Annotated in this window: 45 protein-coding genes; 13 read left to right on the top strand and 32 right to left on the bottom strand. The window is 41.0% G+C overall.

Annotated elements, in window-relative coordinates:
- Together AKG39_RS19325 and AKG39_RS07780 are read right to left on the bottom strand one after the other, a co-directional pair.
- A partial coding sequence (locus tag AKG39_RS19325; protein WP_152912168.1) for a formate--tetrahydrofolate ligase occupies window positions 1-134 on the bottom strand: 134 nt, incomplete at its 3' end.
- 791 nt (window positions 135-925) lie between these two features.
- Window positions 926-1732, bottom strand: a complete 807-nt coding sequence (locus AKG39_RS07780; RefSeq protein ID WP_050739820.1) for a methyltetrahydrofolate cobalamin methyltransferase — start codon at window positions 1730-1732, stop codon at window positions 926-928.
- 250 nt (window positions 1733-1982) lie between these two features.
- On the opposite strand from AKG39_RS07780, the gene AKG39_RS07775 reads away from it, so the two are divergent.
- The 9 genes from AKG39_RS07775 to AKG39_RS07735 all read left to right on the top strand — a co-directional run bounded on the left by AKG39_RS07775 (window position 1983) and on the right by AKG39_RS07735 (window position 12265).
- A complete protein-coding gene (locus tag AKG39_RS07775; protein WP_050739819.1) occupies window positions 1983-3779 on the top strand; it encodes an ASKHA domain-containing protein in 1797 nt (598 codons plus the stop codon).
- A 116-nt stretch (window positions 3780-3895) separates the two neighbouring features.
- Complete coding sequence (locus AKG39_RS07770) at window positions 3896-4954, top strand: asparaginase (RefSeq protein WP_050739818.1); 1059 nt, start codon at window positions 3896-3898, stop codon at window positions 4952-4954.
- Between the two features lie 61 nt (window positions 4955-5015).
- Window positions 5016-6479: an NAD(P)/FAD-dependent oxidoreductase gene (locus AKG39_RS07765; protein WP_050739817.1), complete on the top strand. Its 1464-nt coding sequence runs from the start codon at window positions 5016-5018 to the stop codon at window positions 6477-6479.
- Between the two features lie 166 nt (window positions 6480-6645).
- A complete protein-coding gene (gene asrA, locus AKG39_RS07760) occupies window positions 6646-7647 on the top strand; it encodes an anaerobic sulfite reductase subunit AsrA (RefSeq protein WP_050739816.1) in 1002 nt (333 codons plus the stop codon).
- Window positions 7648-8445, top strand: coding sequence for an anaerobic sulfite reductase subunit AsrB (asrB, locus tag AKG39_RS07755; RefSeq protein ID WP_050739815.1), 798 nt, complete (start codon window positions 7648-7650; stop codon window positions 8443-8445).
- Between the two features lie 9 nt (window positions 8446-8454).
- Window positions 8455-9423: a sulfite reductase subunit C gene (asrC, locus tag AKG39_RS07750; RefSeq protein WP_050739814.1), complete on the top strand. Its 969-nt coding sequence runs from the start codon at window positions 8455-8457 to the stop codon at window positions 9421-9423.
- A gap of 257 nt (window positions 9424-9680) precedes the next feature.
- The gene (locus tag AKG39_RS07745; protein WP_050739813.1) at window positions 9681-10661 is read left to right on the top strand and encodes a uroporphyrinogen decarboxylase family protein; all 981 of its coding nucleotides are present in this window, start codon (window positions 9681-9683) and stop codon (window positions 10659-10661) included.
- Between the two features lie 81 nt (window positions 10662-10742).
- Entirely contained in the window at window positions 10743-11546 is an 804-nt protein-coding gene (locus AKG39_RS07740) for a methyltetrahydrofolate cobalamin methyltransferase (RefSeq protein ID WP_050739812.1), read from the top strand.
- A gap of 89 nt (window positions 11547-11635) precedes the next feature.
- Window positions 11636-12265, top strand: coding sequence for a corrinoid protein (locus tag AKG39_RS07735; RefSeq protein WP_050739811.1), 630 nt, complete (start codon window positions 11636-11638; stop codon window positions 12263-12265).
- Window positions 12266-12565: 300 nt separating this feature from the next.
- Here the strand turns inward: AKG39_RS07735 and AKG39_RS07730 are convergent, their stop codons facing one another.
- The 9 genes from AKG39_RS07730 to AKG39_RS07690 all read right to left on the bottom strand — a co-directional run bounded on the left by AKG39_RS07730 (window position 12566) and on the right by AKG39_RS07690 (window position 21971).
- The gene (locus AKG39_RS07730) at window positions 12566-13477 is read right to left on the bottom strand and encodes a sensor histidine kinase (protein ID WP_050739810.1); all 912 of its coding nucleotides are present in this window, start codon (window positions 13475-13477) and stop codon (window positions 12566-12568) included.
- Window positions 13478-14149, bottom strand: a complete 672-nt coding sequence (locus AKG39_RS07725; protein WP_050739809.1) for a response regulator transcription factor — start codon at window positions 14147-14149, stop codon at window positions 13478-13480.
- A 46-nt stretch (window positions 14150-14195) separates the two neighbouring features.
- Window positions 14196-16115 carry a serine hydrolase domain-containing protein gene (locus AKG39_RS07720; protein ID WP_050739808.1) on the bottom strand — a complete coding sequence of 640 codons (1920 nt, stop codon included), beginning with the start codon at window positions 16113-16115 and terminating at the stop codon, window positions 14196-14198.
- 151 nt (window positions 16116-16266) lie between these two features.
- Entirely contained in the window at window positions 16267-17073 is an 807-nt protein-coding gene (locus AKG39_RS07715) for a CPBP family intramembrane glutamic endopeptidase (protein ID WP_050739807.1), read from the bottom strand.
- A complete protein-coding gene (locus AKG39_RS07710) occupies window positions 17073-17657 on the bottom strand; it encodes a TetR/AcrR family transcriptional regulator (protein ID WP_050739806.1) in 585 nt (194 codons plus the stop codon). The genes AKG39_RS07715 and AKG39_RS07710 overlap by 1 nt, the downstream gene beginning before the upstream one ends.
- Before the next feature lie 123 nt (window positions 17658-17780).
- Complete coding sequence (locus AKG39_RS07705) at window positions 17781-18509, bottom strand: ABC transporter ATP-binding protein (RefSeq protein ID WP_050739805.1); 729 nt, start codon at window positions 18507-18509, stop codon at window positions 17781-17783.
- An 11-nt stretch (window positions 18510-18520) separates the two neighbouring features.
- The gene (locus AKG39_RS07700; RefSeq protein ID WP_050739804.1) at window positions 18521-20851 is read right to left on the bottom strand and encodes an FtsX-like permease family protein; all 2331 of its coding nucleotides are present in this window, start codon (window positions 20849-20851) and stop codon (window positions 18521-18523) included.
- Window positions 20814-21206: an MFS transporter gene (locus AKG39_RS07695; RefSeq protein ID WP_050739803.1), complete on the bottom strand. Its 393-nt coding sequence runs from the start codon at window positions 21204-21206 to the stop codon at window positions 20814-20816. The genes AKG39_RS07700 and AKG39_RS07695 overlap by 38 nt, the downstream gene beginning before the upstream one ends.
- A gap of 132 nt (window positions 21207-21338) precedes the next feature.
- Complete coding sequence (locus tag AKG39_RS07690; RefSeq protein ID WP_050739802.1) at window positions 21339-21971, bottom strand: TetR/AcrR family transcriptional regulator; 633 nt, start codon at window positions 21969-21971, stop codon at window positions 21339-21341.
- Window positions 21972-22204: 233 nt separating this feature from the next.
- Between AKG39_RS07690 and AKG39_RS07685 the strand changes: the two genes are divergently transcribed.
- A complete protein-coding gene (locus AKG39_RS07685; protein WP_050739801.1) occupies window positions 22205-22570 on the top strand; it encodes a NifB/NifX family molybdenum-iron cluster-binding protein in 366 nt (121 codons plus the stop codon).
- Between the two features lie 195 nt (window positions 22571-22765).
- Here the strand turns inward: AKG39_RS07685 and AKG39_RS07680 are convergent, their stop codons facing one another.
- On the bottom strand, window positions 22766-24151 hold the full coding sequence (locus tag AKG39_RS07680) for an MFS transporter (protein WP_050739800.1): 1386 nt from the start codon (window positions 24149-24151) through the stop codon (window positions 22766-22768).
- A 281-nt stretch (window positions 24152-24432) separates the two neighbouring features.
- Here AKG39_RS07680 and AKG39_RS07675 point away from each other — a divergent pair, with 281 nt between their 5' ends.
- Entirely contained in the window at window positions 24433-25089 is a 657-nt protein-coding gene (locus tag AKG39_RS07675; RefSeq protein ID WP_050739799.1) for a TetR/AcrR family transcriptional regulator, read from the top strand.
- Window positions 25090-25140: 51 nt separating this feature from the next.
- Here the strand turns inward: AKG39_RS07675 and AKG39_RS07670 are convergent, their stop codons facing one another.
- The 19 genes from AKG39_RS07670 to AKG39_RS07580 all read right to left on the bottom strand — a co-directional run bounded on the left by AKG39_RS07670 (window position 25141) and on the right by AKG39_RS07580 (window position 49841).
- Window positions 25141-25398 (bottom strand): hypothetical protein, encoded by a 258-nt coding sequence (locus tag AKG39_RS07670; protein ID WP_050739798.1) that lies wholly within the window; start codon window positions 25396-25398, stop codon window positions 25141-25143.
- A 227-nt stretch (window positions 25399-25625) separates the two neighbouring features.
- Window positions 25626-26819, bottom strand: a complete 1194-nt coding sequence (gene tuf / locus AKG39_RS07665; protein WP_050739797.1) for an elongation factor Tu — start codon at window positions 26817-26819, stop codon at window positions 25626-25628.
- Between the two features lie 42 nt (window positions 26820-26861).
- Window positions 26862-28934, bottom strand: coding sequence for an elongation factor G (gene fusA, locus AKG39_RS07660; RefSeq protein ID WP_050739796.1), 2073 nt, complete (start codon window positions 28932-28934; stop codon window positions 26862-26864).
- Between the two features lie 36 nt (window positions 28935-28970).
- A complete protein-coding gene (gene rpsG, locus AKG39_RS07655) occupies window positions 28971-29441 on the bottom strand; it encodes a 30S ribosomal protein S7 (RefSeq protein WP_050739795.1) in 471 nt (156 codons plus the stop codon).
- Between the two features lie 140 nt (window positions 29442-29581).
- Window positions 29582-29956 carry a 30S ribosomal protein S12 gene (gene rpsL, locus AKG39_RS07650; RefSeq protein ID WP_050739794.1) on the bottom strand — a complete coding sequence of 125 codons (375 nt, stop codon included), beginning with the start codon at window positions 29954-29956 and terminating at the stop codon, window positions 29582-29584.
- A gap of 109 nt (window positions 29957-30065) precedes the next feature.
- A complete protein-coding gene (locus AKG39_RS07645; protein ID WP_050739793.1) occupies window positions 30066-30305 on the bottom strand; it encodes a L7Ae/L30e/S12e/Gadd45 family ribosomal protein in 240 nt (79 codons plus the stop codon).
- An 82-nt stretch (window positions 30306-30387) separates the two neighbouring features.
- On the bottom strand, window positions 30388-34062 hold the full coding sequence (gene rpoC / locus AKG39_RS07640) for a DNA-directed RNA polymerase subunit beta' (protein ID WP_169782059.1): 3675 nt from the start codon (window positions 34060-34062) through the stop codon (window positions 30388-30390).
- Window positions 34063-34101: 39 nt separating this feature from the next.
- Window positions 34102-37758 (bottom strand): DNA-directed RNA polymerase subunit beta, encoded by a 3657-nt coding sequence (rpoB, locus tag AKG39_RS07635; RefSeq protein ID WP_050739822.1) that lies wholly within the window; start codon window positions 37756-37758, stop codon window positions 34102-34104.
- Window positions 37759-38146: 388 nt separating this feature from the next.
- Entirely contained in the window at window positions 38147-38947 is an 801-nt protein-coding gene (locus AKG39_RS07630) for an amino acid ABC transporter ATP-binding protein (RefSeq protein ID WP_050739791.1), read from the bottom strand.
- Between the two features lie 11 nt (window positions 38948-38958).
- Window positions 38959-39621: an amino acid ABC transporter permease gene (locus AKG39_RS07625; RefSeq protein WP_050739790.1), complete on the bottom strand. Its 663-nt coding sequence runs from the start codon at window positions 39619-39621 to the stop codon at window positions 38959-38961.
- Between the two features lie 78 nt (window positions 39622-39699).
- Window positions 39700-40503, bottom strand: coding sequence for an amino acid ABC transporter substrate-binding protein (locus AKG39_RS07620; RefSeq protein ID WP_050739789.1), 804 nt, complete (start codon window positions 40501-40503; stop codon window positions 39700-39702).
- 142 nt (window positions 40504-40645) lie between these two features.
- A complete protein-coding gene (locus tag AKG39_RS07615; RefSeq protein ID WP_050739788.1) occupies window positions 40646-40921 on the bottom strand; it encodes a hypothetical protein in 276 nt (91 codons plus the stop codon).
- A 248-nt stretch (window positions 40922-41169) separates the two neighbouring features.
- The gene (glpK, locus tag AKG39_RS07610) at window positions 41170-42657 is read right to left on the bottom strand and encodes a glycerol kinase GlpK (protein ID WP_050739787.1); all 1488 of its coding nucleotides are present in this window, start codon (window positions 42655-42657) and stop codon (window positions 41170-41172) included.
- A 16-nt stretch (window positions 42658-42673) separates the two neighbouring features.
- Window positions 42674-44212, bottom strand: coding sequence for an amidohydrolase (locus AKG39_RS07605; protein WP_050739786.1), 1539 nt, complete (start codon window positions 44210-44212; stop codon window positions 42674-42676).
- A 153-nt stretch (window positions 44213-44365) separates the two neighbouring features.
- A complete protein-coding gene (locus AKG39_RS07600) occupies window positions 44366-45013 on the bottom strand; it encodes an SGNH/GDSL hydrolase family protein (protein ID WP_050739785.1) in 648 nt (215 codons plus the stop codon).
- A gap of 433 nt (window positions 45014-45446) precedes the next feature.
- Complete coding sequence (gene dhaL / locus AKG39_RS07595) at window positions 45447-46088, bottom strand: dihydroxyacetone kinase subunit DhaL (protein ID WP_050739784.1); 642 nt, start codon at window positions 46086-46088, stop codon at window positions 45447-45449.
- Between the two features lie 105 nt (window positions 46089-46193).
- On the bottom strand, window positions 46194-47201 hold the full coding sequence (locus AKG39_RS07590) for a dihydroxyacetone kinase subunit DhaK (protein WP_050739783.1): 1008 nt from the start codon (window positions 47199-47201) through the stop codon (window positions 46194-46196).
- Window positions 47202-47346: 145 nt separating this feature from the next.
- Window positions 47347-47742 carry a dihydroxyacetone kinase phosphoryl donor subunit DhaM gene (gene dhaM / locus AKG39_RS07585; RefSeq protein ID WP_050739782.1) on the bottom strand — a complete coding sequence of 132 codons (396 nt, stop codon included), beginning with the start codon at window positions 47740-47742 and terminating at the stop codon, window positions 47347-47349.
- A 77-nt stretch (window positions 47743-47819) separates the two neighbouring features.
- Complete coding sequence (locus AKG39_RS07580; RefSeq protein ID WP_050739781.1) at window positions 47820-49841, bottom strand: sigma 54-interacting transcriptional regulator; 2022 nt, start codon at window positions 49839-49841, stop codon at window positions 47820-47822.
- 223 nt (window positions 49842-50064) lie between these two features.
- Between AKG39_RS07580 and AKG39_RS07575 the strand changes: the two genes are divergently transcribed.
- Both AKG39_RS07575 and AKG39_RS07570 read left to right on the top strand, forming a co-directional pair.
- Complete coding sequence (locus tag AKG39_RS07575) at window positions 50065-50514, top strand: RpiB/LacA/LacB family sugar-phosphate isomerase (RefSeq protein ID WP_083439464.1); 450 nt, start codon at window positions 50065-50067, stop codon at window positions 50512-50514.
- Window positions 50515-50521: 7 nt separating this feature from the next.
- Entirely contained in the window at window positions 50522-51295 is a 774-nt protein-coding gene (locus AKG39_RS07570) for a triose-phosphate isomerase family protein (RefSeq protein WP_050739779.1), read from the top strand.
- Window positions 51296-51375: 80 nt separating this feature from the next.
- Here AKG39_RS07570 and larA read toward each other — a convergent pair whose 3' ends face one another.
- Window positions 51376-52650, bottom strand: a complete 1275-nt coding sequence (gene larA / locus AKG39_RS07565) for a nickel-dependent lactate racemase (protein WP_115028231.1) — start codon at window positions 52648-52650, stop codon at window positions 51376-51378.
- Window positions 52651-52729: the final 79 nt, after the last annotated feature.

The raw sequence follows: 52729 nt of genomic DNA, 5'->3' as shown, positions 1-52729 counted from the left end.
TTATAGTCAACCTTTGCTTTATACTTACCGTATAAATCCAGATCGTCTTCTGTTAAACCCAACTTAGCTGCTATAATACGAATATCCTGTGGTATAGCCTCTTGTGCAATTTCAATGTCTGATTTAAAACCCATAAAATTTCCTCCATTTAGTTTGATAAATTTTTAACATCTACGTTTATGATAAATGATTTTGTAATAAAAATCAAATATTTAATGTGACAATTTTTTACTGGAAAAAATCCAAAAACGTTTACATTTACGGGGTTGACATCAATAATCAGAACAATATTTTACTCTGCGTATGATTTCAACCTCTTTTTCAGATGGCAAATAATATTTTATCTTAATTTAATTTATTTTATGTCACTTATGATGATCTCCGAAGCATAATAAGTCTTTCTTTGTCACTTAATTTGTTATATTTGTAAAATTGTTGTTTTTCCGATGGTTTTTAAGCTAAATTCCTGCTTCCATTTAATCTTTCTAAAACCATTTCTTTTATTTATATGTCTTTTTTCACCACCTTCTTTCTTGCGATCAACTATTCCGTCTTTTTCCTTTTACCCATAGTTGCAAAACAAATCATGATTCTTCTTGGGGCAGAAATCATCTACATACTTGTATATACAGATTTGATTTTAGATTATCACTTTTTATCATAATTGTCAATATTTTTTCATTTCATGACAATATATTTCATTTGATTGTTTGTTAATTCTCAAACAATCTTTGAACAAGTAATTTTTAGTTGTTTATTCCCTGAATTTTTTCATGTCTTGCTAATTATCAGTCGATATTTTACACCTTTAAAACGTGCAAGATTTATGATTTCTCCAAAAAACTTCATATAAAAAAAGAACATCCCCGATATACTCGTCAGAGATGTTCCTTTTTATATTTTTTTGAGTGTTTTCAATAGTTAATTATTTTACAACAGGACCGATTTTTCCCTGTCGGAAAGCTTTACTGTATTTTCTGCAATGTTTATCTTTTCCAAGCAATGCATAGGTTGCGAAAATAGTCCCCATCATGTCTCTGTTTAAAGGATCCATCACTGCAGAGTCCATACCCGCCTGAATCGCCAATGCCATAAATGTTTTATTCATCAGCGCCCGTACTGGTAATCCAAATGAAATATTACTCAAACCGGAAGTAATGTGGATGGTTGGATATAACGCTCGAATCTCTTTGATTTCCTGCGCGAAATTAAGCAATGAACTATTTTCTGTTGATAATGCCATAACACAAGGGTCAATATGCATACGTTCAGGTGTTACCCCATACTTAGCAGCTTTTTCGACCATAATTCGAGTAATATCGACTTTTGTTTGCACGTCATTAGGAATCCCTCTATTATCACAGGTAAGACCAACGACTTCCCAGGTGTTTCCTTCCATCAATGGAAGCAGCACTTCACATTTATTGCCCTCTTCTGAAATTGAATTTAAAAGACCTGGTTTATTAGCATATTTGAATACTGATTCAATGACATTTGGATTTGGACTATCAATGCAAAGTGGTGTGTCCGTTGCATCCTGAACAACACTCATTAACCATTTTAAGGCTTCTATTTCAAGTTCAGGTGCCGTGCTTGCGCACACATCAATAAAATCAGCACCCGCTTCCGCCTGCTTAACAGCACGATCTGCAATAAATGCAGCATCTCTTTTTTCAATGGCTTCCTTGACAACCGGAATGGTACCATTAATTTTTTCCCCAATAATAATCACAATAAACCTCCTTGTTTGTTATCGATTTCAAATTTATTTAGTATTTCATAATGTATGTACATGTTAAACATGTACATACATTTATACTTTTAGATTATCACCTTCTTTATTCTTTGTCAATATTTTTATAAAATCGTACTGAATTTTCCTCTTTTCTTGTAAAACATCTTCAAAAGGAGTATAATATTATCAATAATAATTGCAGATTTATAGAATATTTTAATATTTTATAAAAAGAAAGGACGAATTTATGTCAATTCAAAAAAATATTCATGTTATTTTCCCTTTTTTAGACAAAACCATCTCAATTGAGGACAATAAAACTGTTGCTGATGCCTGTGCTCTTGCAGGTTTTCCCCAAAACCTTGTTTGCGGTGGAAAAGGTACCTGTAAAAAATGTCTCGTTACCATTCGTGAAAATGGTCATATTATAGAAGTATTAAGTTGTCAGCATCCCGTTTCTGAAAATATGCAGATTCTTATTTCAAAAGAGGCTGCGTTAAGCCAAATTTTGGAAACCAGTGCCAACGCCACATTGCCTTTTAATCCCCGAATTAAGATATTTTCAATTCCCTATACCAATCTTAAAACGGATATGTGCTCTTTCGATTTGGAAACTATCCGTGAAGCATTGGATTTACCGGTAAATATTCATTCTCTGAATATTCTGAAAAAAATTCCTCAGGTTTTTCATTTAAAGGATAAAAACCTTTTAAGCTTTCTTGTATTTAATGAAGAAATTATCGACTTGATACCAGGTGATACGCCATTTACTGCCTATGGTGTTGCTTTTGATATTGGAACCACATCAGTTGTTGGTTACTTATATGATTTAACCACCGGTGTCCTTGTCAATCAATACTCAACCTTAAACAAACAAATTTCCTTTGGTGGTGATGTTATCAGCCGAATTGAATTCGCATCAGGTTCTGCTGAAGATCTTAAAAAAATTCACAACTCTATCATAGAAACTGTAAACATGATTTTAAATAATCTTTGTAAAGACTCTGACATTGAAACCGAAGCAATTTATGATTGTGTTTTCTGCGGTAACAGCACGATGTCGCATCTTTTTCTAGGATTAAATCCTCATCATTTAGGTCTCTCGCCATTCACCGGCATTTCCAAAGATATGGTGACGCTGACTGCCTCAGAACTTAATATTAGCATGAATTCATTTGGCCGGATCACATTTCTGCCCTTACTTGGCGGATTTGTTGGCGCCGATACCACAGCTGTACTTCTTGGGCTTCCCCGGGATGAAAATTTGCGTTTAATGATTGATCTTGGGACAAATGGTGAAATTGCTGTTGGTAACCATCATCGATTTTCCGTTGCCTCTACTGCCTGTGGTCCTGCCTTGGAAGGAGCTGGCATCCATATGGGCATGCGTGGCACAACCGGAGCCATTGAAAAGATTACCTTGATCGACAATAAAATCAAGTGTCAGGTTATTGGAAATGGTGCTCCTCTTGGCTTTTGCGGTTCTGGAATTATTGATGCCATCGCCTTGCTTCTCCGCGAAGGCCTGGTTTATGCCCGAGGGAATTTTATTAAAGGTAAAGATCTTGATGATCATCCCTTTAAAGATCGTTTTGGTATCGATGAAACCGGACAGCGATACTTTGTCATTGTTTCAAAGGATGAAAACCCCAATGGAAATGAAATGATCATAACTCAAAAGGATGTTCGTCAGGTTCAATTGGCAAAGGCTGCTATTTATACAGGATGCTGTTTATTGACTAAGCATTTTGGCATCGAAGGTCATCAGCTCAAAGAGGTTGTTCTGGCAGGTGCTTTTGGGAACTATATCGATGTGAATAATGCCCAGTTCATTGGTCTGCTTCCTAAAATAGATGATGTTCCCATTCGTTCCATCGGAAATGGAGCCGGTACTGGCGTCCAACTTTTTCTTTTATCTAAAGAAGAAATTATTCAATGTGAACGAATTCCAGGAGTTACAACTCATGTGGAACTGGCAACCGACCCTGAATTTTCAAATGCTTATATGATGAATACCACCCTTGGTAAAAATATGCTGATCTAACACAAAACTTCATTAATAAAAGCAAACAACTAAATAGCAGTTGTTTGCTTTTTTTATTTTTCTTTAGACCAATTGGTGCTATAATGCTTTTAAAATCGGTGAAAGGATAAACTTTAATGGAAAAGCCACCTAAAATACTTATATTGTTAACCGGAGGAACCATAGGCAGTTCAGTCAATGATGGCTGTATTGATGTGGACAGCAAACGCAGTGATGATTTATTGTCCATATATAAAAATTTCGATAAGCCATTAGTTGATTTTGAAGTGTCCCGGCCTTTTAACATCCTTAGCGAAAATGCCGAGCCTAAACATTGGCTCCAGATTATAAACACTCTTGAAAAATTTAACCTGGTAAACTATACCGGTGTTATCATTGCCCATGGATCCGACACCCTTCCTTATACCGGAGCTGCCTTATGTTATGGTGTTGACAGTCCTACTATTCCCATTGTACTCGTAGCCGCTAACTATGCACTTGGTGAAGTCGGGAGCAATGCCCTGGTCAATTTTTCAGCCAGTGTTGATTTCATCTGTAATCAGCAACTCCCTGGATTTTATGCCATTTACCAAAACAGTGATGGTGAAGTTTATGTTCATCTGGCCTCACGATTACTTGAAGCCGATTGGCTAAAGGATGATTTTTCAAGTTTTGGCGGTCACCTCGGCATTCTGGATTCCCGAGGCCTCTGTTGCACCCCGTCTTCCAAAAACCCCAGTATGTTAAAACTCTATAATCCATCCCCGGATATAGTCCCCTGGACCAAAAACTTTAACAATCAAATTCTTGGCCTGCGGGCTTATCCCGGACTTAATTATCGATGCATTGATTTGAAAGCCCAGTCAATCAAAGCCGTTCTACATTCCCAATATCATTGCGGCAGTGGAAATGTCATCGGAGACAATGGTACCTCGCTATTGGAATTTATCAGCAACAATCCCCAGGTCGATCATTATATGATCTCATACAAAGATATTAAAGGACCTCTTTATGCCTCATGTCACCAGCTTATTGAAGCAGGCGCCATTCCGCTTGAGAATATATCTTTTGAAGCAGCTATTACTAAGCTTAATTTCGCCTATAATCAAACGGAATTTTTGCCGATTGACTATATGAAACGTGAATTTTTCTACGAATTTGTGAGAGAAAAGTGCGAAAGTGGGTATGTTATTTAATATTACAATATTACAAAACCCGAGTGAATTTATTTAAAATTTACAAACGAAGGAGAAAATTATGTATGATGTTGCAATTATTGGTGCTGGAATCATAGGTGTTTCTGTGGCTCGTGCTTTAAGCCGATACGAATTATCGATTGCAGTTTTTGAAAAAGAAAATGATGTTTCCATGGGTGCTACTAAAGCCAATTCTGCCATTGTACATGGAGGCTTTGCCGAATCTCATGCTAAGGTAAAAGGCGGTCTTTGTTTTAAAGGCCGAAAACAGTTTGATCAATTAGATAAAGAATTAAATTTTGGTTATGAAAAAATCGGTTCTCTGGTTCTCGCCTTTGAAGAGGAACAACTGGAAACCTTAAAAAATCTTTATGAAAATGGTTTGGCCAATGGCGTTGACGATCTAGAAATTATTGATCATGACCAGATTATGGCCATGGAACCCAATGTTAATCCCGATGTTAAGTATGCCCTTCACTGTAAGGGCGCTGGTGTTTGTTCTCCCTTTGAAATGGCCATCGCTTTAGCCGAAAATGCTGTTGCCAATGGCGTTGAATTGTTTTTAAATACCGAAATTAAAGCCATTAAACAATCGAATGTTGGATTTGAATTAGTGGATACTAATGACCAAATCCACAAAGCCAAATATGTAATTAATGCCGGTGGCTTACAATCAGCTGTAATTTCAGCCATGGTTGGCGCTGATTATTTTCAAATCACCCCACGTACCGGTGAGTACATGGTTATGGTCCGGGGATCGGGTTCAATTATTAATAAAGTGCTTTTCCAAATGCCTACAAAATTAGGTAAAGGAATATTAGTAACGCCAACCTATCATGGCAACCTTCTCATTGGTCCGGATGCGGTTAATCAGGATACTGACGATAAATCAACCCATGCCGAACGCTTACTGAAAATTTTCAATGAGGCAAAACATACTACCAGCAAATTAAATATCAAACAATTTATCAGAAGCTTTACCGGCGTTCGTTCCATCAGTTCTACTGATGATTTTATCATTGAGGCCACTGGGGTCAAGGGATTTATTAATTGTGCGGGAATTCAGTCACCGGGCCTTACCTCTTCACCTGCTATTGCCGATATGGTGTTGGATATTCTAAAAAACGAAGGCTGTTTTATGGTTGAAAACCCAAGCTTTAATCCCTATCGAGCACCTGTCATTACCCGAACAGAACTAAAACCCATGAAAGAAATCCAGCCCCTCATCGATATGGAATCAAATCCCCAGAAAATTATTTGTCGGTGTGAACAAATAACTGAAGGTACCATCATCGACGCAATGAACCGGGGGATACCGGTAACAACCATCGATGGTGTTAAGCGCCGAACCCGTTCCGGCGCAGGCTGGTGTCAGGGCACTTTCTGTCGTCCCCGTGTCGCTGCGGTTATGGAAAAAGAGCTGGGCTATGAAATTGATCCTTCCTTTGATATTGAGCATAGCGGCGTAAACAGGGTTGGCAAAAACGAGATTGTGGATTATATATTAAAACATGAACATGAATAAATCATACCGCTTCATATTTCAAATGCCTCTTTAGCGTTTCAAGTATGAAACTGCTGATAAACACAAAATTTACCCTATATCTTTGGTCGTTGTGACATTTATCACAGCGACCATTTTTATTTAAGGATATAATTAATAAAAACACAATATTAAGGAGAAATGCTGTATGGGTTATCAAATTAATCAAGATAAAATGAATGCAATACTGACGGAATTGTCAAAAAAATATAAGATTTATGGACCACGACGATATGTAGGCGATGGAACATTTGCACATGTTGATACCATTCGATATGGTGAAGTCACAACCTTAGATGACATTGAATTTAAAGAGAAATCGAATTATTCGTTTAAGGAAGTTTTGCTGCCTATTTCTGAAACTCTGTTTTATTTTACCGAGAATGAAATGAAGGAAGCGGATGCTCCCCATTCAGGCGCCATTGTCTTTTTGCGAAGCTGTGATCTTCACGGTCTTAAGCGCATGGATACCATTTATCTCAAAAACGGCGCCGTTGACACCTATTATAAGCGCCTTCGAGACAACACCAAGTTCATTCTCATGGGTTGTGAAGACTCCTTTGAAAATTGCTTCTGTGTTTCCATGGGCACCAACCAAAGCGATGATTACGATGCCTACCTAAAGATTGACGGCCAAAATGTACTTATCGACAGCCATTGGGATTTGCTGGATACTGCTTTAGCCGAAATGCCAGAGATTCAGGTTATTCCCGATGCTGTGAGCCAGAATAAAACAGTGGTGGAAATCCCCGAGGCGATCCCTCAATCTGTAATTGATTCGCCATTTTGGGAAGACTACGCCAACCGCTGTATTGCCTGCGGCCGCTGCAACTTCGTCTGTCCCACCTGCACCTGTTTTACCATGCAGGATATTTTTTATACGGATAACGGTAAAGCCGGAGAACGCCGCCGAGTGTGGGCTTCCTGTCACGTGGATGGTTATACCGATATGGCCGGCGGACACGCTTTTCGGGATAATAAAGGACAACGCATGCGCTTTAAGGTGATGCACAAAATCAACGATTATAAAAAACGTTTTGGCACTCAAATGTGCATTGGCTGTGGCCGCTGTGATGATGTGTGTCCCGAGTATATTTCTTTCTCCAACTGCATCAATAAACTCAATACCCTTGTAAAGGAGGAAAACTAAATGACTGATATCAATCCTTATATTCCTTTTCTATCCGAAATTAAAGAGGTTATTAAACATACCGACATTGAATATACCTTTCGAATGACTTATTCAGGGAATGTGAACCCCGGACAATTTTTTGAAGTTTCTCTGCCAAAATTTGGGGAGGCCCCAATTTCTGTGAGTGGCATCGGAAAAGATACCGTCGATCTGACCATCCGCCGGGTGGGAAAGGTCACTGATGAGATCTTTGAAAATTATGTTGGCGATACCCTTTTTCTCCGGGGACCCTATGGTAATGGTTTTGACATCCAAAATTATCTGGATAAGGAAATTCTCCTGGTCGCAGGTGGTACCGGTCTTTCCCCGGTTAAGGGTCTTGTGGATTATTTCTCTGCTAACCCCAAGGACACCAAAGGCTTCACTCTTCTGGTCGGTTTTAAATCTCCCAAGGACATTTTATTTAAAAACGACTTCGCAAAATGGGAAGATAACCTCAACGTCATTATGACCGTTGATACTCCTGATGATGGCTATTGCGGGAAATGCGGCATGGTTACCCAATATATCCCGGATATCCCCATTAAAAATATTGAAAACGCCGTTGGAATTGTAGTGGGTCCCCCCATGATGATGAAGTGTACCATTGCCGAACTCATTAAAATTGGTTTTAAAGAAGAAAATCTCTGGATCTCCCAGGAACGAAAAATGTGCTGCGGCATTGGCAAATGCGGGCATTGTAAAATTGATGATACTTATGTTTGCCTGGATGGACCGGTTTTTAATTATACTAAAGGAAAATTTTTAAGAGATTAGGAGGAAACTATGTTAGATCTTAATACAAAAAAAATAAAGAAGAATGCCTATCGCGTGACTAAAGTTCGAGGGGAAACAGCCTCTCGGATTCGTGTTCCCGGCGGCCTGTTAACTGCTGATATTTTACCAATCATTCAAAACATCGCCGAAACCTATGGCAATGGACGGATTCACTTGACCACTCGCCAGGGCTTTGAAATCCCCGGGATCCGGTACGAAGATATGGATGCAGTCAACGCCCTGCTTCAACCCATCATTGATAAACTGGATATCAACCAGGAAATCCCGGGAAAAGGGTATACCGCCGCCGGCACCCGCAACGTTTCTGCCTGTATCGGCAGCAATGTCTGTCCCTTTGCCAATTACAATACCACCGACTTTGCAAAAAAAATGGAGAAAGAAATCTTTCCCAATGACCTTCACTTTAAAGTCGCCTTTACCGGTTGCGCTAATGACTGCATAAAAGCCCGGATGCAGGATTTTGGGATCATCGGCATGACCGAACCCCAATATGAAAAGGAACGTTGCGTAAATTGCCAGGCCTGTGTAAAAGCCTGTAAGAAAAAATCGGTAGATGCCCTGACTGTTGAAAATTATCGCATTGTGCGAAATACCGAAAAATGTGTTGGTTGTGGGGAATGCGTCATCAATTGTCCAACCCGGGCATGGACACGGAGTACAGAAAAGTACTATCGTCTGGTCATCATGGGTCGAACAGGCAAACGGAATCCCCGTCTTGCTGAGGATTTTCTGGTTTGGACCACTGAAGATGTGATTATTAAAATAATCAACAATACCTATAAATTTGTAGAAAACTATATTGATCGCTCGGCCCCAGGCGGAAAAGAGCATATCGGTTATATCATTGACCGGGCCGGATTCAGCGAATTTAAAAAATGGGCGCTGGATGGTGTTGATCTCGGTGATAAAACTATTGTAAAAGGACCTGTTTACTGGAGTGGCCTACATTACGATTAAGCAACAACTTCATCCTTTGTCATGTTTTCTTGACTCATGGCACGCCAAACAAAGTCACGGATTTAAAATCCGTGACTTTGTTTTTTTTTGAACCTACAACCAATGAACCTGAAAATACATAAGAAAACTTTATTAATAAAATTAATTATTGACAAAGGAGCTGCAACCGTTTATAATCACAGTAAATAGAAGATTATTTACTAAAATAACAGTAAATAAATTATTTACTACTAAAAATTATTAGGAGGTAACAGAATATGTTAACTGGAAAAGAAAATTTAAAAGAGGTCTTAACAGGCGGGAATCCTGATCGATTTGTAAAACAATTTGAGTTCATGCAAATGATCATGAGTGTGCCATCATGCCGAATAAAACCTGAAATTGGTGGTGAAGTTGTCAATGAATGGGGTGTTACCATTCGCTGGCCAGAAGGTCAACTTGGTTCTTTTCCGGTTCACGATGCTGATCACATTCTTTTAAAAGATATTACCGAGTGGAAAGAATATGTTAAAGCACCTAATGTTGTTTTTCCTGCTGCTGACTGGGAAAAAGCCATCGCCGACGCAAAGGCAGTCGATCATGACAATAAATATGTAACCGCATTTATCGCCCCAGGTCTTTTTGAGCTCACCCACTATTTAATGGGAATGGAAACTGCTTTAATGAGTTTTTACGAAGAACCCGAAGCAATGGCTGAACTGATTGATTATTTAACAGAGTTTGAACTGGCATACGCCAAGGAATTGGTTACTCATCTTCATCCTGAAATAATTTTCCATCATGATGACTGGGGCAGCCAGATCTCCACATTCCTTTCTCCTGCCATGTTTGAAGAATTCTTTCTGCCGGCTTATAAAAAAATCTACGGATTTTATAAAGATAATGGGGTTGAATTGATTGTTCATCACAGTGACAGCTATGCAGCAACCTTAGTACCCAATATGATTGAAATGGGTATTGATATCTGGCAGGGTGTTATGACAACCAATGATATTCCTAAAATGATCAAGGAATACGGCGAACAAATTACCTTTATGGGCGGCGTTCACAGCGGTATAATTGACCATCCAGACTGGACCAAAGAACAGGTTGAAGAAGAATTCGCAAGAGCCTGTCGTGAAAATGGAAAGCTCTACTTTATTCCCGGCGCATGTCAAGGCATGGGGGTCAGTTCATTCCCAGGCGTTTACGAAGCCAGTGATGAGGCCATTGACAAAATGACCAAGGAAATGTTCTAGACAAATTACACAGAAAATAATCCAACGAAGAAATGACGCTTTAAACTAATATAAATTATATTCCCAGGAGGTAAATTAAAAATGATCATTATTGGAGAAAAAATTAACGGGGCGATTCCCTCAACCGGCAAGGCTATTAAAGAAAAGAATGCCGCTTTTATTCGGGATCTGGCCATCAAACAAACGGAAGCAGGGGTGGATTTCATTGATGTCTGCGCATCTGTGGATGACGACATTGAACTGGAAACCATGAAATGGCTCATCGATATCGTCCAGGATGCCACGGATCTACCGATAGCCGTGGACAGTCCCAACGTGCATACCTGTATCGAATCCATGAAATACTGCAACAAACCCGGACTGTTCAATTCCGTATCTCTGGAAGGGGACAAGATTGACGTCGCATTTGCTGCCATCGCCGACACCAAATGGGAATGTGTGGCCCTGTTAAACAGCGACAAAGGCATTCCTAAAACCGCCAAAGACCGTCTGGACGTCTTTGCCGATTTAATGGCCAAGGTCAAGGAATATAAGATCGATCCTGCCCGGATGCACATCGATCCGCTGGTAGAAATGCTCTGTACCTCAGAAGATGGCATTGCCATGGTCACTGAAGTTATCAGAGAAATTAAATCACAGTATCCCACAATCCACGTTACCGGCGCGGTAAGTAACATTTCCTTTAACCTCCCTGTCCGAAAAATGGTTAACATGGGCTTTACTGTTTTAGCCATGAATGCCGGCATGGACAGTGCCATCCTGGATCCTTTAAACCGCGATCTGATGGGCATTATCTTCGCCACCGAAGCGCTGCTGGGCGAGGACGAATACTGCATGGAATACATCGGCGCCTACCGCGAAGGTATCTTTGGACCGGTTAAATAATAAAAACAAATCTTAGCAGTTAGCAACAAACATCACGACACACAACCGTGATAAAGATTGATAAAATAAAATAATTTGAGGAGAAAAAAATGTCTAAAATTGAAGAAGTAAAAGCAAAAGTAGAAGCAGGAAAATCCAAACTCGTTCCGGGTCTGGTACAGGAAGCACTGGATGCCGGGAATAATCCCCAGGATATTCTGGATGCAATGGTTGAGTCCATGGGTGTGGTCGGAGAAAAATTCTCAACCGGAGAAATTTTCGTTCCGGAAATGCTGATCGCCGCTAAAGCCATGTCAAAGGGCGTGGATGTTCTGAAACCACACCTCGCCGGAGACGGCGCCTCTAAATTGGGTACCTGCATCATCGGTACCGTTGCCGGAGATTTACATGACATCGGTAAAAACCTGGTCTCACTGATGATCGAAAGTGCCGGATTTGATATGGTTGACCTTGGCGTTGATGTACCGGCCGATACCTTTGTCCAAGCCATTAAAGACAATGATAATGTCAAGATCGTGGCCTGCTCGGGTCTGTTGACATCAACCATGCCAGCTCTTAAAGAAGCCGTTGCGACCATTAAAGCCAGCGGATTGACCGGATTCAAAGTAATTGTCGGCGGAGCCCCAGTGACCCCGGAATACGCAGTTGAAATCGGCGCTGACGGATTTGCTCCCGATGCCGGAACCGCTGCAGTGAAAGCCAAAGAATTAGCTGTATAATATTTGCAAATAACCTTACCCCCGAAATTTAAATACTGACTAAAAAAAGAAAACGCGATTTTTCGCGTTTTCTTTTTTTGTCGATAAACCCGTCCTGGGGACAATGGTAAATCGTTGTCGGCTGCATGATCGGACCTATGCCTGTTCGCCATGATGCCGACAACTGATGTTACGATTATCCACAGGACTTACTTTTCTATTTTATCTACAGTCTGAGAAAACGCGATATTACCGGGTTTGCTTTTTTAAATCTCTTATATTTCACAGGTTCCCAGGTTTTCTCCGGCCACCGCCTAAACTCTAAAATTCGATTATAAAACCTTTCGTGTAACCGCTTATTCCGTCGTCAATAAACAATCTCCCCTGATGTTTTTCCACGATTTTTTTTGCAATAGCCAGCCCCAGTCCGCTGCCGTCTTTTGAATTTCTGGATTCATCTGCGCAGATAAAAGGTTCAAATATCCTGACTGCCAGTTCCTGATCAATCGCCTCTCCATTATCGGCAACAACAATCTTAATTTTCTGACCCATCTCAATGATTTTCACCAATACCCGGGATCCATTTCTGTTATGCTGGTGAGCGTTGATGAGCAAATTATTAATTGCTCTTGCTAATTCCAGATGATCCACTTCCCGGATCATGGGATAATCGGGGATATCAATTTCAATTTTCAGCTGTTTTTCCTCAAATACCTCATAATTCATGGCAACCGATTCCCTCACCAGTCTGCAAATATCGGTTTTTTCCAGATACATCTGATACTCATCGGTACTGAGTTTGGTATATTGAAACAAAAGATCCAGTAATTCATTTGCTTTTTTCGTCTTATTATAAATGGTCTCCACGGTGTCTTCTTTATCCGCATCGGTTATCCTGCCCTCTTTCAGCGCCTGAGAAAACCCCATAATCAATGTCATCGGAGTCTTCAGATCATGGACAATATTGGCATAGAGCATATTGCGTTCATTCAGCTGGCGATTAGTTTCGGCCAGAATTTTCTTATTGATGATCCAAGTATACCAGATGCTGATTAGTAAAAAACACAGGATACTAATCAGAAGGTAAACCAGAATTGCCGATACTGCCACCGCTTCATCCGTTATTCCTTCCATTATCCAGTCAAACCCACCATCAAGCAGCGACTTTGCCAGAGATAAGAGCAAAGCAAACAGGATAAAATACCGAATAATACTTTTTTTTAATTGTTTCATCTACTTCTCCAATCGATAACCCAACCCACGGATGGTTCGAATATTATCTGCCCCAATTTTATCCCGCAGTTTACTGATGGCAACACGGATGGTATTATCGTCAACGGCATAGGCTTCGTCCCATCCGGCCTCATAAATCTGTTCTTTTGTAAATACCCGTCCGGGATGCTCCATTAATAAACGCATCAGCTTCAATTCAACAGCAGTCAGGCTGATCGCCTGGTTTTCTTTATATAGTATACACTCGGCAAGACTCAGGGTCATCTCCCGTACCGTCAGCATTATATTTTCGCTGCTAGAACTCTGGGTTCCATGGTTCTCTCTGAATCGGGCTCTGACCCTGGCCGCCACCTCCAGGGGATCAAATGGTTTGGTAATATAATCATCGGCGCCAAGGTCAAGGCCAAGAATTTTGTCAGAAATGTCAACTTTTGCCGAAATAATCATCACCGGGATACCCCATTCTTTCCTTATTTTTTTTGTCAGTTCAAATCCGTTTATTTTCGGCATCATAATATCCAATAAAGCCAGGTCAATGACATTGTTCTTAAGAATCTGGTAGACCATTTCACCATCATAGGCTTCGAATACTTTAGTATCATCATTTTCCAGGTATAAACGCAACAGTTTTACAATATCCTTTTCATCATCCGCAATTAAAATATTTTTCATTATTATTCCACCTCGTTATCCATTTTTCTCTTGATTCGCACTGCTTTTAACATGACCAGAAATTATAAAACTGCCAGTACCATATATTTATCGACATCAGCAGCCCCATTGCTTCAATGATAACACTGTTTCGTCTTTCTTTTGCCGTTCCCTTGAAATTTTTGCCCTTTTTTATCATTATGCCTAAATTAGCAATGGGTAATATGGATAAAATTCCAAGCAACACACATTTCCAGGCAGTGGCATTCAGGGTAACACTTCCCCCATCCAACGGAAGCAATACGAGATAATAGATCAAGACACCTTCAATCAGAATTGCCGAAAGCATCACAATTTTGATGACATTAAGCCGCTTATTCCAAGCTCCCAGACCCGATCTTTTTTGAGTTTTAAAGATTATCCATCTGCTTAACAGCACAATCAGAAATACCCCCGCTGCCAGCCATGAAAAAAGCATCAAAAATAATAGCATTATTTTCCGACCGAAGGCGATGCTGTTTTCTTTTTCGATATCCTGTGACATCATCTCAAATCGGATGCTGCCGTCATCACCTTCGGTGCGATACATTAAATATTCCCAACCATTTTCATTGTCCATCCAGTACATTTGATCGGTTACCTGGGTCAGCGTTCCCTGTCCAATGGCAGGTTTAAAAACAGTCGAATCTTCGGTTTTAGATAAAGGGAGTAAGGATCCCATATACTTATAGACGCGGGTAAATCCTTTGTTGAAAGTCCTCATGGAAGTATAGATCCCACTTTGATCCGGGGAATTCTTAATCACCGCTTCCTTATTTTCATATGCCCCAAATATTAGCGATAAAAGTCCGTAATTAAACGCAGTCTCCCCTAATTCATTGGTCATCACCACAACCCCAACCCCGCATACGGGATCAAAAAACAAGGATGCTGTACACCCGGCAGTGTTCCCACTATGCCCCATAATATCAACCCCATACTGGAGGGTCCATAAACCGTGGGCATTGCGTTTAAGCTCTGACCCTCCATAAAAAGATGTTGCTTTAAGCATCCGCTTTATTGTGTCTTTTTCCTTAAAAAACGGGCACTGCCCATCACCGGATACAAACGCTTTTGCAAACGTCTGGAAATCCCCCAATGTTCCCGTCGCTGCCCCACTCGGATACAATAAAATATAGGCAAAGGACTTCCCTAAATCTTGATACTGATTATCATAGATACTGTAGCAATTCAACCGCTGCCGTTGTTCTTTAACCCACCCATTATCTGAACAGTCCGGAGCAAGGGATGTGTGTTTGAGTCCCAGGGGCTCAAAAATATGCCCATGGACATAGTCGCAGAAATCTTCGCCGCTGACTGTTTCCACCATATAGGCCGCCAGGGATGCCCCCCAATTGGAGTAAGCGCACACGGTTCCCGGTTCATAGATCTGCGCCGGTTCACTTTGCTCCAGAGCTTTTTCAAGCCCCACCAGTTTTGAAAGATCTGTCACCTCAATATCGTAGGTTGTTTCCTGAAATCCGGCGGTATGATTCATCAGATGGGTCATGGTAATTGGGGTATCGTAGGTAAGCTTTGTCAAAAAACCGTCCGGGAGATAATTTCTGATATCCGCATTTAGATCAATTAATCCCTGTTCTTCCAGCTGCATCACGCTGACCCATACCAGCAATTTGGATACCGAGCCCCATTCGTATACCGTATTTTCATCTGCTTTGACTGCCAAATCGATATCCGCATACCCCTCATTTACAGCATACAGTGTTTCGTCTTTATCAAACACCGCCAGGGATACAGAAGCCATCCCGCTTTTTCTCTGATTAATAAACTCTGTGATTTCCCCTTCCAACTCCGAATACTCAATGCCGGAGGGTACGCTGATTCCACCCTCTTCAATTGCTGCTGCACTGGCCGAAATCGGGAATAAAACAGATCCCATTAAAACCACCGTCATTATAAACCCAAGCATCCTCTTCCATTTTTTCATAAAAAAACCTCCTGTATGAATGATTAGTCAATCATACCGAAGGTTTGTTTCATTAATCCATTAACAACATTAACTGAATATTAATTGAGTGACCCATTAGCGATTAAAAGCATTTCCATTCAGATGCACTTAAACATTTATGACAGATTTTCTACTCCAACACATGATTTTTTTGAAGTTTCTCGATGCGAACTTTGCGAATTGCGATTCCAATAATCACACAGAACAGACAAATCATGACACTTAGGGATGGTGAAAACCAAAAACCCCAATATTGATCAATAAGCCATGGATTTTCCACTACCGTATACTGGATGGCATTTGTTGTTGCATGCAGCAATACACAGGGCCAGATTGTACGCGTTATCGCATATAATTCCATAAAAAGCACATTAAAACTTGCCAGTACAAAAAAAGATGAAACAATCATATCCATGGCAACACCATCATAGAAAAATAAATAGTAAGGAATATGCCACAACCACCAAACAATTGCTGTTATGGAATAGATCGTCCAGCCTTTGGCATTGATCTTAATGAGTCGTTCCTGTAAAAAACCTCTCCATGCCGTTTCTTCAAGAATTGATCGAAAAAAATTAAAAACAAACCATCCTGCCAGTGTCTGGAGAATAAGAGAATCTTTAAAAGAAGTCACTGAAATAATCCCCAAACTCATTTCTAAACCGATGCTAATTGCCGCAAATAACGGAAATAGCACCAATGACAGCAGATACCATTTGCCATTTCCTGAAAAATTTGGCCTGAATCCAATGTTTTTGACTGGACTCCTCCATGCCAAAATAAGAGATACTATAAAGGGAGAAATTAGCCATACAAGCGAACCCAGTGACTGATCCGGTTGGTTGGACAATAAATTATCAACAACTTTTCCAAACCACCCGCAACCAATGACCACTAATATAAAAATTTCTATTCTTCTTTTTAAAATTTCATCCATTATTTCACCTTCCTTTCTCCGACGATCATGTCCATCAACCATTCAACTTCAGGCATGGGCGTTTCAGGCATTCGGACCTTTTCCTGAGCAACTCCTTGGATTGTTCCAAAAAAAGCTACACACATAGCATGGGCATTTCCGCTTCTAAACTCACCAGTTTGTTGACCTTTTATAAAAATCGGTGTACATTGCCTGATCACGTCATTGTCTTGCAGCAACGTTTTTGTCTCATCTGGGATTCCAACTGTATGTTGGGCGGTATCTATAAAGATAAACATTTTCGCAAAGAATTCGTTTTCTTGTAACTGCCCAAAAATATACTTCGCTACATTTTGCAAATAATTCTTTGGTTGATCAAGAGCCATTTCATGATTAAATTTCATTTTTTCAGTTCCAATTTGAACCAGATAATGAAATAAATCCTGCTTGTTTTTAAAATAATGAAACATCAATCCCGAACTAATTTCTGCAATTTTAGAAATTTCTCGTGTCGATGTTCCATAGTAACCTTTCTGGATAAATTGATCCAGTGCAATAGTTGCAATTTGATTTTTTCGCCTTATTCCCTTTTCAGCTTGCTTCATCCTTCACCTCTCAGTTATTGAGCACTTGCTTAATTTATCATTTTTTATGGGCTTTGTCAATTGAATAATCTTTCTTTTGATTATGATATAGTAACAACAAGTGAGTTTAGATGAATATTTATGTTAGGCCTTTGATTGAAATCCTTTTAACCATTCATCCAGTTCACTGGAACGGTCTGCCCTTACCGCGAATTCCTTATAGCCGGCAATCTGTCCATCTCTGATATAGATTACTTTCCTTGCTTTGGCAGCGACCCTAGTATCATGAGTAACGGTCATGATGGTCGTTCCCTCCTGATTCAAATCTTTTAGAATTGCAAACACCTGATCCGCAGCAACTGAGTTCAGCGCGCCGGTGGGTTCATCCAAAAACAGAATATCAGGATGATTAATCATGGCCCGGCATATGGAAGCCCGTTGCAACTGTCCGCCGGAGACTTCCCGGATATCGCGCTCTTCAATGCCTTCAATGCCCATCCGCTTCATTAATTCCGATGCATGTTTCCTGATAGCCTGGGCCGATTCTTTTTTAGCCACAAGACCGGGTAGTATAATATTATCAAAAATGGAAAGATTCTTTAACATTTGTGCATTCTGAAACACAAAGCCCATTTTGTTCAGCCTAAATCCGGATAATTCTTTCTCCGGCATCGCGGATATATTGTTTTCTTCAAACAATACCCTGCCTTCATTGATGCTATCCATGCCGCTGATGCTGTAGAGAAGTGTTGACTTACCGGAACCGGAAGGTCCCATAACCGCAGTGAAATCTCCTTTTGTGATTTCAAAAGAAATATCCTTCAGTACCTGTGTCGCTTTAAATGACTTACTGATCTGTTCAATTTTTATCATGGCTTAACTCCCTATTCCCTTATTTGATCTCTGATATGATAGTTTCTGACAACTTTGGTTCCTACAATCACCGTGATAAAGACTGTCAGCAGCTGGGCCGCCGGGCAAAGCAGATAGGCCGTCACCGGTTCAACCAATAACATTATTTTTGATGCCCCCATGGCCGAAAGCATCCAGCCGAAAATCATCTCACCTAAAGAATTCGCCAGCACCGTTCCGACAATGATTGCCAGGAATTGAATCACCAGAATTCGTATACCAAACTGTATTCGGATGTCCCGATTTGAAAAACCAATGGCTTTTTTAATGGCGATGGCACTGTGTTCTCTGGCTGTGATCAGCTGCAAGAACATCACGGTAACCAGCATGATTAACAGCAATGAAATGATGATGGCCGCAGCTTCTACCAGGCTCATACTATCCGTAATTCCGCCCAGTGTCTGGGCAATGAATTCGCTGACTGGCGTTACTTTACTATCCGGCAGTATACTCCGGAGTCCATCCGTTTTTTTCTCAATGGCAACACCGTCGTGCACATCAACATAAATGATATAGACTTCCACATCATTTTCGGCAAAATCAATGGCTGCTTTGGCAGTCTTGCCACCGTAGGTAATATCCTGATAAATACCGCAGACGGTAAAGGTCAGTTCTTCTCCCTGATAGACCACCGTCATCGAATCGCCAACTTCTTTTCCCAATTCAGTCGCATTCATATAAGAAAGGGCCATTTCTTTACTGTCACTCGGCGCGCTTCCGCTCAGATACTCCAATGGGAAAACAGCTTCATCACCACTTTCTACGCGAAGGTATTCCCATTCCCCAACCGCATTCTGAGATTGTACGTAACCATTTTCATAAATTGCATATTTGGTGATTTCAGAATCATTCTCCAGCGAGGCTAAAGCGGCATCTTTTTGTGCTGTTAGTTTGTCGCTGTACTGAATATCAACGCGAATATCGGATTCTCCGATACCCATATAGGTAATGAAAGATGGATTTTCAATGGTATTCTTCATATTCATGGGAAGCAGAATCAAAAATGATGAAAATACAAAGACGAGAAATACAACCAAATATTCCTTCCATCTGCATTTTAATTCACCGAATGCCATCGTCAGGTTGGGGTATTTCAATCCTGCTGAAGGTAAAGTATAATGTCCCTCTTTCTTGATCTGCTCCTCCCCGCGCATCAGTTCGACAACCGACCTTTTCAGATTCTTGCGAATGATTCTGCGGCATCCGAGCATGACAATCAGGCCCAGCAAAATAACACCGATTAAAGGAAATACCCATCGCATCCATTCAACCGTCCCATATCCACAGTACATAACAACCGCGGATGAAAAGAAATCTCCAAAGGGGATAGCTCCCAGATAACCAATCACTCCTGCAATCAGCACAAGTATGATATATTTCATCTGATATAACTTCACTATTGTTTTTCCGGTCAATCCAATGGCTTTCATTTCTCCGATGGTAACATTCTCGTCTGCCATGGTGGCTTGAATAATATAAGATAAACACAGGAGTGACACCAGGATTAAAAGAATACTGATGGCGATGATGATAAATGCTACCAGGCCATAGGAAAAAGCATTCATCATCGTCAGAAGACTGCCAGTAATGGCAACACCTTTGGCAGGCATGTTTGCATCCATGTAATCCTTCTGTAAAGCTGCCGTTGATGAACCATCTTTTAATAGGAATTCAAAAGAATATTCATTTTCACCCATATGGCGGCTTATTTCATCAAGATCTGCCGGACTGACTAAAAAACGCTTTGAAGATGCCAGAGCCACATTCATTGATGCGTCGCGAATGATGGTTGATACCCTCAGTTCCTTACTGTAATCATCTTTATGTAATGTAATGACATCGCCGACCTGAATACCAAGTTCCTCGGCATAATAAACAGGAACCCCGATTTCCCCATCCGCAACAACCGCCACTTCATTGTTCATATTAAGGAGATAATCAAATCCTTCGTTCTGAACAACAAAACCATTATCCATCAAACACTTTTCCAGGGTTTCGCCCTGATAAATTATATTTTTATTATTTATATCAAGCATCTTGACGATTAGCGAATCCTCGATATACTCATGAGTTGCCACAAAGTTATCAAAGGCTTCCTCATCATAGGTGCCCTTATGCATTTGCAGGTATTCCGGAGGCACAGCCAGTTCATCTAGCCCCTTCAATGAGGAGTTCATCGTCCCTGCCACCCTTAGGCCGGTTGCCATCAAAAGGGCCGAAAGGATCAAAAATACCGCCAGTGCAGTTGTGATCACCCGATTTCTTTTAAAGTCCTTCCGGACAAGATGCAACAATAGTATCATTCTTACTTAAATCCCCCTCTTCCAACATTTTGACACTTTTCAATCTGGAAACAACGATTCCGATTAAGGCCAGACCGGAAAACAATTCCCCCAGAATCATCATTAATCGTCTGTCATAACGATCTGCCAAAACCCCTCCCACCGGCGCCAAAAGAATGGATGGCAGAAAGGCGCAAATGCTGACAATGGCTGTAGCTGCAACAGATCCTGTCAAGGCCAGCACATAAATAGCCAAACCGAAATCCGTTAATCCGCTGCCAATACTTGATATCAACTGGCCGGCGGCCAATATCATAAACTTCTTTATTCCCTTATTCTGTATTTTTGTGTTCTGTATTTCATGCCCTGGATTCATTGTTATCCTCCCTAAACTTTAATGATCTTTATCCAATATTCATACCAATCACTGTAAATTATTATTTTTTTTCTTATATCGACCATCGGTCGGTACAAGCGTAAAAAAATAGTCTTACAGATGTCCCGCCATCTATGGCAGCTGTCCAAACATCTGTAAAAAGCTATTCAGTTCGCCCTCATTTGTTCCCATCATTCTCTCGATATTACATAAAAATGCCTGTATCTTTTTAGGATACTCGTCCATTTCCCATTCAAAAATATCACAATCGAACAGCATATGGCCCAACAGCAAAATAGATTCGATGCATTCCGTTGGATACTCCATATGAAAAATATCTTGCTCCATACCTTCTGAAACAGGTTCTCTTAAAAGCGGCGTCATCCGTTTAAGCATTGCCTTTAAATATAACTGTTCAAGCTTTGTATTCTCAACCTTATGCATTTCTTCCTTTATCTGATCCACGCCTTCAAACTCAGGAGTCTGTGCCATGATTGCCAGCATAATACGATTCACCAGAGGAATGGATCGATCCTTTAGAATCACCTCTGCTCTCTTTGCTCCTTCTTCAACAATGTCAATAATAATTGCTTCCAATACTTCTTCCTTTGATGCAAAATAATAGTAAAAGGTACCTTTGGCAATATCCACAATTTTTAAAATATCATTCACCGATGTATGATCATAACCTTTCTTAACGAATAATTCCCGTGAAACCTCCAATATCTCACGTTTCCGAACTTCACCTTCTTTGATAGCTTTCATATCGTACCTCGCTTTATCGACCGTCGGTCGATATAACAATAATAAACTAACCTAAAGAAAATGTCAAACCATATTTCAATTAATTTGAACAAGCTGATTTGTGAAGGGTCTAGAAACAGGGACATCTTTCCATTACTTACAATTTTCAGTACTTTCAGATGTTTTAAGGAAATCCTTGAAGCTGCTAAAGGAAAAGTGTAGAATAGAAGTAAGTTTATTTAGAAGGAGTTATAATGAAAATAGCAATTACAGCCGCTGGAAAAACCATGGAAGATAGAGTTTTTGGGGAATTTGAAAAAAGTCCGTTTCTATTGATTTATGAAACGAAAGATGGATCTATCAGCGAATATGAAAATGATTTTGAAAAAGATCTGCAGGGAATTGAAATAGCCACTATCATTAAAAACGAGGATTGTGAAGCAGTAATTACCGGAGCAATTGAAGAAAAAGCCTTCTATCTGATTGCGGATGTAGGAATTACCCGTTTTAAAGGAGATGGAATGACGATCCATGATGCAATTAAGCAAGTGGAAGCTCGTAAACTTGTACTGATTCGAGATTTTAAAGGAGCAGGACCCAATCATCACCATCATCATTGAAAATAGGTTGTATCCAGAGCAACAAAAAACGTTGAAGCTGTGATTCTTTTTATGATCTGTTTTTATTCATTATTTATCTTAGGAATTATATGTTAAATAACTTTATTTCAAATAAATAAGAAGCCAATTCCAGACTCTGAAAAGGCTTCTTATTTATTAATTGAGTTATTGATCTCTAAATTTTAAATTCTTCTGTTACTGTTTTCTTGCATCTATTTCAGCCTGATATTGTACCATTTTTTCTGTCGTTAATCGGTATCCAAATGTTAATAGAATCGCACCTGCAAGAACCGTGCAACCTGGAATTGTACAGAATAAAGTCGTAATACCCGCTTTTAATTCTGGTGTGGCAGTAGCTGGGTCCATTTTTGCAACGAAGCCTACTGAAGCCAGCATTGCCGGAATAATTAGCCCTTTGACGAAGATAGCTAGTTTTAATGGCAAATTCGATAATCCCATAACCCAGCTTGATGCTGCTTTCCCTGTTTTCCATTCACTGTAAATCGATGCATCACCGTATAATGCAACCATCAATGCATACAGGAATCCTAAGAAGAACTGCGCACATGAAAGGACTATTAGAACAAGTATTATGTTAGAAACAACGAATTGACAGCCGATTAAAAATATTCCTAAACCGTAACAGCCAATCAGTGCCGCTGTTCTTGTTGACAATTTCGCGGCGACATATTTACTTGAATATGAGCCAATAACCGCCATAATATTTGCAACCAACAAGTAAACGCTAAACATTGCGACATTGTTTGCTACATAGGTAAAGAAGTATACCGCCGACCCTGCACAGACAAAGTTAACTGTCCAACGGGCTACATCTGCTAAAAGTAACACTAACAAATGTGGGTTCTGAACCAATGATCTAAACATATCTGCAACAGAAATTTTTTCTTTCTGAGCCACATTAGTGTTTGCAGCTGCTTCTTCCTGTGTTACTTCATATCCACTCGTTAGTTTGAAGTGAATGAAATAGCCTAACCAGTAAATACAAGCCATTGCGAATGCCGAAATTGTGAATCCGAGTACTGGATTACCAACTGCTCCGCCAACCCATAAAATAGTGGTCAATCCCATTGCTGAGAAAATAATTTTCCCAATATTGGCATAAGCGCCACGTGTTGCGGATAATTGTGTTCGATCTTCAGGTGTCGACGAAATTGTAGGTATTAATGCTATATTAGCAACATACGAGAAGTTCCATGCAATGTGTGAAGTAATGAAAGCTATACAAATAATGACAATTGGTACTATTCCCGTACCAATAACCGTAAACATCATTGTATAGAGAACCACTACAATAGGTGGTATTACTAACAACCACGATCTGTATTTTCCCCATTTCATTGGTTTAAGAGCATCAATAAATCCACCATAGAAAGGTGATAGTACCATATCTACTGTACTTGTTAAAGTCATAATTATTGCAGTTGTTGCCAAATCAAATTTTGCAATGTTTGTTAAAAAATATGCAAAATAAAATACTTCAACATTCGACATCAAAGTAAAACCAAGATCCCCAACACCAAAGAATTTCTTAAGCCCTGAACTTAAGGGTTTTTTTTCCATAAAAGAGCCTCCTAAAAATTTTTGTTTCTACCTAAGCAAAATATCCGGCTATTTTCCCTGGCAAATTCTAATTCTGTCATTTTAATAATATTACTAAAGACTACTTGTATAGTAACCCTTTGCAACGATCCTGTCAAGGGTTTTTAATAATTTAGACATCTTTTACTGTTTTTTCAGTAAATGCCAATAAATTTCTTTTTTACGAATTCGCTTTTTTCTTGTTTCTTTTACTGTTTAATGCTAAACTTGTAGCAGACTAGTATTTTTTAAGGAGATTTCAAATGCGAAAATTGACGAAAGGTGACCAAACAAAAGAGCGTATTTATAAAAGTGCTAAAGAGCTCTTTTATAATAAAGGATATAATGCCACCACCATCCAACAGATTGCTGATCATTCCGGTACCACACTAGGCTCAATGACCTATCATTTTGCCACAAAAGATACATTTATTTCTCGGATTTTTGAGGACTATCTAACCTCAATCAATGACTTACTTCTCAATAAGTTGATTGGTTATAAACCCATTAATTCTTTTGAAAAGCACTTTTATTTAACCATGGTTTGGTATCAATACCTACTTACCGATCCGCTCGTTAAAAACTTTTATTTTGAGATTTCCAAAAATGATTCATTATACCCTTTCCTGCAAGGACAGATCAGTCAAATCTATCACAATTTTGTTAAAGATTATAATCTGCGAATTCGTCCGATAGAATTTGATGCCATACTCATCGCGGATTTTGGAGCTCGTCGGGAACTCACCCGAAGCTTTTGTGAAGACAATATAAAAATGCCTGTGGAAGATTTCTCAATTTTAATTATTTCCAACACGGCTCGTTGTCTTGGTATCCCACAAAAGGCTATTTATAAGGTTAGTTATGAAGCCCTTCTTTTTAATCGCGAACATGATTTTTCCGATATTAAACTGCTCGTATAAAAAGGTCTTTTCAGGAATTAATTCCCTGAAAAGACCTTTTTTATTTTAAATTTATTTTTCTTTGAAAGTAATAATCACACCTTCAGTTACGCTGTTTGCCCAACCACCATCATTAGATACCATTATATGCTGGCCCTGAACAATGGGAAGAATGGATAAAACATCATAACCCTGTTCATCGTAGGCAATACAGGCTTCCTCAATTTCCTGGGCAAGTTCTTCTGATTTACATTTGCGAAAGCCCTTATTATAATCATTCCCACTTGCCTCCACCTTGTCATGAATGCTGATACAAACATATTTTTTCATGCTTTTTTCCTCCATCAAAGTATTTGATCCATTATACCATAAAAAACCGTCCCTCTAAGAGGAACGGTTTGAAATTATTTTTCTATCTAATTTATAGGAGTTCAGATTTCTTAGAATTTTATATTCATTTTGAATATTTCTTTCAAAATCTGCATGAGCTTCGTGATCACTCGTCCGCTAACGCTCCTATTCGCTACCAATTTTTTTATCAAAAATTGGACTCAGCTTTAATCAGCAATAATCTTAGCTACTACTCCAGACCCAACCGTTCGACCGCCTTCACGAATAGCGAAACGTAAGCCTTCTTCAATGGCGATTGGTGTAATCAGGGTGATTTCCATTTGCACGTTATCCCCTGGCATTACCATTTCGACGCCTTCTGGTAATTTGATGACACCAGTTACATCGGTAGTTCTAAAGTAGAACTGTGGTCGGTAACCGTCAAAGAATGGTGTATGACGTCCGCCTTCTTCTTTAGTTAATACGTATACTTCTGACATGTAATGCGTATGTGGTTTAATGGAACCTGGTTTAGCTAAAACCTGACCACGTTCGATTTGTGATCTTTCAACACCACGCAGCAGTGCCCCAACGTTATCTCCGGAACGGCCTTCATCAAGCAGTTTACGGAACATTTCTACGCCGGTTACAATAGTTTTACGGTTTGGGTGAATCCCAACGATTTCAACTTCTTCTCCGACTTTGACAATCCCACGTTCGATACGGCCCGTTGCTACGGTTCCACGTCCGGTGATTGAGAAAACATCTTCGATTGGCATCAGAAACGGTTTGTCAGTATCACGTACTGGATCAGGGATCCATTCGTCAACAGCTGTCATCAGTTCTAAAATTTTATCGCCCCAAGGGCCTTCAGGTTCTGCTAATGCTTTTAAAGCAGATCCGGAAATGATTGGTGTATCGTCGCCGGGGAAGTCATATTCGTCAAGCAGTTCGCGAACTTCCATTTCAACGAGTTCTAATAATTCTTCGTCATCGACCATGTCCACTTTGTTCAGGAACACGATGATATAGGGAACCCCTACCTGACGGCTGAGAAGAATATGTTCTCTTGTCTGTGGCATTGGACCATCAGCTGCGCTTACAACTAAGATCGCGCCATCCATTTGAGCAGCGCCGGTGATCATGTTCTTAACATAATCCGCATGGCCCGGGCAGTCAACGTGAGCGTAGTGACGAGCAGGAGTTTCATATTCAACATGAGCAGTTGAAATAGTGATCCCACGTTCTCTTTCTTCTGGAGCCTTATCGATGTTTTCGAAGGCTACTGCCGAACCTGTTCCGTAACGTGTGTGTAAAACAGATGTGATTGCCGCGGTTAAAGTAGTTTTGCCATGATCGACATGACCAATTGTTCCAACATTAACATGTGGTTTATTTCTTTCGAATTTTGCTTTTCCCATTTGCTCTTCTCCTTAAAAAAAATTTACTATAGTGCTTCGCACTTATTTTCGACCTTCAATAATTTCTTCCGAAACATATTTAGGTACTGCTTCATAATGTGAGAACTGCATCGTATAAACACCACGACCCTGAGTTTTACTTCTCAAAGTAGTCGCATAGCCAAACATTTCTGATAATGGCACAGTTCCTTTAATAATTTGAGCGCCTGCGCGCATTTCCATTCCTTCGATACGACCACGTCTGGAGCTGATATCACCCATAACGTCGCCCATGTATTCTTCCGGAATAACAACTTCGAGAGAGAAAACAGGTTCAAGTATAACTGGGTCTGCTTTTCTCATCCCATTTTTAAATGCCATAGATCCGGCAATCTTAAATGCCATTTCTGATGAATCCACATCATGGAAAGATCCATCATAGACAATAACTTTAAGATCCAATACTGGATATCCGGCTAGTACACCGTTACGCATTGCTTCTTCGATCCCTTGATTAATTGGGTTAATGAACTCCTTAGGAATTGAACCCCCAACGGTCTTGTTTTCAAAGATATATCCGGTACCAGGTTCAACAGGTTCCATATGAATCAAACAATGACCATATTGACCACGACCACCGGACTGACGTGCAAATTTACCTTCGGCATCAACTGCTTTAGTAATAGATTCTTTGTAAGCAACCTGAGGTGGCCCAACATTAGCTTCAACTTTAAATTCACGCATCATACGGTCAACAATGATGTCAAGGTGAAGTTCACCCATTCCTGAAATGATTGTTTGTCCCGTTTCTTCATCAGTACGTGTTCTAAAGGTTGGATCTTCTTCTCCAAGCTTCTGTAAAGCAATACTCATTTTTTCCTGACCAGCCTTTGTTTTTGGTTCAATGGCGACATGGATTACCGGTTCCGGGAATACCATGGATTCAAGAATAATTGGTGCTGTATCCACACAAAGAGTATCTCCTGTGGAAGTATCTTTTAATCCAACCGCAGCGGCAATATCTCCGGTATAAACCGTTGATATTTCTTCACGGTGATTAGCATGCATTTGGAGAATACGTCCAAGACGTTCTCGTTTATCTTTGGAAGAGTTGTAAATATAAGAACCGGAATTAATGGTTCCTGAGTAAACTCGGAAAAAAGCAAGCTTACCTACAAATGGATCTGTCATGATTTTGAATGCCAATGCTGAGAATGGTTCATCATCACTTGGATGTCGCTCTTCTTCTTTTTCAGTATTTGGATTAATTCCCATAATTGCAGGAACATCCAATGGGGACGGCATATAATCAACAACAGCATCCAGAACAAGCTGAACACCCTTGTTTTTATACGAAGAACCGCAAACAACAGGGATAATATCCACATGCAGTGTTGCCAAACGGATTGCTGCTTTTAATTGATCAAGGGGAATTTCTTCACCATCGAGGAATTTTTCCATGATGTCTTCATCATAGTCTGAAATAGATTCAATCAATTTTTCATGATATTCTTTAGCCAGTTCAAGCATGTCTTCGGGAATATCAATGATATCAATATCTTCGCCTAATTCATCTTTATAGATCATGGCTTTCATAATAAGGAGATCAATGATCCCTATGAAGTCGCCTTCTTTTCCGATAGGTAATTGGATTGGGACAGGATTCGTACTTAAACGATCCTCCATCATCTTCAGCACATTATAATAATCTGCTCCGGTAATGTCCATTTTATTAACATAGGCCATTCTTGGAACATGATATTTATCGGCTTGACGCCATACTGTTTCTGATTGAGGCTCAACGCCACCTTTTGCACAAAATACAGCTACTGCACCGTCGAGAACTCTCAGTGAGCGTTCAACTTCAACGGTAAAATCAACGTGTCCTGGTGTATCAATAATATTAATACGATTGTCATTCCAAAAACATGTTGTAGCAGCCGAGGTAATTGTAATACCTCGTTCCTGTTCTTGTTCCATCCAGTCCATTTGAGAAACACCATCATGGGTTTCTCCAATTTTGTGAATTTTTCCGGAATAAAACAGGATTCGTTCTGTGGTAGTGGTTTTTCCTGCATCAATATGTGCCATAATACCTATATTTCTTGTTTTTGCTAAACTATATTCTCTGGACACAGATGCGTTCCTCTCTTTTTCTTGTATTTAAAAAGACTACCAACGATAATGTGCGAATGCTTTGTTGGCTTCTGCCATTGCGTGTGTATCGTCTTTTTTCTTCACAGCTGCACCACTGTTATTCAGTGCATCCATAATTTCTCCGGCTAAACGATCCTTCATTGTTTTTTCAGATCGCTTACGGGAAAGATTTACTAACCAGCGCAGTCCTAAAGCTTGTTTTCTTTCTGTTCTGATTTCCATTGGCACCTGATAAGTTGCACCACCGACTCGGCGAGCTTTAACTTCTAAAACAGGTGTAATGTTAGCCAGAGCTTCTTGAAACGCTTCCAGGGCGTCTTTTCCGGTTTTTTCATTAACTTTTTCAAATGCATCATATACAATCTTTTGGGCAATACCTTTTTTCCCATCTAACATAATATTGTTAACCAATTTGGTTACAACAATATCCCCGTAGATTGGATCAGGCAAAACATCTCTTTTTGGAACAGGTCCTTTTCTAGGCACTTTACTTCCCTCCTCAACATTATTTTATGTTCATCGGTACTCGACATCCAACATTACGTTGTTGTGCGTATAGCGTCTCTAACATATATATGGTCTCGAACTTTTTTTACGAGCGCTTTAATATGCAGCACTATGCACTACTACTTCTTAGGCTTTTTAGCCCCGTATTTGGATCGAGCTTGTCTACGTGCGTCAACACCAGCGGTATCGAGCGCGCCACGGATAATCTTATAACGAACCCCTGGTAAATCCTTAACACGACCACCTTTAACGAGAACAATACTATGTTCTTGTAAGTTATGACCGATGCCTGGGATATACGCTGTAACTTCCATACCGTTTACGAGACGAACTCTGGCAATTTTTCTTAAAGCTGAGTTTGGTTTCTTTGGTGTGGATGTTCTAACTGCTGTACATACGCCTCTTTTTTGAGGGTTTGCTTTCAACGCTGGAGTTTTAGTTTTTTCTTCCGTGCGTTTTCTTCCTTTTTTCACAAGCTGATTAATGGTAGGCATTTAGTCCTGCACCTCCTTTTAAAAATATATCAATAACCTGAATAAACAGGTCATTAATGGCTTCATATTAGAATTGGGGGTATCCCGATTGAGACAACCCCAACTCTTTTTATTTAACTATAGCAATAACTGCCGCACCACGATCAATGCCACCGGCTCGACCGAGACCAACTTTGGTTTCGACTTTTTCTACCGTAATGTTATGATCACTGCAACAATCAATAATGCTTTTTTTGATGTATTCTTCTGTATCTTCAGCTAAAAACACCTTGAGTGCTTTGCCTTCTTTCACAGCTTTAAGGGTTTGTTTGGTTCCAATAACTTTCGGAACATCCACAAATTGATTCATATGGCTTCCACTCCTTGCTGTTTATGATTTTACACGAAACATACCTTTTTACTATACATGTAAATGGAACAAATGTCAAGATTTATTCTTTTGTCAAGAAGTCTAAATCAAAGATATCCAAGTCTGCAATAATAGCATCCTCATTTTCTTCCTGTTCTTCTTCCACATAAGCATTCAGGATGTCGTCATCAAAAACAATGTCTAAAGATTCTTCGGTCGTATCAACTGCTTCAAAAGCTTCATATATATCTTCTTCTTCTTCACGCTCATAAACCAGTTCGATATCGCCATACATTTTCACCCCGGTACCGGCTGGTACCAGTTGGCCAATAATAACATTTTCTTTAAGGCCAATGAGTGGATCGACTTTGCCTTTAATAGCAGCATCGGTAAGAACTCGGGTTGTTTCCTGGAAAGACGCAGCTGACAGGAAGGAGTCAGTGGCCAATGAAGCTTTTGTGATTCCTAAGAGTTCACGGCTTGCAGTAGCACTTTCTAATCCCGCTTCCTGGGCGATCCTGTTTTCATCTTCAAAATTGAAGATATCTACCAGACTTCCGGCCAGAAGCTTTGTATCTCCGGCATTTTCGATTTTAACTTTTCTAAGCATCTGACGGACGATTAACTCAAGATGTTTGTCCCCGATGTGCACACCCTGCATGCGGTATACTTTTTGAACTTCCTGGAGCAGGTACTGTTGAACACTGTCGATCCCGCGAATGCGAAGAATATCACTGGGATTAATGGAACCTTCAGTAATTTCATCCCCGGCAATTACACTGTCGCCGGTATGGACACGCAGGCGTGATCCGTAAGGAATGAGGTAAACTTTTGCTTCGCCATCGGTACCGGTAATAACTGCTTCGGTTTTTTTCTGGGTATCCTGGATTTCCACACGACCGGTAATCTCGGAAATAATGGCTTGACCCTTTGGTTTTCTTGCTTCGAAAAGTTCTTCGATTCTTGGAAGACCCTGGGTAATATCGTCGGCTGATGCAACCCCACCGGTATGGAAGGTTCGCATGGTCAGCTGTGTCCCAGGCTCGCCAATGGATTGAGCTGCAATAATTCCAACGGCTTCTCCAATTTCAACCGGACGCCAGGTGGTTAAATCCACCCCATAACATTTTTTGCAAACACCAATCTTAGATTGGCAATTAAAGACTGAACGGATAAGAACTTTTTCAAGTCCTGATCTAAGAATAGCTTCTGTTATTTCACTGCTGATAATTTCGTTGGCATGGACAAGAACTTCGCCGGTTTTGGGATTAATAACATCTGCAAAAGCATACCGGCCAATAATTCGTTCTTCCAGTGTTTCAATAATTTCGCCATGATCATTAATCGTAGAAACTTCATATCCATGAGTCGTTCCGCAATCATCTTCCCGAACAATAACATCCTGGCTGACATCAACCAAACGTCTGGTCAGATAACCTGAATCCGCTGTTCGCAGTGCTGTATCGGCAAGACCTTTTCTAGCCCCATGAGTCGAGGAGAAAAACTCAAGTACATTCAGACCTTCACGGAAGTTTGAACGAATCGGTAACTCGATAATTCGCCCGGTTGGATTGGCCATCAGACCACGCATTCCCGCTAACTGACGAATCTGATTCTTGCTCCCACGAGCACCGGAATCAGCCATCATATTAATTGGGTTGAGATCATCCAAATGGTTTAACAATGCATCCGTTACATCATCCGTGGCGTTGTTCCAAATATCAACAACATTGTTATATCGTTCTTCATCACTGATAAAGCCCTGCCTAAACAATGTCAGATTGTCTGCAATCTTGATATCCGCTAATGCCAGAATTTCTTCCTTGTTTCCCGGAACCACCATATCGTGGACCCCTACCGTAATAGCGCCTTTGGTAGAAAAAGTGAAACCAAGACGTTTGATATCATCCAATACTTCAGAAGTGACGGTTGGACCATGTTTTTTGTAACAATGCTCAATAATACGTGACAGCACTGTTTTTTTCACGAGCACATCGATTTCCAAAAGAAACAGATCATCAATGGTTTCTCGTTTGACGAAGCCCAGGTCCTGAGGAATAATTTCATTGAAAATAAAGCGTCCAACGGTGCCCTCAACCAGCCTGGAAATGTTTTCTCCATTAATGTCCTTGTAAATACGAACCTTGACCTGGGAATGCAACTCAACCTCTTTATTAAAGTAAGCCATTTCCATTTCATCCAAATCTCTGAAGACACTTCCGGTCCCAATACCATTTTCCTTAAATAAGGTCATATAATAAGTTCCCAGAATCATATCCTGAGTCGGTGTAACAACTGGCGTTCCATCCTGTGGTTTAAGAATGTTATTTGATGCCAGCATTAAGAAACGTGCTTCCGCCTGTGCTTCCACCGATAAGGGCACATGGACTGCCATCTGATCCCCATCAAAGTCGGCGTTGTAGGCGGTACAAACCAATGGATGGAGTTTCATTGCTTTACCTTCAACGAGAATTGGCTCAAAGGCTTGAATTCCCAGACGATGAAGAGTCGGTGCACGGTTTAGTAAAACCGGATGTTCTTTGATAACATCTTCCAGAACATCCCAAACCATGGGATCTAACTTTTCAACCATTTTTTTAGCGCTTTTAATATTTTGTGATAAGCCGCGGCCTACCAGTTCTTTCATAACAAAAGGTTTGAACAATTCAATGGCCATTTCTTTAGGGAGGCCGCATTGAAACATTTTAAGATCCGGACCAACAACAATAACTGAACGGCCGGAGTAGTCAACCCGTTTTCCCAAAAGGTTTTGGCGGAAACGACCTTGTTTACCCTTAAGCATATCACTCAAGGATTTAAAAGGACGATTACCAGGACCGGTTACGGCACGGCCGCGACGGCCATTATCGATAAGCGCATCAACCGCTTCCTGAAGCATCCGTTTTTCATTTTGAACAATAATATCCGGTGCGTCAAGCTCAAGAAGTTTCAATAGACGATTGTTACGGTTAATAACCCGTCGGTAAAGATCATTTAAATCTGATGTTGCAAAACGTCCCCCATCCAATTGAACCATGGGGCGTAATTCCGGAGGAATTACCGGGATAGTTTCCATGATCATCCATTCCGGACGATTATTGGAATTTCTAAAGGCTTCAACCGCTTCCAAACGTCTGGCAATCCGAATCTTTTTCTGACCCGAACTCCCTTTCAGTTCTTCTTTTAGAACCGCTGATTCCTGGTCAAGATCAACCATTTTCAGCAATTCCTGGATGGCTTCTGCCCCAATACTGGCAGCAAATTTATTGCCGAATTGTTTTTTTGCTTCTTTATATTCTGTTTCCGTGAGAATGTGTTTGTAATCAAAATTACTTTCCCCCGGATCTGTTACCACATAGGCCGCAAAATAAATAATCTTTTCGAGGTTTCGTGGTGACATTTCAAGAATCAGTCCCATTCGGCTGGGGATTCCTTTAAAGTACCAAATGTGTGATACCGGTGAGGCTAATTCAATATGCCCCATCCGTTCACGTCGTACTTTAGCTTTGGTAACTTCAACGCCACAATTTTCACAGACAATGCCCTTGTGACGAATACGTTTGTATTTTCCACAATTACATTCCCAGTCCTTCTGTGGTCCGAAGATTTTTTCGCAGAACAACCCTTCTTTTTCAGGTTTTAAGGTTCTGTAATTAATGGTTTCCGGTTTTTTAACTTCTCCACGTGACCATTCTCTGATCTTTTCAGGTGATGCCAATCCGATTTGTAAGGATTTGAAGGTGAATTCCTCGTTCAACAAATGGCTTCGCTCCCTTCTTTTTTAAATTTATTGTTATTAAAACAAGTCTTCGTCATTATCATCGATGTTCTTAATTTGAAAGGTATCTTCCAATTTCACGTCATCTCCGGCTTCGGAAATTTCTCCGCTTCCGATTTCAATGGCCAGTTCTTCCAGGGGATCCCGTTCATCCATTTCATCATCAAGAAGCTTTATCATCTCCTGATCATTAAGGATATTGACATCCAGACCCAAACTTTGGAATTCCTTCATAAGTACCTTAAAGGACTCAGGAATTCCCGGCTTAGGAATATTTTCACCTTTGACAATGGCTTCGTAAGCCTTAACACGACCAACAACATCATCGGATTTAATGGTTAGAATTTCCTGAAGGGTATGGGCTGCCCCATAGGCTTCCAGAGCCCAAACTTCCATTTCTCCAAATCGCTGTCCACCGAACTGAGCTTTACCACCCAACGGCTGTTGTGTAACCAATGAATAAGGTCCGGTTGACCTCGCATGCATTTTATCGTCAACCAAATGGTGAAGTTTAAGAATATACATATAACCAACCGTTACTTTATTATCAAAGGGCTCACCGCTTCGTCCGTCAAAAAGCTGAATCTTACCATCTTTTGGTAAACCAGCCTGATCCAGAAGTTTAAAAATATCATCTTCACTGGCAGGATCGAATACCGGCGTGGAAATATGCCAGCCTAATTTCTTCATGGCAAGTCCCAAATGGACTTCCAACACCTGTCCGATGTTCATTCGCGAAGGAACCCCTAAAGGATTAAGGACAATCTCCAGCGGTGTTCCATCCGGCATGAAAGGCATATCTTCTTCAGGAAGTATTCGGGAAATAACCCCTTTATTTCCATGACGACCCGCCATTTTATCCCCAACGGAAATCTTTCGCTTAACTGCAATAAGGACACGAACCAGGGTGTTAACCCCCGGTTTAAGATCTTCATCCTTATTCTCCCGGGAGAATAACTTAACATCCAGTACAATACCGGTTTCTCCATGAGGAACTTTCAATGATGTATCCCGGATTTCCCGTGCTTTTTCTCCGAAAATGGCTCTTAACAGCTTTTCTTCGGCGGAAAGATCAGTTTCACCCTTGGGCGTAACCTTACCAACTAAAATATCATCTGATTTAACCTCAGCACCAACAAAGATAATACCCCGTTCGTCAAGGTTTTTCAGGGCATCTTCGCTGACATTGGGAATATCCCGGGTAATTTCTTCAGGTCCGAGCTTAGTTTCACGGGCTTCCGCTTCAAACTCTTCGATATGAATGGATGTGAAAACATCCCGCTTTAATAACGATTCATTAATCAGGATAGCATCCTCGTAGTTGTAACCTTCCCAGGTCATAAATCCCATGAGAATATTTCGTCCAAGAGCAAGTTCGCCCATTTCTGTGGAAGGACCATCAGCAATGATCTCACCTGCCTGAACATACTGCCCTCTGTTTACCAAAGGCTTGTGGTTCATACAGGTTCCCTGATTGGAACGCTTGAATTTTAAAAGGGTATATTTATCCAGTTCCCCAACATCTGTTCGAATGTGGATTGCTGTTGCTTCTACTCGCTCAATAACGCCGGCATTCTTGGCAATCACACAAACGCCTGAATCCTTGGCAGCCTTGTGTTCCATACCGGTTCCGATAACAGGTGCCTTAGGAATCAAAAGCGGCACTGCCTGACGTTGCATGTTGGCACCCATGAGGGCGCGGTTGGCATCATCATTTTCAAGGAAGGGAATGAGGGATGTTGCCACAGAAACAATCTGTTTCGGCGAAATATCCATATAATCCACGCGGTCATTTTGAATAAGCACAAAATCTCGTTTGCTGCCGGCACGACCGGTTACCTGTTCACGGACAAAACGTCCTTCGTCATCCAAAGGCTCATTGGCCTGGGCAATGGTGAAACGACCTTCTTCATCTGCGGCTAAATAATGAATCTCATCGGTGACGACGCCATCATAAACCTTTCGGTAAGGGGCTTCAATAAATCCGTATTCGTTGACACGGGCATAGGTACTGAGTGAACCGATAAGTCCGATGTTTGGACCTTCTGGGGTTTCAATCGGGCACATCCGGCCATAATGACTATGATGAACATCACGAACCTCAAAACCGGCACGCTCACGGCTCAAACCACCGGGTCCCAGTGCTGAAAGACGTCTTTTATGGGTTAACTCAGCCAATGGGTTAGTTTGATCCATAAACTGTGAAAGCTGGGAACTTCCGAAGAATTCCTTTAAGGCAGCATTAACCGGACGGGTATTAATTAACCCCTGGGGTGTTAATACTTCATCATCCTGAACTGACATTCGTTCACGAACAACACGTTCCATACGGGAAAGGCCGATTCTAAACTGGTTCTGGAGCAACTCTCCAACTGAACGTAAACGGCGATTTCCTAAATGGTCAATGTCATCAATGGCGCCAATATCATAATCAAGGCCGATAATATAACTGATGGAAGCGTGAAGATCTGAAATAAGCACATGCTTTGGTATCAGCTCATCCATACGTTTTTTCAGATTTTTCTTCTTTTCTTCATCCGTCGCATCCGCCTCTAAAATATCTTTTAGAACTTCAAAACAAACGTATTCCTTAATGTCCAGGTCGCTGATGTCAAACGGAATATCCTGGGCATGAATATCAACAAAGCCATTTCCGATAACACGTACAGTATTTTCTTCTACTGTAACATCTACCATATTAATACCTGAGTTTTGGATTTCAATTGCTGAGTCCATGGTGATGATTTCACCGGCTTCAACATAAACCTCACCGGTATCTGAGTTTACAACCGTATTTGCAGCACGTTGTCCTGCTATTCGGGTTGCCAGGGATAGCTTCTTATTATACTTATGACGACCAACCTTGGCTAAATCGTAACGTCGATCATCAAAAAACATGGAGTTAAGTAATGACTGAGCACTTTCAACGGTTGGCGGTTCACCGGGACGAAGTCTTTTGTAAATCTCAATCAAACCGTCTCTGGTGGATTTCATATTGTTATTTTCATCTTTTTTAATGGTTTCAATCAAGCGGTAGTCATCCCCGTAGAAATCCAGGATTTCCTGGTTGGTTCCCAATCCCAGGGCCCGAATAAGAGCGGTGATTGGCAGCTTGCGGGTACGGTCAATTTTAACATACATAATGTCGTTAGAATCGGTTTCGTATTCCAGCCAGGCCCCACGGTTTGGAATGACTTGGGCTGAAAAAAGTTTCTTCCCAAGCTTATCTCGACTCAACGAGAAATATGCCCCTGGTGATCGCACCAGCTGGCTGACAATAACACGTTCTGCTCCATTGACAATGAAGGTTCCGGTATCTGTCATTTTATGCAAATCAGCCATATAGACCTTTTGCTCTTTTACTTCATTCTTTTCTTTGTTAATTAAACGAACTGTCACTTTTAATGGTATAAAGTAGGTTTGATCCCTTTCTTTACACTCTTCCACTGTGTACTTTGTTTTTCCTTCAATGGAATAATCCACAAATTCTAAAACCAGATTTCCGGTATAGTCTTCGATTTTATCAATATCGTCGAAAACTTCCTGAAGACCCTTTTCAATAAACCAGTTATAGGAATCCTTTTGAACCTCAATCAGGTTCGGCATTTCAATAACTTCTTTGATTTTAGAAAAGCTTTGGCGTGTTCTTAATCCGTCTTTTTCAGGATGTAACATTACCATCCAATATCACCCCTCGCAAAAATATTCAGCAACCGAATTGTCAAACAGAAACCCAATGTTCCCTTGTTCTGACCGTCCGAATTTGCCTGTTGTGTTTCAACCTTCCCTGTGTTATCATTAGGTTAGAAAATCAAGTCCAAAACGACAAGCTTTGCTTTCATATCACCTTTGATCAGTTTATGTCCACCAGCATACCTCTGTAATTGATCACCTAAAATTGACGTCAAGGATGCATTATAACCTTATTTTTAAAGATACCAATGCAATTTAATATGCTATCACAAAAACTTTCATCTGTCAAAGTTTTTGTGATAGTTTTTTAAAAAAAAAGCAAAAACAAAGCCTTCCCAGGTTTGCCCGGGGAGGCTTTGTATCTGCGTGCTTATGCGTGCTTTTTCAGTTTATATCGTTTCTTCTCTTTTCCCCGGTCACTCTGATCTCTTAGGATACTGCTGAGAAATTCTCGGGTTCTGGGCTCCTTGGGATTTATAAAAATATCTTTCGGCGATCCAACCTCTAAAATTTTACCTGAATCCATAAAAATTACCTTATTGGCCACATCCCGGGCAAAGCTCATTTCATGGGTAACCACCACCATGGTCATATGTTCCGTGGCAAGATTTTTCATGACACTCAAAACTTCGCCGGTCAACTCAGGATCCAGGGCCGATGTCGGCTCATCAAAAAGCAGAATATCCGGATTCATCATCAATGCTCTGGCAATAGCCACCCGCTGCTTTTCCCCACCGGACAATGTCGAAGGCATAGCATCAATACGATCCAGCAACCCAACCTTGTTGAGATAGGCTTCACACCGCTGATTCATTTCAAGGGGTTCTTCTTTTTTTACCACCTTCGGAGCCAGCTCCAGATTTTGTCGCACCGTAAGATGCGGAAACAAATTGAAGTGCTGAAAAACCATTCCCATTCTAATAATAATGGCTCTAATTTCCTGAGGACTGGTATACACCCCTGATTCCATCAAAGGCTTGCCCTCCATGATAATATCTCCGCTATCGGCTTTTTCCAAATCGATGAGACAGCGCAGCAATGTCGATTTTCCTGAACCCGAAGATCCAATAATCGCCATCACATCACCCTTATTCACACTAAATGAAATATCATTCAGGACGTGGTTATCACCAAAACTTTTATTGAGTTTATTGACTTTTATTATTTCCATGTTCACACCTCCTAAAATTCATATTTCTTTTCAAGCTTTTTAAAGACCATGGTAATGACAAAATTAATCATCAGGTATAATGCGGCGGCAACGAGGAAGGCAAAGGTGTCTCCATCACGATTCACTGCGGTTTTTGCATAGTGCAGAATTTCAGCCACACCGATAACCGTTACCAGAGCCGTATCCTTTACCAGCGTAATGGTTTCGTTGCTGATGGAAGGCAAACACACACGAATCATCTGGGGAACGACGACCCGAATCATTGTCTGAATCTTTGTCAATCCCAGGACCTTCGCCGCTTCATACTGACCCTTGTCAATGGCAAGCAGTCCGCCACGAAATATTTCTGCAAAATAGGCCGAATAGTTCAGTCCAAAGGCGACACAGGCAGCTGTGAAGCGGCCAAAAATAAAAAACTGTCCAATAAACGGAAGCAAGGGTAATCCAAAGTAAACAAACATCAATTGCAGCAGCAGCGGGGTCCCCCGCAAAACGTAGATATACCCGTTTGCAAAGGCTTTAACAGGCTTGATTTTGCTTCGCACCATCAACGTAAAAAGAAAGCCCAATGGAATGGAGCAGACGATGGTCACGGCGAAAACGCTGAGGGTAATACCCATCCCATAAATCATAGGCAGTGTAATATTGGATAAATAAGTTAAATAATCTGACATAATTGTTCTCCTGAGCAATAAAATAAAAAAATCGGATAGAAAACTATCCGATTTCTAGTGATTGGTTTTTTCTGAAAATTATGGTTTGTAAATAATGTCTGAGCCAAACCAGTTTGTGGAAATTTCAGCGGCGGTGCCGTCAGCGATCATGGCATCCATAGCATCTTGAATTTTGGTTTGTAATTCAGTATTGCCTTTTTTAATGCCGACGCCATAGAGCTCTGGTGATAAGCTTTCATCTAAAATAACGTAATCCGCATTTTCAGTGGTAATGTAGTAACGGGCAACGATTGAATCAACAATAACCGCGTCGATACGGCCAATGCCAAGATCAGTCAACGCTGATACATTTTCCGGATATTCATTCATTGCTGCTGTTTGGGTACTGATTGGATCTGCAATAAACGCATCATAGGCCGAGGAGCCCTTTTGAAGACCGATGTTCTTGCCTGCCAAATCAGCTTTTGTTTTAATTGGAGAATCCTTTTTAACAACAATCACCTGGTCATTTTCAAGGTAAGGCGCACTGAAATCCATGGCCGCCTTGCGTTCGTCTGTGATGGTTAAACCATTCCAGATAACATCGATGTTCCCAGAGTCAAGTTCTAATTCCTTGGTATCCCAATTAATTGGTTGCAGGACAACTTCCATACCCATACGTTTTCCAACTTCTTTGGCCAGATCCACATCAAAACCAACGATTTCATTCTTATCGTCTCTGAAACCCATTGGTGGGAAGGAATCGTCTAAACCAACAACGAAGGTTTTATCATCATTGCTTGCAGTTTCTTCGGTTGTCGCAGTATTGCTGCTACAGCCTGCAAATAAACTGGCCACAAGAATGACAACAAGCATTAATCCGAATATACTTCTTTTTTTCATCCCTTTTTTTCCTCTTTTCCTAATATAATATGGGGATATTATACACTTTATCACAGTACATTGCTAGCCCTTTACAGTGATAATTTTCTTAAATCTTATAATTATTTGGTGCTGGCGAAACTATATTTCACCTTGACCACTACTAAGAAAAAGGCCATCCATAATCACGAACGTTGTGTTGCACTTCGATTCCAAGCTTAGCCGCGGTCTGAATCTCTTCTTCAAAAGCTTTTGCATCAGCTCTTTTCCTGTCTTCTATTAAAGCATAGTAACCCACATCATAATCGTATTTCCTGGCCAGCTCAATGAGGACTTTAATCTTTTCATCATCTTTCATTTTAATCCCGATCTGTTTTCTTGCCTCTTCCGCCAATCTTCCATGACGAATTGCTTTCATAAAATCATTAAAATTTTTCATATTCACCCTTCCTTCCTTTATTTATACAGAGTATCTTTATAAATCTATATACCACTTTAAAAGAAAATAAATGCATCAGAAAACATTTACTTATTTTTCTTGAAACCAATAGAACAGCTTGACCAACTCATACCATAAAACGAATTATACCGGATTTCCTGCAGCCACAGGGACTGACCCGCTGTTAAACCGAAAAAGAACCCCTATTTTCAGAGGTTCCTTAACTTGTTTTTATTTAATAAAATAGTTTATTTTAACCAGCCGGCAGATCGTTGGACTGCTTTATCCCAAAACCCACAAAGTTCTTTGCGTTTTTCATCGCTGATTTTTGGTTCAAAACGTTTTTCAATTTTCCAAAATTCGCCAATTTCTTCAAAACTGTCCCAGTACCCCACCGCCAGGCCGGCCGCATAAACCGCTCCCAGGGTGGTGGTTTCGGTGATCATTGGGCGTTCCACTGGAATCCCCAGAATATCTGCCTGGAACTGGAGCATAAAATCGCTTTTTGCGCCACCGCCATCAGCGCGAAGTTTGGTAAGGTTGAATCCGGATTTTCGTTCCATAACATTAAAAGCATCTTTCACCTGAAAAGCCATGGATTCCAGAGCAGCCCTGGCAATATGATGCTTGGTGGTTCCTCTGGAAATCCCCACAATGGTGCCCCGGGCGTAGGAATCAAAATAGGGTGCTCCCAATCCCACAAAGGCCGGCACAAAATAAACACCCAGGCTGTCCTCCACCTGAAGTGCCAGCTCTTCAGCTTCTTTGGCATCGCTGATGATGTTAAGTCCATCTCTCAGCCATTGGATAACCGCACCTGAAACATCGGCCATTCCCTCCAGCCCGTAATCCGTACGTCCTTTGGCACTCCAGAGCACCGGTGAGAAAAGCCCATCTGAAGGCGGCACATATTTATCCCCGGTGTTCATGACCATAAAGGAACCGGTACCATAGGTATTTTTAGCCATTCCTTTTTCAAGACAACCCTGTCCGAAGGCGGCTGATTGCTGATCTCCCAAAATCCCCGCCACCGGAACTTCAGCACCAAAGAAAACGCCAGGCTCGGTCATGCCATAAACTTCACTCGATGTTCTGAGTTCCGGTAAAATTTCCCTAGGGATAGCCAATTCTTTTAAAATCCAGTCATCATATTGTAAGGTCCGCGCGTTTTGAAGCAGGGTTACCGATGCATTGGAATAATCCGTCACATGGGCCCGCCCCCCGGTGAGTTTCCACACCAGCCAGGTATCAATGGTGCCATACAGAAGTTCCCCTTTATCCACTCCGGATTTAACCTTGGGGTCGTTATCAAGTAGCCATCGAATTTTGGTTGCCGCATCGTTGGGAACAATGATCATTCCGGTGCGATCCACAATCCCCGGGCCATCCTTGGCTTCCAGCGCCTCACAGATATCAAGGGTCCGCCGATCCTGCCAGACAATGGCTCGACAGACAGGTTGACCGGTTTTTTTGTCCCAGAAAACGGTGGTTTCACGCTGATTGGTAATCCCGATGGCTTCGATGTCCGTGGGTTTAACATTTCCGTTTTTCAGCGCTTCTGCCACCATTTTCATAGTGACATCCCAGATTTCACCGGCATCATGTTCAACCCATCCGGATTGCGGAAAATGCTGAGTAAATTCAGAATAAGCCTGACTGATGATATTCACTGCCTTGTCAAAAATCATCACCTTGACACCGGTGGTACCCTCATCAATTCCTAAAATATATTTCATGATCCTTCTCCGTTCTTTATTTTTTATAGACAACCTTACCCTGATAAATGGTTAGTTCAACTTTAATATCCTTGATTTTTTCCGGTGGAACATCTAACGGGTTTTGGGATAAAACCGTAATATCGCCAGCTTTTCCAGGGGTTAAACTCCCCCTGACTGCTTCTTCTTTGGCGCAGTAGGCACCATCAATGGTGAAAAGTCTGAGGGCTTCCTCTGGAGTTATGGCATTTTGAGCATAGGGCGGATTCACGGCCGCATGAATTCCCATGACCGGGTCAATGGGCGTCACACTGGAGTCAGAACCGCCACCAACAACAATCCCGGCATCTAAAAATTCACGAAGGGGATATGCCCGGGAATTTCGTTTGTTTCCCACGCGATCCTCATAAACGCTTTCCGGCCCTCCTCTTAAATAGGTGAAGGCTGGTTGGGTGGAAATAACCACACCCAGGGTTGCCGCCCGCTTAATGTCCTGTTCATCGGGAAAACCAAAGTGCTCAATTCGAAAACGATGATCCTCTTTGGGATAAATCTGAATTGCCCTTTCCAGGCAATTCAGCGCCTGGACAATGCCACGCTGTCCAATGGCATGAAACCCGGTTTGCAGACCATTCTTATGGGCCTCAACAATATAATTTGTAATCCAGTCGTCCTCATAATAGAGAACCCCTCTAGTGTTGGGATCATCGGCATAGGCTTCTTCAAAAGCAGCGGTCCGTGAACCGATGGAGCCATCCAGTAAAATATCAGTTCCGATGATTTTCAATCCTTTAGCAATGACTTCCTCGGGCTTCGTACTGCACCAATGGAGAACCACATGCACCGGCAGACTATCCATAATTTCTAAAAAAACCGGAATATCCTCATCTGACGACAGGTCCCCACCTTCCATGCCATGGATAGTGGTTACTCCCATTTTTACTGCAGTTTGAACCGTGTAGCGGATTGCCGCTTCACGCTGTGACCAGGTCATCTTGTCAAAAAAATATTTTCTGGCATGGCTGTTGGCGTGGCTGTGAAGTCTTCCGGTTAAGTTTCCCGCTTCATCCTTACCCAAGCCTTCTTCATTTCCGGCAAATTTCATGATTTCCATGGCGATGGTGTTAACCTGGGTATAATGCAGGCCCCGATCCACCAGATAAACAGGCCGTTTCCCAAAATTTTTATCCAATTCTTTAGCAGTTGGAGGCCTTTTTTCAATCAATCGGGATTCATCAAGTCCGTAACCATAAATCCACTCTTTTTCCGAGGTTGTTTTCTCTTTTTCCAAGGTTTTAATGACTTCCTCTATGGATTTGCAATTAAACAGATCAATGCCAATAGACGACATGCCCGTAGTCATTATATGAACATGACAATCATGCAGTCCGGGCAAAAACGTTTTTCCCTGAAGATCGATGATTGCTGCTCCCTCTTTTTCTGCCAATGCCTTAATTTCTTTGGTGGAACCTAGCGCCTCTATTTTCCCGTCTTTTAGATAAATACCCTCACACTTTGGGTTAACGGCATCCATGGTGATGCCGAGCCCATTAATCAGTGCGGTTTTATTATTCATTGTTTCCTCCTTTTTTTCTTTGTATCATCGGCGTTTGCTAAACTCTTGCAAGCTTCGCAATTACCTGTTTTATATTTAAATTGTAAAAGGCGACGTTACGCCGCCTATGGCTGTTAAAGCAGCCTATTTTAACCAACCATTATTTTTAGCAGCTTATTGTAATATTTTTTTGACTTCAATGGCTACTGCTTTTCCCAGCGCAGCATGACTTTCGGCTTCCATATGAAGCCCATCAACCGCACTTGCTTTGGCAACTGTCCCGGCATCAAAATAGGGAACCCCGCGGCTCTGAGCTACCCCCTTATAAAATTCCGGCATTTGTTCGGATTTTTCACGGTTTCCTGCAAACATGAATTTAAATATTCCGTTTTCAATGGAACCCAGGGTTGGCGGTGCAATGAATAAAACCTTGGGGCCATTAGGCCCAAAGGCGCCGATCTGAGCCAAAGTTTTATCAAGAATCAATCCTGCGCCATTGGCAATATCCTGAGCAGTCACCGTATAACGATCTTTAAGATCATTGGTTCCAATCATGATAATGACCAAATCCAGAGGTGCATGGGTATCTAACAAGGGGATAATATGTTGTTTTCCGCAGCGGTATTCTTCAATGGGATCATCCCAAACTGTGGTTCTGCCATTGAGACCTTCCTGGATAACTTTGTAGTCATCCCCTAACTCGGCCTGAAGTACTCCGGCCCAGCGAACATCATCCGGCCAGCGTTTAATGACCGCTACTAGATCGTTGGATGGATCCCATCCCCATGTGTTTGAATCACCAAAAATCATAATGTTTTTCATGAATTTTTCCTCCATCTATATCGATTTTTTGATACCATGTTTAGTCTGGATATCTTCACTAATTGTTTATGCCCACTTTGTCACAGCATTACTGTCTCCCAGTTTAAATATAATCCCGCCTTCATTTATTTTCTCAGAAGTATACAAAAAGTCCGCATCATACCAGGGACACACTTAAGGAAATCCTTTCGTGCTGTTCCCACAGCATCACACAGACATCTTCAATTTCTGCCCTAATTTATTCGATTGTAATGGTTTACTTTTTCTCATTCTATTACCATCTCAAACAATTGTCAAGGGTTAACCACCTTCATTATTATAGCTAATTCCATTGATTTAATAGTATGATCCAAATAAAAAAACATGGATAGATACACCATCCATGCTTAAAAAAGATAAAACGTTTTTTAATTTGACCATATTTTATAATGTTTTATGGCATACGATTGTAAAAAATTTCTAAAATAGCCACACTTGATGCTGAACCGGGATCGCGATGTCCAATGGCACGTTCACCCAACCGCATGGCACGGCCTTTTTTAGCAATAATCGGAATGGTCGAGTCTGATCCGGCGGATCCGGCCTCCAGCGCTTTCTTCATGGCTTCCTTAGGAGCCATGTCGTCTTCTGAATAAACAGCTCTGAGAGCATCCACTGCTGGCCGCAGTGTATCAACCATAGTTTTATCTCCAACTGATGCTTTTCCACGTTTTTCGATGATTGCAACCCCTGCCTCCATCATTTCGATGAATTCATCGAAGCTCACCTCTTCTTTTCCCTTTGCCGGCACTCCAAACTTCATAAAAAAGCCACCATAAAGTGGTCCTGAAGCCCCTCCAACCTTGTCCAATAAAGCCGTTCCAGCGTTTTTAAAGATAGTATTAATGTCTTCGGATTTCCACCCTTCTAAGTTTTTACTCACTTCACGAAACCCGATGCTCAGATTCATGCCATGGTCACCATCACCAATGGCGGAGTCCAACTCAGAGAAGTAAACCTTCTTTTCTTCTGCCAATACAGCGAGGTCTTCAAGAACCCCAATAAAATAGTCTTTGTTTAAGATGTAATCGCTCATTTTATTCTCCTGGTAATAGATTAATGGGCTGACAGTTTCCTGACGACCCATTTTTTTGTACGTTATTAAGATTAAACTTTTTTAGTTAGATTGTTTAACTGAAGCTTAAATTTGAGTGAAATATGGAGTGTCGCAAGGATAATCAAGCAATTCCTTTAGCTCAGCATCCAATTTAACCAAGGTTACCGACATGCCCGCCATATCCATAGAAGAAGCGAAAGAACCAACCAGGGATTTATAAACAGTAATTCCTTTTTCCTCCAGAATTTGAGCCACTCGACGGAAGCAGATATGTAAATCCAGAATTGGTGTTGCTCCCAAACTATTGACTAACACATATACTTCATCACCCTTAACATACGGAAGATCTGCCAGGATCGGTTCCATGATTTGATCAACAACTCTATCAGCTGGTTCGATTTTCCCACGTCTTACACCTGGTTCGCCATGGATTCCCATACCAATTTCCATGTCGCCATCTTCCATTTCAAATATTGGTCCGCCCTTTGAAGGCAAGGTAGCTGACGACATTGCCACACCCATGGTTCTGGTTGCGTCATTGATTTTTTTTGCGGCTGCTACAACTTCGTCTAAATCTGCACCCATATCTGCTTTTGCACTGGTAGCTTTATGTACAAAGAACATGCCGGCAATACCACGGCGGTCTTCGATATTTTCCGAGGAAATGACATCATCTGTTACTAAAACAGTTTCGACACGAATACCATCTTCTTCGTCTGCTTTTTCTGCACCCATATCAAAATTCATAACATCGCCTGCATAGTTTCCATAAAGGTAGATGCAGCCTTTACCCTTATCAATGGCTTTAACGGCGGCATAGCATGGATCTGGGGACGGAGATGTATTAATATTGCCAATAACGGCGGCATCAGCAAAACCTGCTCCTACATAACCTAAGAATAATGGCTCGTGCCCGGAACCGCCACCGATGATTACGCCTACTTTATCTTTATTCTTTGATGCTTTGCTTAAAACAACTCGACCTTGGGCTTCCCCTTCGGTAAGCAATTCAACATGATCTTTGTGTGCAAGGACATAGCCCTCTAACATTTCTTCTACTACATCATAGGGATCATTAATTAATCGTTTCATTTCATCCTCCTAAAAATAATAATTTGTATACGTTTTCTATTTGCAAGAACCATGCCAGAGTGGAATCCCACAGGTATGCCATTTGATGGATACGTTTTTTTTATTTATGGGTTGTATCTCCCCGTCTGGGTATTTTTCCCCCAATTTAGCACACTTTATTCAAGTTCGCGCCTTCTTTTGCCATTGCAATAATTTCTTCTAAATCATTACAGATTGTTGCTTGAACTACGCCGCCTACAACACCTTCAACCAGTGGAGCATCTACAATATGAACCTTCTTTTGAAGCTCATCATCCACAAGCTCAATAGCAGTTTCACTACATAATACTGAACTTCCTAAATCCACAAAAATCAGAATATGGTCACGTTCTGCCAATGCTTCAATGGCAGCTTTAATCTTAAGAGTATTGGTTCCAATGCGGCCATCGGAAGCACCCCCGGCAGCGATTACTTCCACACTGCCATCGTTCATTTCCATGACAATATCTTTCAGACCTTCTGCCAGTTTTTCACTATGGGATACAATAATCACACCTGTCATTATTTACCCTCCTTTTTAAATACATTTACCAACGGTATGCTGTTACAAAGCAGCAATTTCTATGCCAACTTAATCTATTATAGATTATATTTTTTTGCTTTGGCTGAAATAGTCTTGTGATCAAGCCCCAGCGCCAAACCTGCCTGACGGAAACTACCGCATTTTTTCAGTGCCATTTCGATAAGCTGCCGTTCCATCTCTTCATGAGTGGGGAGATTATCCCCGCTTAATGGAAACCCAATGCCTGTTTTTTTCGAATAATTAACCTCATCCCCTAGATAACTGGGTAAATCCTCAATGCTGATCCAACCAGAATTAGACAAAGTCATACCACCCTCAATCATATTTTCAAGCTCTCTGACATTACCTGGAAAATGATACTGCTCCAAGGCGGTTAAAGCGCTTTTTTTAATGACACAATTGGGTAAATCATACTTTTTACTTATCTTTTCCGTAAAATATTCAACCAGAAGTGGAATATCACCCTTTCTTTGTCGCAGAGCCGGAAGCATTACCGTAATCACATTTAAACGGTAGTAAAGATCCCGTCGAAAGGTACCCTCTTCCATCATCATTTCCAAAGGGCTGTTGGTAGCGGCAATGATTCTTACATCTATTTTAATGGGCTTGACACCGCCAACCCGCTCAATTTCCTGTTCCTGGAGGACCCTTAAAAGCTTTGCCTGCATGGCCTTATCCATATCTCCAATTTCATCTAAAAAAATTGTGCCGCCGTTGGCAATTTCAAATTTTCCTCTTTTATCTTTGTACGCACCGGTAAAAGCACCTTTTTCATAGCCAAAAAGTTCGCTTTCCAAAAGATTGGAGGGAATAGCCGCACAATTCACACCTACAAAAGGCTTATTTTTTCGCGATCCCGCACCATGGATAGCCCGTGCTACCAATTCTTTACCGGTGCCGCTTTCCCCTCGAATCAACACTGCAGCATCGGTTCGAGCGGCTTTTGAAGCCAGAGTAAGACTTTCGATTAAAACACCGCTTTTTCCAACTATACTGTTAAAGGAAGCATTAAGACCATTCTTTTTTTCCAGTTCTTCTTGTAAAAAACGGGTCTTTTCTGATAGAATTTCAATGCGATCTGCCAGCTTGGTAATTTCTGTCAGTTCTCTGGCAACAATAACATTCCCCCGAATTTTAGATTCGATAACAATCGGCCGAGCATTCATAATAAATTCCCGTCCGTCTCTGGTAGTAATTAAGACTTCATCCTTGCCCATAAAAAAATTGTCCCGAAATCTTTCTCCCGGGAAAAGATCCTGAATTTTCCGAGCTAACACTTGTGTACCCGCTTTTTCAAACATCTTGACAAACGGATGATTCACATAGGTAATTTCCCGATTCCGATTAATCATGCAAATACCGTCATCAACGGTTTCCAAAATATTATTGAGCTTTTCTTTTAACTCTTTCACACTATGGAGTTCTCCGGACAACTCTTCAATTTGGGATATGTCCTGGAATACCACCACACCCCCAACCACCTGTTCCTCCACAATAATGGGGCTTTTATTCGTTATTACCCATTTTTTACCGATTTTATGCTTAAAACCGAGATTTTCTCTTTTTGAATGCAAGAGATCTTTTAAATTAAAATTCGGTACCCACTCATCCCCTTTTTTCCCAATGATGTCCCGTGCTTTGATTCCAGTGATTTCTTCTGCCGCACGGTTGAAAATATTGATAATCCCATGGCTGTCCATTGCAATGAGTCCATTATTGATACTTTCAAAAATTTTTTCACTAGCCAATGTATTTTCCTGTAGAAGACTGTCGATCACTGCCGTTTCCGGGACTTCAAGTTCGGGTGTCTGACTAATAAAGGATGCAAGTTTAAAAACAGCCTCCTCACTCCCTGCATCCTGGCTGTAAATCTCAACCATCTCACCATTTTTAACCTTAAGTGACACCAAAGGCAAAACACTGTTGCAAGGTACCCCTTCCTCGGAGCTGGGTCTACGAAGATAGAGCTGACAGTCCCACATCTTTTCAATTTTTTGGGATTGTCGGGCAACCATTGCCGCAACTCTGGTATGCAGCCCATTTTTATTTTCAATAATAATTCTTTTTGTGTTTTCCATAAAGCCTCCTTTTGTATTTTTATTTTTGCAAAAATTACGAAATTAACCCTATGCAAAACAAACTTTTACTTAATTTCTGTATTGAACAAAAGGTGATAAACCTTTACAAAACAATGATTATATGCCATAATAATAGCGTATTAACCATTACTTAATCTTAAAAGAGGGCATTTTTACATCATATATAATGTTCTTCTTTAATAAAATAATCAGGAGGATACTTATGAAAATTGCCATTGATTGTGATGATGCAGCCATTGATTTCAAAAATCAGATTTTCGACTATTTAAAAGAGGCTGGCTATGATATTACGGATTTAAAATATTCTGCCACCCATGATTGTGATTACCCGGATATTGCCTTTAACCTGGCTGAGACCATAAAAGATAAAAAATATGATCGTGGTTTCATCTTTTGTGGCACCGGACTCGGTGTTGCCATGATGGCAAATAAGGTTCCCGGCGTTTTTGCTGGCACCTGCCACGATGTTTTTTCAGCAGAACGCCTTGCCAAAAGTAATGATGCCAATGTTCTAACCATGGGTGCCCGAGTTATCGGTACCGAACTTGCTAAAATGATCGCTGTCGCTTGGTTAAAAAGTGATTTCCAGGGTGGTGGATCTACAGCCAAAGTAGAGCGCATGAGAACCCTTGAAAAAAAATATCTGAAATAGGTGCCCCATGAAAAAATTTTTATTAGGTTCCAACTGGAAGATGAATAAAACTTTAGCGGAGGGACTTGATTATACCTCTGATCTGATGAAGGTAATAAGGAAATATCCGCAGTTTGAATTTTTCATCATTCCGCCATACACGCATCTCTGGAAAATGAAGGAGACCATCGTTTCTGAAAACAGCAGCTTGAAACTTGGTTCGCAAAATATGCACTATGAAAGCTCAGGACAGTACACTGGTCAAATATCCCCGGTAATGTTGGCAGAAATTGGTGTTGATCTCGTTTTATTGGGTCACAATGATTGTCGGGAGCATATCAATGAAACCGACAATTCTGTAAACTTGAAAACATTGACGGCGTTAAAATACGGCTTTACCCCGCTCATTTGTATTGGTGAAAAACTGGAAGATAAAAATTATGGTATTTCAAAAGAAATGCTGGCCAAACAATTAAAAATCGCCTTAAAGGATGTGCCTCCTAATGCCATTGGAAAATTCTGGGTAGCTTATGAACCCATATGGGCCATTGGGATCAACGGTACTCCTCCCAAAGCGTCTTATGTTGAAGAGACCCATAATTTTCTCCGCACTATTCTTACTGAACTATACGGGGACCTTGGAAAAAATATTCCCCTGCTTTATGGTGGCAGTGTCAATATTGACAATGCCAAAGCCTATGCACTGCTTGAAAATGTGGATGGTTTGTTTTTTACCCGAAGTGCATGGCCGGTTAGTCGGTTTGAAGAAATTATGCTTGCAGTTACTGAGACCTTGATGTAAACAATCATAAATTATGACTGATCAATAAAAAAGAGCAGGTTTCTCATTAATGAGAAACCTGCTCTTTTTTGTTCTTTTCTTTATTCAACAATAACCGCAACCCCATCAGGAATAACCGTGATGGAAGCATTATCATTATTAAGATATTTTTTTGCCATCCTTAAGGCTTCTGCTAAGTTTCTTGCCGGCGTCATTTGAAATTCCCGGATCATGACTTCAGGCGCTGCGGAAATGTAAATAACCTTGGCTTTTAAAAGAATTCTTGCGAGGATCTGAGCTTCCCACTGATCTGGAATGGTTTCATCTCTTTTGGTATTCACAAAACCATTTAACATAAGTTCCAGATTTTTTTCATCCTTAAATGTATTGAAGAAGGCTTCTCCGCCATGTCCATCATTTGATTGAGCCAGCATAATAATAACGCCGCCGGATTTCACCGCAGCTTCAGCGGCAGTCATTCCCTTAACGGCCTGATAAATGTTCTGATCTAATGGATATCCGCCGTTGGAGGTGATCACAATATCACTGGGTATTGCCTTAACCTTACACAAGCTTTCTAAAAATTGCCGGCCCTTTATATGGGCACTGTCACAGTCTCCGGCAACTCCGTATATGACTTCCTTTTCAGAATTAATCACCACATTAACAATAAAAGCAAGCTTGGCGGCTCTGGCTGCGTAAAGCATGTCAATATGAAGGGGATTTCCGTCAATGGATCCGGTTCGGGCTTTAGGATGAGCAATAAATTCTCCACAATGGTTGGCAAGAACACTCACCCGGCTAGCAATTCCGGGCAGCACGCTTTTTCGGCCGCCTGAAAATCCGGCGAAAAAATGAGGTTCGATAAAGCCCTCTGAAATCAAAAGATCCGCCTCGGCTCCCAACCGATTGATAATCAGTTCTCCGCCTGAGGGCAGCGTGCCGATTTTCACCAGGCTTTCCAGATCCCCGGAATCATGCACCACAATGCTTTCATTTTCAACAATAGCCTCACCAAATTTTCCAATCAATTCCGCCCTGGTGGTTAAGCGGTGAAATCCAGTGGCAATGAGTATGGTAATCTCGGCAGCCGGGTTCCCTTTTCGGATTGCCGCCAGCATTAATGGCATAATCACCTTGCTGGGAACCGGTCGGGTATGATCGCTGGCAATAATCACCACCTTTTTCTTTCCCACCGCCAGTTCACTGAGCTTTGGTGAGTCAACCGGGTTATTCATTGCTTCCTCAACCAGCTCTGTTTGCCTTTTCCCTGGGTGATAGTCCTCGATTTGGGAGACTAAAACGCCATTTAAAATACTTTCATCCACATTCAGCGATTGTTTTTCTTTTCCATAAGGCAAGCTTATTTTCATGATTTTTTCCTTTCATTTTGAAAAAAGAATAGGTAATTACGAGACTCAAAAGAAACGAACGATGGTTGCTTTGATGTCAGTT

Origin of the sequence: Acetobacterium bakii, assembly GCF_001263355.1 — a bacterium.
Classification (GTDB): Bacteria; Bacillota; Clostridia; order Eubacteriales; family Eubacteriaceae; genus Acetobacterium; species Acetobacterium bakii.
This window is presented reverse-complemented; position numbering and strand designations above follow the sequence as displayed.

Excerpts from the sequence above, each read along its gene's own strand:
- AKG39_RS07600 (WP_050739785.1), bottom strand. The coding sequence starts at position 45,013 with ATGAAAAACATTATGATTTTTGGTGATTCAAACACATGGGGATGGGAT.
- AKG39_RS07605 (WP_050739786.1), bottom strand. The coding sequence starts at position 44,212 with ATGAATAATAAAACCGCACTGATTAATGGGCTCGGCATCACCATGGAT.
- AKG39_RS07765 (WP_050739817.1), top strand. The coding sequence starts at position 5,016 with ATGTATGATGTTGCAATTATTGGTGCTGGAATCATAGGTGTTTCTGTG.
- tuf (WP_050739797.1), bottom strand. The coding sequence starts at position 26,819 with ATGGGAAAAGCAAAATTCGAAAGAAATAAACCACATGTTAATGTTGGA.
- AKG39_RS07630 (WP_050739791.1), bottom strand. The coding sequence starts at position 38,947 with ATGGAAATAATAAAAGTCAATAAACTCAATAAAAGTTTTGGTGATAAC.
- dhaM (WP_050739782.1), bottom strand. The coding sequence starts at position 47,742 with ATGACAGGTGTGATTATTGTATCCCATAGTGAAAAACTGGCAGAAGGT.
- AKG39_RS07745 (WP_050739813.1), top strand. The coding sequence starts at position 9,681 with ATGTTAACTGGAAAAGAAAATTTAAAAGAGGTCTTAACAGGCGGGAAT.
- AKG39_RS07715 (WP_050739807.1), bottom strand. The coding sequence starts at position 17,073 with ATGGATGAAATTTTAAAAAGAAGAATAGAAATTTTTATATTAGTGGTC.
- AKG39_RS07680 (WP_050739800.1), bottom strand. The coding sequence starts at position 24,151 with ATGGAAAAAAAACCCTTAAGTTCAGGGCTTAAGAAATTCTTTGGTGTT.
- AKG39_RS07570 (WP_050739779.1), top strand. The coding sequence starts at position 50,522 with ATGAAAAAATTTTTATTAGGTTCCAACTGGAAGATGAATAAAACTTTA.
- AKG39_RS07720 (WP_050739808.1), bottom strand. The coding sequence starts at position 16,115 with ATGAAAAAATGGAAGAGGATGCTTGGGTTTATAATGACGGTGGTTTTA.
- AKG39_RS07725 (WP_050739809.1), bottom strand. The coding sequence starts at position 14,149 with ATGAAAAATATTTTAATTGCGGATGATGAAAAGGATATTGTAAAACTG.
- rpoB (WP_050739822.1), bottom strand. The coding sequence starts at position 37,758 with ATGTTACATCCTGAAAAAGACGGATTAAGAACACGCCAAAGCTTTTCT.
- asrA (WP_050739816.1), top strand. The coding sequence starts at position 6,646 with ATGGGTTATCAAATTAATCAAGATAAAATGAATGCAATACTGACGGAA.
- AKG39_RS07620 (WP_050739789.1), bottom strand. The coding sequence starts at position 40,503 with ATGAAAAAAAGAAGTATATTCGGATTAATGCTTGTTGTCATTCTTGTG.
- AKG39_RS07690 (WP_050739802.1), bottom strand. The coding sequence starts at position 21,971 with ATGAAAGCTATCAAAGAAGGTGAAGTTCGGAAACGTGAGATATTGGAG.
- AKG39_RS07615 (WP_050739788.1), bottom strand. The coding sequence starts at position 40,921 with ATGAAAAATTTTAATGATTTTATGAAAGCAATTCGTCATGGAAGATTG.
- AKG39_RS07710 (WP_050739806.1), bottom strand. The coding sequence starts at position 17,657 with ATGAAGCAAGCTGAAAAGGGAATAAGGCGAAAAAATCAAATTGCAACT.
- AKG39_RS07675 (WP_050739799.1), top strand. The coding sequence starts at position 24,433 with ATGCGAAAATTGACGAAAGGTGACCAAACAAAAGAGCGTATTTATAAA.
- dhaL (WP_050739784.1), bottom strand. The coding sequence starts at position 46,088 with ATGAGCGATTACATCTTAAACAAAGACTATTTTATTGGGGTTCTTGAA.
- AKG39_RS07670 (WP_050739798.1), bottom strand. The coding sequence starts at position 25,398 with ATGAAAAAATATGTTTGTATCAGCATTCATGACAAGGTGGAGGCAAGT.
- rpsL (WP_050739794.1), bottom strand. The coding sequence starts at position 29,956 with ATGCCTACCATTAATCAGCTTGTGAAAAAAGGAAGAAAACGCACGGAA.
- AKG39_RS07700 (WP_050739804.1), bottom strand. The coding sequence starts at position 20,851 with ATGATACTATTGTTGCATCTTGTCCGGAAGGACTTTAAAAGAAATCGG.
- AKG39_RS07735 (WP_050739811.1), top strand. The coding sequence starts at position 11,636 with ATGTCTAAAATTGAAGAAGTAAAAGCAAAAGTAGAAGCAGGAAAATCC.
- AKG39_RS07645 (WP_050739793.1), bottom strand. The coding sequence starts at position 30,305 with ATGAATCAATTTGTGGATGTTCCGAAAGTTATTGGAACCAAACAAACC.
- asrC (WP_050739814.1), top strand. The coding sequence starts at position 8,455 with ATGTTAGATCTTAATACAAAAAAAATAAAGAAGAATGCCTATCGCGTG.
- AKG39_RS07730 (WP_050739810.1), bottom strand. The coding sequence starts at position 13,477 with ATGAAACAATTAAAAAAAAGTATTATTCGGTATTTTATCCTGTTTGCT.
- AKG39_RS07740 (WP_050739812.1), top strand. The coding sequence starts at position 10,743 with ATGATCATTATTGGAGAAAAAATTAACGGGGCGATTCCCTCAACCGGC.
- AKG39_RS07775 (WP_050739819.1), top strand. The coding sequence starts at position 1,983 with ATGTCAATTCAAAAAAATATTCATGTTATTTTCCCTTTTTTAGACAAA.
- asrB (WP_050739815.1), top strand. The coding sequence starts at position 7,648 with ATGACTGATATCAATCCTTATATTCCTTTTCTATCCGAAATTAAAGAG.
- AKG39_RS07590 (WP_050739783.1), bottom strand. The coding sequence starts at position 47,201 with ATGAAACGATTAATTAATGATCCCTATGATGTAGTAGAAGAAATGTTA.
- AKG39_RS07575 (WP_083439464.1), top strand. The coding sequence starts at position 50,065 with ATGAAAATTGCCATTGATTGTGATGATGCAGCCATTGATTTCAAAAAT.
- AKG39_RS07625 (WP_050739790.1), bottom strand. The coding sequence starts at position 39,621 with ATGTCAGATTATTTAACTTATTTATCCAATATTACACTGCCTATGATT.
- AKG39_RS07685 (WP_050739801.1), top strand. The coding sequence starts at position 22,205 with ATGAAAATAGCAATTACAGCCGCTGGAAAAACCATGGAAGATAGAGTT.
- AKG39_RS07705 (WP_050739805.1), bottom strand. The coding sequence starts at position 18,509 with ATGATAAAAATTGAACAGATCAGTAAGTCATTTAAAGCGACACAGGTA.
- glpK (WP_050739787.1), bottom strand. The coding sequence starts at position 42,657 with ATGAAATATATTTTAGGAATTGATGAGGGTACCACCGGTGTCAAGGTG.
- AKG39_RS07770 (WP_050739818.1), top strand. The coding sequence starts at position 3,896 with ATGGAAAAGCCACCTAAAATACTTATATTGTTAACCGGAGGAACCATA.
- AKG39_RS07580 (WP_050739781.1), bottom strand. The coding sequence starts at position 49,841 with ATGGAAAACACAAAAAGAATTATTATTGAAAATAAAAATGGGCTGCAT.
- AKG39_RS07695 (WP_050739803.1), bottom strand. The coding sequence starts at position 21,206 with ATGAATCCAGGGCATGAAATACAGAACACAAAAATACAGAATAAGGGA.